55 protein-coding genes (1 of these 55 only partly in view) are annotated in these 55353 nt (G+C 62.0%); 22 read left to right on the forward strand and 33 right to left on the reverse strand.

Annotated features, from left to right (window positions below; genetic code table 11):
• Positions 1–73 precede the first annotated feature (73 nt).
• Both rnt and pyrC read right to left on the reverse strand, forming a co-directional pair.
• Complete coding sequence (gene rnt, locus ACF8FB_RS11145; RefSeq protein ID WP_010952252.1) at positions 74–685, reverse strand: ribonuclease T; 612 nt, start codon at positions 683–685, stop codon at positions 74–76.
• 59 nt (positions 686–744) lie between these two features.
• Positions 745–1791 (reverse strand): dihydroorotase, encoded by a 1047-nt coding sequence (gene pyrC, locus ACF8FB_RS11150; protein ID WP_392509800.1) that lies wholly within the window; start codon positions 1789–1791, stop codon positions 745–747.
• A gap of 130 nt (positions 1792–1921) precedes the next feature.
• Here pyrC and ACF8FB_RS11155 point away from each other — a divergent pair, with 130 nt between their 5' ends.
• A complete protein-coding gene (locus tag ACF8FB_RS11155) occupies positions 1922–2863 on the forward strand; it encodes an OmpA family protein (RefSeq protein ID WP_392511345.1) in 942 nt (313 codons plus the stop codon).
• 370 nt (positions 2864–3233) lie between these two features.
• A complete protein-coding gene (locus ACF8FB_RS11160; RefSeq protein WP_003254941.1) occupies positions 3234–4451 on the forward strand; it encodes an argininosuccinate synthase in 1218 nt (405 codons plus the stop codon).
• Between the two features lie 67 nt (positions 4452–4518).
• Here ACF8FB_RS11160 and ACF8FB_RS11165 read toward each other — a convergent pair whose 3' ends face one another.
• Positions 4519–5001: a hypothetical protein gene (locus tag ACF8FB_RS11165; protein WP_010952255.1), complete on the reverse strand. Its 483-nt coding sequence runs from the start codon at positions 4999–5001 to the stop codon at positions 4519–4521.
• A gap of 367 nt (positions 5002–5368) precedes the next feature.
• Between ACF8FB_RS11165 and ACF8FB_RS11170 the strand changes: the two genes are divergently transcribed.
• Positions 5369–5992 carry a response regulator transcription factor gene (locus ACF8FB_RS11170; protein WP_003254939.1) on the forward strand — a complete coding sequence of 208 codons (624 nt, stop codon included), beginning with the start codon at positions 5369–5371 and terminating at the stop codon, positions 5990–5992.
• Positions 5993–6062: 70 nt separating this feature from the next.
• Here the strand turns inward: ACF8FB_RS11170 and ACF8FB_RS11175 are convergent, their stop codons facing one another.
• From ACF8FB_RS11175 to metG, 7 genes are all read right to left on the reverse strand, one after another.
• Positions 6063–6239, reverse strand: a complete 177-nt coding sequence (locus ACF8FB_RS11175) for a PA3496 family putative envelope integrity protein (protein WP_010952256.1) — start codon at positions 6237–6239, stop codon at positions 6063–6065.
• 104 nt (positions 6240–6343) lie between these two features.
• The gene (gene nth, locus ACF8FB_RS11180; RefSeq protein WP_392511346.1) at positions 6344–6982 is read right to left on the reverse strand and encodes an endonuclease III; all 639 of its coding nucleotides are present in this window, start codon (positions 6980–6982) and stop codon (positions 6344–6346) included.
• 4 nt (positions 6983–6986) lie between these two features.
• Positions 6987–7511, reverse strand: a complete 525-nt coding sequence (locus tag ACF8FB_RS11185; RefSeq protein ID WP_049588516.1) for a hypothetical protein — start codon at positions 7509–7511, stop codon at positions 6987–6989.
• A complete protein-coding gene (locus ACF8FB_RS11190) occupies positions 7504–8106 on the reverse strand; it encodes an RnfABCDGE type electron transport complex subunit G (protein WP_392509803.1) in 603 nt (200 codons plus the stop codon). Before ACF8FB_RS11190 ends, ACF8FB_RS11185 begins: the two co-directional genes overlap by 8 nt.
• Entirely contained in the window at positions 8103–9074 is a 972-nt protein-coding gene (locus ACF8FB_RS11195) for an RnfABCDGE type electron transport complex subunit D (RefSeq protein ID WP_392509804.1), read from the reverse strand. The genes ACF8FB_RS11190 and ACF8FB_RS11195 overlap by 4 nt, the downstream gene beginning before the upstream one ends.
• Positions 9071–9619 (reverse strand): Rnf-Nqr domain containing protein, encoded by a 549-nt coding sequence (locus ACF8FB_RS11200; RefSeq protein WP_010952261.1) that lies wholly within the window; start codon positions 9617–9619, stop codon positions 9071–9073. Before ACF8FB_RS11200 ends, ACF8FB_RS11195 begins: the two co-directional genes overlap by 4 nt.
• Positions 9620–9726: 107 nt before the next feature.
• Positions 9727–11766, reverse strand: coding sequence for a methionine--tRNA ligase (gene metG, locus ACF8FB_RS11205; RefSeq protein WP_392509805.1), 2040 nt, complete (start codon positions 11764–11766; stop codon positions 9727–9729).
• A 158-nt stretch (positions 11767–11924) separates the two neighbouring features.
• Here metG and apbC point away from each other — a divergent pair, with 158 nt between their 5' ends.
• Positions 11925–13019 (forward strand): iron-sulfur cluster carrier protein ApbC, encoded by a 1095-nt coding sequence (gene apbC / locus ACF8FB_RS11210; protein ID WP_230064918.1) that lies wholly within the window; start codon positions 11925–11927, stop codon positions 13017–13019.
• Between the two features lie 167 nt (positions 13020–13186).
• Here apbC and ACF8FB_RS11215 read toward each other — a convergent pair whose 3' ends face one another.
• A complete protein-coding gene (locus tag ACF8FB_RS11215) occupies positions 13187–13396 on the reverse strand; it encodes a cold-shock protein (RefSeq protein ID WP_003254922.1) in 210 nt (69 codons plus the stop codon).
• 327 nt (positions 13397–13723) lie between these two features.
• Here ACF8FB_RS11215 and dcd point away from each other — a divergent pair, with 327 nt between their 5' ends.
• The gene (gene dcd, locus ACF8FB_RS11220; RefSeq protein ID WP_003254920.1) at positions 13724–14290 is read left to right on the forward strand and encodes a dCTP deaminase; all 567 of its coding nucleotides are present in this window, start codon (positions 13724–13726) and stop codon (positions 14288–14290) included.
• A 94-nt stretch (positions 14291–14384) separates the two neighbouring features.
• A complete protein-coding gene (locus ACF8FB_RS11225) occupies positions 14385–14612 on the forward strand; it encodes a hypothetical protein (RefSeq protein ID WP_003254918.1) in 228 nt (75 codons plus the stop codon).
• 6 nt (positions 14613–14618) lie between these two features.
• Here ACF8FB_RS11225 and pdeM read toward each other — a convergent pair whose 3' ends face one another.
• From pdeM to ACF8FB_RS11260, 7 genes are all read right to left on the reverse strand, one after another.
• Positions 14619–15269 (reverse strand): ligase-associated DNA damage response endonuclease PdeM, encoded by a 651-nt coding sequence (pdeM, locus tag ACF8FB_RS11230; protein WP_392511347.1) that lies wholly within the window; start codon positions 15267–15269, stop codon positions 14619–14621.
• Positions 15266–17716: a ligase-associated DNA damage response DEXH box helicase gene (locus ACF8FB_RS11235; protein ID WP_392509807.1), complete on the reverse strand. Its 2451-nt coding sequence runs from the start codon at positions 17714–17716 to the stop codon at positions 15266–15268. The genes pdeM and ACF8FB_RS11235 overlap by 4 nt, the downstream gene beginning before the upstream one ends.
• A 68-nt stretch (positions 17717–17784) precedes the next feature.
• Complete coding sequence (locus ACF8FB_RS11240; RefSeq protein WP_010952267.1) at positions 17785–18900, reverse strand: succinylglutamate desuccinylase/aspartoacylase family protein; 1116 nt, start codon at positions 18898–18900, stop codon at positions 17785–17787.
• A 113-nt stretch (positions 18901–19013) separates the two neighbouring features.
• Positions 19014–20672 (reverse strand): ATP-dependent DNA ligase, encoded by a 1659-nt coding sequence (locus tag ACF8FB_RS11245; RefSeq protein ID WP_010952268.1) that lies wholly within the window; start codon positions 20670–20672, stop codon positions 19014–19016.
• Positions 20669–21685, reverse strand: a complete 1017-nt coding sequence (locus ACF8FB_RS11250) for a ligase-associated DNA damage response exonuclease (protein ID WP_392509808.1) — start codon at positions 21683–21685, stop codon at positions 20669–20671. Before ACF8FB_RS11250 ends, ACF8FB_RS11245 begins: the two co-directional genes overlap by 4 nt.
• Before the next feature lie 126 nt (positions 21686–21811).
• Positions 21812–24253 (reverse strand): penicillin acylase family protein, encoded by a 2442-nt coding sequence (locus ACF8FB_RS11255; RefSeq protein WP_010952271.1) that lies wholly within the window; start codon positions 24251–24253, stop codon positions 21812–21814.
• Between the two features lie 103 nt (positions 24254–24356).
• Complete coding sequence (locus ACF8FB_RS11260; protein ID WP_010952272.1) at positions 24357–25697, reverse strand: PLP-dependent aminotransferase family protein; 1341 nt, start codon at positions 25695–25697, stop codon at positions 24357–24359.
• Between the two features lie 172 nt (positions 25698–25869).
• Between ACF8FB_RS11260 and ACF8FB_RS11265 the strand changes: the two genes are divergently transcribed.
• Genes ACF8FB_RS11265 through ACF8FB_RS11280 form a run of 4 tightly spaced genes read left to right on the forward strand, consistent with a single transcriptional unit; the run spans position 25870 to position 29475 of the window.
• Positions 25870–26583: a serine O-acetyltransferase gene (locus tag ACF8FB_RS11265; protein ID WP_172835037.1), complete on the forward strand. Its 714-nt coding sequence runs from the start codon at positions 25870–25872 to the stop codon at positions 26581–26583.
• A complete protein-coding gene (locus ACF8FB_RS11270) occupies positions 26580–27368 on the forward strand; it encodes an alanyl-tRNA editing protein (RefSeq protein WP_010952274.1) in 789 nt (262 codons plus the stop codon). The genes ACF8FB_RS11265 and ACF8FB_RS11270 overlap by 4 nt, the downstream gene beginning before the upstream one ends.
• Positions 27365–28576 carry an MFS transporter gene (locus ACF8FB_RS11275; RefSeq protein WP_014589932.1) on the forward strand — a complete coding sequence of 404 codons (1212 nt, stop codon included), beginning with the start codon at positions 27365–27367 and terminating at the stop codon, positions 28574–28576. Before ACF8FB_RS11270 ends, ACF8FB_RS11275 begins: the two co-directional genes overlap by 4 nt.
• The gene (locus tag ACF8FB_RS11280; RefSeq protein ID WP_392511348.1) at positions 28573–29475 is read left to right on the forward strand and encodes a pyridoxal-phosphate dependent enzyme; all 903 of its coding nucleotides are present in this window, start codon (positions 28573–28575) and stop codon (positions 29473–29475) included. Before ACF8FB_RS11275 ends, ACF8FB_RS11280 begins: the two co-directional genes overlap by 4 nt.
• Positions 29476–29642: 167 nt before the next feature.
• On the opposite strand, the gene ACF8FB_RS11285 is transcribed toward ACF8FB_RS11280, so the two are convergent.
• From ACF8FB_RS11285 to ACF8FB_RS11300, 4 genes are read right to left on the reverse strand one after another with little or no spacing between them, the layout of a single operon-like run.
• A complete protein-coding gene (locus tag ACF8FB_RS11285) occupies positions 29643–29840 on the reverse strand; it encodes an SEC-C metal-binding domain-containing protein (RefSeq protein ID WP_003254900.1) in 198 nt (65 codons plus the stop codon).
• A gap of 7 nt (positions 29841–29847) precedes the next feature.
• Positions 29848–30321: an LEA type 2 family protein gene (locus ACF8FB_RS11290; protein WP_020191309.1), complete on the reverse strand. Its 474-nt coding sequence runs from the start codon at positions 30319–30321 to the stop codon at positions 29848–29850.
• A 2-nt stretch (positions 30322–30323) separates the two neighbouring features.
• The gene (locus ACF8FB_RS11295) at positions 30324–30800 is read right to left on the reverse strand and encodes a YchJ family protein (RefSeq protein WP_029615445.1); all 477 of its coding nucleotides are present in this window, start codon (positions 30798–30800) and stop codon (positions 30324–30326) included.
• 2 nt (positions 30801–30802) lie between these two features.
• Positions 30803–31297 carry a DUF6231 family protein gene (locus ACF8FB_RS11300; protein ID WP_020191311.1) on the reverse strand — a complete coding sequence of 165 codons (495 nt, stop codon included), beginning with the start codon at positions 31295–31297 and terminating at the stop codon, positions 30803–30805.
• 159 nt (positions 31298–31456) lie between these two features.
• Between ACF8FB_RS11300 and ACF8FB_RS11305 the strand changes: the two genes are divergently transcribed.
• The 3 genes from ACF8FB_RS11305 (at position 31457) to ACF8FB_RS11315 (ending at position 33332) form a co-directional block, all read left to right on the forward strand.
• Entirely contained in the window at positions 31457–32149 is a 693-nt protein-coding gene (locus tag ACF8FB_RS11305; RefSeq protein WP_010952284.1) for an OmpA family protein, read from the forward strand.
• A gap of 89 nt (positions 32150–32238) precedes the next feature.
• On the forward strand, positions 32239–32958 hold the full coding sequence (locus tag ACF8FB_RS11310; RefSeq protein WP_350298224.1) for an OmpA family protein: 720 nt from the start codon (positions 32239–32241) through the stop codon (positions 32956–32958).
• A 98-nt stretch (positions 32959–33056) separates the two neighbouring features.
• Positions 33057–33332, forward strand: coding sequence for a DUF1145 domain-containing protein (locus ACF8FB_RS11315; RefSeq protein ID WP_003254892.1), 276 nt, complete (start codon positions 33057–33059; stop codon positions 33330–33332).
• Between the two features lie 116 nt (positions 33333–33448).
• Here the strand turns inward: ACF8FB_RS11315 and ACF8FB_RS11320 are convergent, their stop codons facing one another.
• The gene (locus tag ACF8FB_RS11320) at positions 33449–33913 is read right to left on the reverse strand and encodes a CopD family protein (RefSeq protein ID WP_392511349.1); all 465 of its coding nucleotides are present in this window, start codon (positions 33911–33913) and stop codon (positions 33449–33451) included.
• Between the two features lie 98 nt (positions 33914–34011).
• On the opposite strand from ACF8FB_RS11320, the gene dinG reads away from it, so the two are divergent.
• From dinG to pdxH, 5 genes are all read left to right on the forward strand, one after another.
• A complete protein-coding gene (dinG, locus tag ACF8FB_RS11325; RefSeq protein ID WP_003254889.1) occupies positions 34012–36156 on the forward strand; it encodes an ATP-dependent DNA helicase DinG in 2145 nt (714 codons plus the stop codon).
• A 79-nt stretch (positions 36157–36235) separates the two neighbouring features.
• Positions 36236–38470 (forward strand): beta-galactosidase, encoded by a 2235-nt coding sequence (locus tag ACF8FB_RS11330; protein ID WP_392509812.1) that lies wholly within the window; start codon positions 36236–36238, stop codon positions 38468–38470.
• 133 nt (positions 38471–38603) lie between these two features.
• Positions 38604–39749, forward strand: a complete 1146-nt coding sequence (locus tag ACF8FB_RS11335) for an EstA family serine hydrolase (protein ID WP_010952288.1) — start codon at positions 38604–38606, stop codon at positions 39747–39749.
• Between the two features lie 99 nt (positions 39750–39848).
• A complete protein-coding gene (locus tag ACF8FB_RS11340) occupies positions 39849–40826 on the forward strand; it encodes an OmpA family protein (protein WP_049588531.1) in 978 nt (325 codons plus the stop codon).
• A 19-nt stretch (positions 40827–40845) separates the two neighbouring features.
• A complete protein-coding gene (pdxH, locus tag ACF8FB_RS11345; RefSeq protein ID WP_010952290.1) occupies positions 40846–41493 on the forward strand; it encodes a pyridoxamine 5'-phosphate oxidase in 648 nt (215 codons plus the stop codon).
• A gap of 39 nt (positions 41494–41532) precedes the next feature.
• Here the strand turns inward: pdxH and ACF8FB_RS11350 are convergent, their stop codons facing one another.
• Positions 41533–41766 (reverse strand): hypothetical protein, encoded by a 234-nt coding sequence (locus tag ACF8FB_RS11350; protein ID WP_014860076.1) that lies wholly within the window; start codon positions 41764–41766, stop codon positions 41533–41535.
• 147 nt (positions 41767–41913) lie between these two features.
• Here ACF8FB_RS11350 and ACF8FB_RS11355 point away from each other — a divergent pair, with 147 nt between their 5' ends.
• Positions 41914–42378 carry a glycine zipper 2TM domain-containing protein gene (locus ACF8FB_RS11355; protein ID WP_003254883.1) on the forward strand — a complete coding sequence of 155 codons (465 nt, stop codon included), beginning with the start codon at positions 41914–41916 and terminating at the stop codon, positions 42376–42378.
• 69 nt (positions 42379–42447) lie between these two features.
• Here the strand turns inward: ACF8FB_RS11355 and nhaA are convergent, their stop codons facing one another.
• The 3 genes from nhaA to ACF8FB_RS11370 form a co-directional block, all read right to left on the reverse strand.
• Positions 42448–43641 (reverse strand): Na+/H+ antiporter NhaA, encoded by a 1194-nt coding sequence (nhaA, locus tag ACF8FB_RS11360; RefSeq protein ID WP_392509813.1) that lies wholly within the window; start codon positions 43639–43641, stop codon positions 42448–42450.
• Between the two features lie 277 nt (positions 43642–43918).
• Positions 43919–45526, reverse strand: coding sequence for an NAD(P)/FAD-dependent oxidoreductase (locus ACF8FB_RS11365; protein ID WP_010952294.1), 1608 nt, complete (start codon positions 45524–45526; stop codon positions 43919–43921).
• Between the two features lie 103 nt (positions 45527–45629).
• Positions 45630–46304 (reverse strand): COG3650 family protein, encoded by a 675-nt coding sequence (locus ACF8FB_RS11370; RefSeq protein WP_049588168.1) that lies wholly within the window; start codon positions 46302–46304, stop codon positions 45630–45632.
• 295 nt (positions 46305–46599) lie between these two features.
• Here ACF8FB_RS11370 and ACF8FB_RS11375 point away from each other — a divergent pair, with 295 nt between their 5' ends.
• Complete coding sequence (locus tag ACF8FB_RS11375; RefSeq protein WP_392511350.1) at positions 46600–47901, forward strand: hypothetical protein; 1302 nt, start codon at positions 46600–46602, stop codon at positions 47899–47901.
• 121 nt (positions 47902–48022) lie between these two features.
• Here ACF8FB_RS11375 and ACF8FB_RS11380 read toward each other — a convergent pair whose 3' ends face one another.
• From ACF8FB_RS11380 to ACF8FB_RS11400, 5 genes are all read right to left on the reverse strand, one after another.
• Positions 48023–48724, reverse strand: a complete 702-nt coding sequence (locus ACF8FB_RS11380) for an ABC transporter ATP-binding protein (RefSeq protein ID WP_003254879.1) — start codon at positions 48722–48724, stop codon at positions 48023–48025.
• The gene (livG, locus tag ACF8FB_RS11385) at positions 48725–49492 is read right to left on the reverse strand and encodes a high-affinity branched-chain amino acid ABC transporter ATP-binding protein LivG (protein WP_350298217.1); all 768 of its coding nucleotides are present in this window, start codon (positions 49490–49492) and stop codon (positions 48725–48727) included.
• Entirely contained in the window at positions 49489–50745 is a 1257-nt protein-coding gene (locus ACF8FB_RS11390; protein ID WP_010952298.1) for a high-affinity branched-chain amino acid ABC transporter permease LivM, read from the reverse strand. Before ACF8FB_RS11390 ends, livG begins: the two co-directional genes overlap by 4 nt.
• Positions 50742–51665 (reverse strand): high-affinity branched-chain amino acid ABC transporter permease LivH, encoded by a 924-nt coding sequence (gene livH, locus ACF8FB_RS11395; RefSeq protein ID WP_008097482.1) that lies wholly within the window; start codon positions 51663–51665, stop codon positions 50742–50744. Before livH ends, ACF8FB_RS11390 begins: the two co-directional genes overlap by 4 nt.
• A 185-nt stretch (positions 51666–51850) precedes the next feature.
• Positions 51851–52966 (reverse strand): branched-chain amino acid ABC transporter substrate-binding protein, encoded by a 1116-nt coding sequence (locus tag ACF8FB_RS11400; protein WP_010952299.1) that lies wholly within the window; start codon positions 52964–52966, stop codon positions 51851–51853.
• 359 nt (positions 52967–53325) lie between these two features.
• Between ACF8FB_RS11400 and ACF8FB_RS11405 the strand changes: the two genes are divergently transcribed.
• Together ACF8FB_RS11405 and ACF8FB_RS11410 are read left to right on the forward strand one after the other, a co-directional pair.
• Positions 53326–53637: a DUF2288 domain-containing protein gene (locus ACF8FB_RS11405; protein ID WP_274146874.1), complete on the forward strand. Its 312-nt coding sequence runs from the start codon at positions 53326–53328 to the stop codon at positions 53635–53637.
• A gap of 192 nt (positions 53638–53829) precedes the next feature.
• Positions 53830–54717, forward strand: a complete 888-nt coding sequence (locus ACF8FB_RS11410) for an NAD(P)-dependent oxidoreductase (RefSeq protein ID WP_392509815.1) — start codon at positions 53830–53832, stop codon at positions 54715–54717.
• Here the strand turns inward: ACF8FB_RS11410 and ACF8FB_RS11415 are convergent.
• Positions 54617–55353, reverse strand: the end of a protein-coding gene (locus ACF8FB_RS11415) for a putative bifunctional diguanylate cyclase/phosphodiesterase (RefSeq protein WP_392511351.1). The gene runs 1528 nt beyond the window's last position; only the last 737 of its 2265 coding nucleotides appear in the window; its start codon lies off the right edge, out of view; its stop codon occupies positions 54617–54619. The two genes, ACF8FB_RS11410 and ACF8FB_RS11415, sit on opposite strands and share 101 nt — an antisense overlap.

The following is a 55353-nucleotide window of genomic DNA, read 5'->3' on the forward strand; positions in this document are numbered from 1 at the left end:
CTTCGTGGCCGGTTTTTTTATGCCTTCCTGTGCCGGCCTCTTCGCGGGCGCGCCCGCGAATGCCTTTAGCAGATCAATCGTTGAAATCGCGCCAGCCGCCCATTTCTTTCCAGCGGTTGACGATGCCGCAGAACAGCTCAGCGGTTTTCTCGGTGTCATAACGTGCCGAGTGCGCCTCACGCCCGTCGAAATCGATGTCAGCGCTCTGGCAGGCTCGTGCCAGCACGGTCTGGCCATACGCCAGGCCCGCCAGGGTGGCGGTGTCGAAGCTGGAGAAGGGGTGGAACGGGTTGCGCTTCAGGTCATTGCGCGCCACTGCTGCATTGAGGAAACCCAGGTCGAAGCTGCTGTTGTGGCCGACCAGAATCGCCCGCTTGCAGCCGTTGGCCTTGAGTGCCTTGCGCACGCCGCGGAAGATGTCGGTCATCGCGCTTTCCTCGCTGACCGCCATGCGCAGCGGGTGGTCCAGCTTGATGCCGGTAAACTCAAGTGCGGCCGGCTCGATGTTGGCGCCCTCGAACGGCTCCACGCGGTGGAAGTAGGTATGTTCGGGGAACAGGAAGCCTTTCTCGTCCATGCCAATGGTGACGGCGGCAATTTCCAGCAATGCATCGGTAGCGCTGTTGAAACCACCGGTTTCAACATCCACCACGACCGGCAGATAGCCGCGGAAGCGCTCGGCCATCGGGTGGCGAGGACCGCTGCTGCCTTGGGTGTCCAGGTCGTCTTCGTAAAGGTCTTCGCTCACGCGTTTTTCTCCAGCAGGCGCCAGCGCAGTTTTTCGCCAGCGCGCAGCGGGACTACGGTTTGCTCGCCAAATGGCAGGCTTTCCGGAGCGGTCCATTCTTCGCGGACCAGGGTAATGGTGTCGGTGTTCGCCGGCAGGCCATAGAAGGCCGGGCCGTGCAGGCTGGCGAAGCCTTCCAGCTTGTCCAGCGCGTTACGCTGCTCGAACGCTTCGGCGTACATCTCGATCGCCGCATAAGCGGTGTAGCAACCCGCGCAACCGCAGGCTGCTTCCTTGGCGTGACGGGCATGAGGTGCCGAGTCGGTGCCGAGGAAGAACTTCGGATTGCCGCTGGTGGCTGCGTCCAGCAAGGCCACCTGGTGGGTGTTGCGCTTGAGGATCGGCAGGCAGTAGAAGTGCGGGCGAATGCCGCCGACCAGCATGTGGTTGCGGTTGTACAGCAGGTGCTGGGCGGTGATGGTCGCACCGACGTTGGCCGGGGCCTCGGTGACGAACTGCGCGGCATCACTGGTGGTGATGTGTTCGAACACCACTTTCAGCGTCGGGAAGCGCTCGACCACACGGCGCATGTGCTCGTCGATGAAGCGCTTCTCGCGGTCGAACACGTCGATCTCGCTGCGGGTCACTTCGCCATGCACCAGCAGCGGCATGCCCACTTCCGCCAGTGCCTCTATAGCCGGGAAGATGTTGTCGATGCTGGTCACGCCGGAATCGGAGTTGGTGGTGGCGCCGGCCGGGTACAACTTGGCGGCGTACACGAAACCGCTGGCCTTGGCCGCGCGGATGTCCTCGGGGCTGGTGCGGTCGGTGAGGTACAGCACCATCAGCGGCTCGAAGCGGCTGCCGGCCGGGCGGGCAGCCAGAATGCGCTCACGGTAGGCGCCGGCCTCGGTGGCATTGCGCACGGGCGGCACGAGGTTGGGCATGATGATGGCACGGGCGAAGGTACGCGCCACGTCGCCAACGGTGTGGGGCAGGACGGCACCATCGCGCAGATGGATGTGCCAGTCGTCGGGGCGCAGGAGGGTCAGGCGATCGGACATTGGGGATTCCAGGCGGGTCGAACTCAAGCCCCAATCCTACCGGAAAACCCCGGGGCGAGCACGGCTATCAAGTTTTCCGGGCAGCGTCCGATAGCCTGCTGGTAAGCCGTCAGAATTTGTGGAGCCGCCCGTGCGCCAGCGTTATCTAGCCCTGTTGACCCTGTTCGCCAGCCTGCCGGCCGGCGCACTGACTTTCCAGACGCGCATGGAGAACATTGCCTGGAAGGTCGAGGGTGACCAGTTCGAGTGTCGTCTGAGCCAGCCGATCGAAGGTTTCGGCAGCGGTACGTTCGTGCGTCGGGCAGGCGAGCAGCCGGTGTTTCAGCTGCGGTCGGACAGCAACGCACTGGGTGCCGGCACCGCCAGCCTGCTGGCTGCGGCAGCGCCGTGGCAACCTGGGCGTGGCGATATCAACCTGGGCAATGTGCGTATGGCCCGCAGTGGCGTGCTGTTCAGCTCCTCCCAAGGGCAGGCCAGCCGGCTGATCAACGGCTTGCTCGACGGGCGTAGCACCGTCGTGCGCAACTACACCGGTGAGGCGGGCAGGCCGATGGAGGTGCGAGTGCTGCCGGTCAGCTTCGCCAAAGCCTACAATGACTATCAGGTCTGTGCTGGCAAACTGTTGCCGATGAACTACGACCAGGTGCGCCAGACCCAGGTGGGTTTCCCCGGGGGCGGTATCGAGCTGGATGCAGCAGCCAAGGCGCGGCTGGACGTGATCCTCGATTACATGAAAGCCGACCCGACGGTGAATCATGTCGAGCTCAATGGGCATTCCGACAACAGTGGCAACCGCCTGGCCAACCGCGACCTGTCGCGCCGTCGGGCATTGGCCGTTGCCGATTACTTCAAGGCTAACGGTGTGCCGGAGGAGCAGATCACTGTGCGCTTCCATGGCGAACGTTATCCGCTCGCGAAGAACAACAGTGCGTCGAATCGGGCGCGTAATCGGCGGGTGAATATCGAGCTGGATCGGGTGGCGGTGGTTGAGAAACCGGTGGAAAAGCCGGTTGAGCAAGCGGCGCCGGCTGTTGCACCTGCCTCGGGCGTCCCGGGGGCGAAGGCGCCCTGAGATCTGGTCGGTGCATGTCATGGGCTCGCATCAAGGCCGCCAGGGGTTCGTCACAACATTTTCAGCGCCTGTGAGATCGAGCGCAGAATGTTTCGAGGCGGACACCTGAGGCGCTCGATCTCACAGGCGCAGAATGTCTTGAGGTGGACACCTGGCGGCGCTCGATCTCACAGGCGCTGAACTCCTCAAGGCATGCACGCTGCGGCGCGACGCCCCTCCAAGGTCCTCATGCCACATCCCTTAACCTACCGCCCGTCGCCCCTACGAAAGTTCCTGTCGCTTTGTCGTCAGAAGCTGTCGCCCCACTGTAAATTTATCCGCAACGCCGGTAGAATCGATCCCTTTCCGTACAACCCCGTGGAGTGATGGCATGGCGGACGTAAAAAAGGTCGTACTGGCGTATTCCGGCGGCCTTGATACTTCGGTGATTCTCAAGTGGCTGCAGGATACCTACAACTGCGAAGTGGTGACCTTCACCGCTGACCTGGGGCAGGGCGAAGAGGTCGAACCGGCCCGTGCCAAGGCCCAGGCAATGGGCGTTAAAGAGATCTACATCGACGACCTGCGCGAAGAATTCGTGCGTGATTTCGTGTTCCCGATGTTCCGCGCCAACACCGTCTACGAAGGCGAGTACCTGCTGGGTACTTCCATCGCCCGTCCGCTGATCGCCAAGCGCCTGATCGAAATCGCCAACGAAACCGGCGCTGACGCCATTTCCCATGGCGCCACCGGCAAGGGTAACGACCAGGTGCGCTTCGAGCTGGGTGCCTATGCCCTGAAGCCAGGCGTCAAGGTCATCGCTCCATGGCGCGAGTGGGACCTGCTGTCCCGCGAAAAGCTGATGGACTACGCCGAGAAGCACGGCATCCCGATCGAGCGCCACGGCAAGAAGAAGTCGCCGTACTCGATGGACGCCAACCTGCTGCACATCTCCTACGAGGGCGGTGTCCTGGAAGATACCTGGACCGAGCACGAAGAAGACATGTGGCGCTGGAGTGTCTCGCCTGAGAATGCCCCGGACCAGGCTACCTACATCGAGCTGACCTACCGCAATGGTGACATCGTTGCCATCGACGGCGTCGAGAAATCCCCGGCCACCGTCCTGGCAGACCTGAACCGTATCGGTGGTGCCAACGGCATCGGCCGTCTGGACATCGTCGAAAACCGTTACGTCGGCATGAAGTCGCGCGGTTGCTACGAAACGCCTGGCGGTACCATCATGCTCAAGGCACACCGTGCCATCGAGTCGATCACCCTGGACCGCGAAGTCGCTCACCTGAAAGATGAGCTGATGCCAAAGTATGCCAGCCTGATCTACACCGGCTACTGGTGGAGCCCGGAGCGTCTGATGCTGCAACAGATGATCGATGCTTCGCAGGTCAACGTGAATGGTGTGGTGCGCCTGAAACTGTACAAGGGCAACGTGACCGTGGTTGGCCGCAAGTCGGACGATTCGCTGTTCGATGCCAACATCGCCACCTTTGAAGAAGATGGTGGTGCCTACAACCAGGCAGATGCTGCTGGCTTCATCAAGCTCAATGCACTGCGTATGCGCATTGCCGCCAACAAGGGCCGTTCGCTGCTCTGATTGCTGGCGTGTGCGAAAACCCCGGCTCGGTCCGGGGTTTTTTTATGCCCGCGCAAAGGCGGGTCGTTCAACTTCGGTGGCTCACATCATCGCCCTCGAGTGCGCTGATCGAAAGCTGCGCACATTGACGTCTGTCCAGATTACAAAAGCGCCAGACGCGCGCTGGCTCGGGCGGTTGGGCAAGTGCGTGCAAGAGTTGTTGTTCCATCATGCGACAGGCGTCGGGGCCGGAGAACATGAAAGTGACAGGTTCGCCCTGTACCGCCTCGGGGGCATCATTGGCAATTGCGGGTGTGGCCACACTGCTCAGTGCTGGCGTGTTGTCGTGTGCTGCGTTGTTGGGAAGCGGGCTATAGAACGACTTGTAATTGAAGTTGAGTGTCAGAAAAAACAGTGCCGTCAGAAAGAATGGAAAGCCTACCAGGAACCAGGTGTAGAGCCTTTGGCTGGACTCGCCGAGAAATGGCAGTGTGGCAAGGGCGGAGGCTTCGATGATCCCCGCGAAGATGGCAATGATCGTCAGCGGGGCGACAGGTTGTGCTTGGGTCATATAGGCCGTCTCCAGCGGTTTTGTCCATCTTTACCTTACTGCTGTACTCAACTAAAGGCTGGATTGTTTCCCGGGGGAGGAATGATCGTCAGAGAACCTCGTTGTGCTGCTTTTTCGACGTGTTTGAGTCGGAAGTTTTCCTTTGCTGAAGATCAGTATTCAACTGGTACGTTTATGTCGATGGGTGGTACCGTTTTTTCGGTAATAAGTAATTTGTTTGTTACAACCATAGTCATTGTGTGTAGGAAGTTTCTGTAAGTTCTGTAGGCTTTTTCTGTCCATGGCTTTCGCTGGTAAATCGCCGCGCCAGCAAGCGTCCTGTCGGTTATCGTGGCGTGCCAAAGCAACAACAATGTATGGATATCGCATGAATAAAGTGCTTATCGTGGATGATCATCCGGTCATACGCCTGGCCGTACGCATGCTGATGGAGCGGCATGGGTATGACGTTGTGGCGGAGACTGACAATGGGGTGGCTGCGTTGCAGCTGACACGGCAACATCTGCCGGATATTGTGGTGCTGGATATCGGTATCCCGAAACTGGATGGCCTGGAGGTGATCGCCCGCATGGCGACATTCAGCCCGGGTAGCAAGGTACTGGTGCTGACGTCACAGGCCCCCGGCAACTTTTCGATGCGCTGCATGCAGGCAGGGGCGGCGGGTTACGTGTGCAAGCAGCAGGAGCTTACCGAACTGCTCAGCGCTATCAAGGCTGTGTTGTCGGGTTACAGCTACTTCCCCAACCAGGCCTTGCATGCGTCACGTGGCAGGGGGGCGGGCAGCGAGACGGATATGGTGAATCGCCTGTCTGCGCGAGAAATGACGGTGCTGCAACAACTGGCGCGAGGGCGTTCGAACAAGGAGATTGCCGACAGCATGTACCTCAGTAACAAGACGGTCAGTACCTACAAGTCACGGCTGCTGCTCAAGCTCAATGCACGGTCATTGGTTGACCTGATCGAGCTGGCGCAACGGCAAGGTCTGAACTGATCGCCAAGCCTTGAAGCCTCCAGCCAGGAGGCTTTGCCAGGGCTATCGGTCCATGACTACGGGACCCGCACTACAGGTCGTAATCGAAATCGGCCAACTGCTTCTGCAGGCGCCGTTCTTCCAGCATGTTGTCGATGGTGCGACGTTTGCTCAGGTTGGTCTTTGCGATTTCAACCTGTGGCTCCGCGTCATCGTCTGCGGCAACAAAATCATCATCGATCGACAGGTCGTCTTTATCGGTACTCATGAGTCGCTCCAAGCCAAGGGGCCATTGGCCGTCCTTATAACCAGAAAGCAGACGCTGGTAAAAAAGATTTTTTCAATCGATGTGAGTGGTTTTTGGCTATCGGCTCAATCGTCGGAGGTTTTGTGCTTGTACTCGCACAAATCTTCGATCCTGCAGCTGCCGCACCTTGGCTTGCGCGCCTGGCACACGTAGCGCCCGTGCAGGATCAGCCAGTGGTGGGCGTCGAGCAGGTAGTCCTTGGGTACAAACTTGAGCAGTTTCTTTTCCACTTCCAGCACCGTTTTGCCTGGCGCGATGCCTGTGCGGTTACTCACCCGGAAGATATGGGTATCCACGGCCATGGCCGGTTGGCGAAACGCCGTGTTTAGCACCACGTTGGCGGTTTTGCGGCCGACGCCGGGTAGCGCCTCCAGCGCTTCGCGGGTTTGCGGTACCTGGCTGTCGTGGCGCTCGATCAGTAGCCGACACGTTTCTATGACATTCTTGGCCTTGCTGTTGTAAAGCCCGATGGTCTTGATGTATTCGCTGAGGCCTTTAACGCCCAGGGCATAGATGGCCTCGGGGGTGTTGGCGACGGGGAACAGGCGGGCAGTAGCCTTGTTGACGCCGACGTCGGTGGATTGCGCGGACAGTGTCACGGCGACCAGCAGTTCAAACGGGGTCGTGTAGGCCAGTTCGGTCTTTGGGTCGGGGTTGTCTTCGTGCAGCCTGCGAAAAATCTCCAGGCGTTTGGCGGCATTCATGAAATCAGGGCTTTCCTTGACGAGGTGGGTGGGCAGGGTCTGGAAGCAGGCGATTGTACAAGGCCAACAGCAGACCCAGCAGCAGTAGCGCACCGGGTGCGAGGCTGGCCAGGTGCAGCTCGGCATGGTCAGCCAGCCATTGGCGGCTGGCGCCCAGCAGCAGGCAAATGGCAAAGACAGCGCCGAGGTGCCTTGCGAGCAGGCGCCAGCGGCGTTGGTCAGGTAGCAGGTGGTCACTGGCCAGGCATTGCAGGCACAACAATGCGGGATAGTGGCCCAGGGCAATGGCCAGTGGTAGCAGCCAGGCCCGCAGGGCCAACTGCAGGCAACTGGCCAAGGCTGCCAGCAGCAACAGGCTAGCCAGTACATAGGCCCAGCTGGCCATGTGTTTACGCAGTGGCGCCAGCAACAGTTGGTGCAGGCACCCCATAAGTACTGCGCACAGGCCGATGGCCGCGCCTTCAGCCAGCGTTCGGGTGGCACCCAGCAGTGGCGCCAGGCTCATGGCCAGCAGGCAGAACCTATTCATGGGTGGCGCCCTCCAGCAATACACTACGCTGCTCGTCGAAATAGCTCAGCGCATCCTGCAATGCGGCGATCACCGCTCGCGAGGTCACGGTTGCGCCGGCCAATTGGTCAAAGTCACCCTGGTCCCGCTTCAGCGCCCAGTGATCGCCATGATCGCGGTTGTTGAACTGACTCAGCCAGTGCAATCGCGGATCCCCCAGGCGATCGCCCAGCCCGGGGCTTTCCTGTTGTTCGACAACCTGGCTGCCGATCAGCCGGCCGTCCGTGGTGATGGCGACGCTCAGCACGATCGGCCCGGCATACCCCTGGGCCTGTGTGATCAGGATAATGGCGCTTGGCTTACCTGCCATAGTGGCACGGTAAGCCGCCAGGATACGGCTATTGGGCCTCTGTGCGGCGGGCCTTGGCAGCGGGCTTTCCAGGGGCTGGTTGTCATAGCTACCGTCGGGCAGCACGGCCAGCCGCTGGCGGCTTTGCAGCTGCTTTTCAGCGCCGGCGATGGCCGGACCGGTCCACTGCCGCCAGGCCAGGGTGGCTGACACTGCCAATACTCCAGTCAGCAGCAACAGGCCCACATCCCGAACCCCGCGCTTCATCGGGCTGCCTGCTGACGCTGCGCAGCCATGCGCTCGAGTGCCGGTGCGAAAAGGTTCATCAGCAGGACGGCGAACGCGGTGCCATCCGGATAGCTGCCCCAGGTACGAATCAGGTAGATGAGCACCCCTGTTCCCACGCCGAAGCACAGCTTGGCCCAGTCGTCTCTGGGGCCGGACACTGGCTCGGTCGCAATGAAGAAGGCTGCCAGCATGGTCGAGCCGGAAAACAGGTGCAGCAAAGGCGAGCCATTGGAGTCCGACCCCGAACCGTTCCAGCCCAACAAGCTGAATACCAATAGCCCTGCCAGCAAACCTGCCGGTGCATGCCAACTGATCACCTTGCGCTGTAACAAGAACAGGCCACCAAGCAGGAATGCCAGGTTGACCCATTCGCTGCCTGCCCCGCCAATGTTGCCAAAGCCCGGATGGCTGGCGAACAGCTCGTCGATGGTCAGGCTGCGGTTGTGGCGCAAGCCGTCGAGCAATGTCGGTCGGGCCCAGGCATCGATCTGTCCGCCCCCAGCGAACACCTGCTGCACGCTGTCGAGCAGGCCTGGGGCCTGCCCAGGCCAATGGTTCATCTGCAACGGGAAGCTGAGCAGCACGAAGGCATAGCCCACCATGGCTGGATTGAACAGATTTCGCCCGACCCCACCGTAGGCCTGCTTGCCGATACCGATCGCGACACTTGCCGCGATGACCGGCAGCCACCATGGCGCCAAGGTGGGCAGGGCGGCCGCCAGCAGTACGGCGGTCACCAGTGCGCTGCCGTCGTTTAGCGCCTGGCTCAGCGATTGGCTGCGCAGTGCCAGCAGCAATGCCTCGCACAGCAGCGCGGCACTGGCGCACAGCAACAGGTTCAGCATCATGCCCCAGCCATGCAGCCACAACAGCGCCAGCAGCCCAGGCGTGCAGGCGAGCAAGACCAGGCCCATGCTGGTGCGTAGGCGCGGATCGGGACTGCTCATTGGCCAAACATTCCGTTGAAACCGGAAAACGCCATAGCCATCACCCCGGCACCGATCAATTCGATGGGCAGGCCGCGCAGCACGTTGGGGATATCGGCGTGGGCGCTGCGCTGGCGCAGGTCGGCGAACACCATCAGCGCCAGCCAGAAGCCGCCACCCGTCAGCAAGCCTTTGAGCAGCATGGTTGGCCAGGTGGTGCCGTCGCTTGTCTGCTGCAGGGCAAGCCCAAGCGCTGCTGCATTGCTCAACAGCAGCGCTGGCAACCCCACTACAGGCCAGGCCGGGCGCCACTTGGCCAAAAGCCAGGGCAGTCCCCAGGCGAGCAAGGCCAGCCAGGGCAATAGCAGAAACAGGGCAAGATCGTGGATGTGCAACGGGGCAAGTACCGCGTGCACCAGCAGCTGCGCGCCGATTACGCCCAGGGCGATGCACAGGGCGCAGGCCAGGCCGTGCACCTGCAGTTGCAGCCCGGAGAGTGGCTGTCGGAGCAGGCACAGGTGATTGATCAGTGCGGCGCTGATCAGGACCAGGATGTAGTCATTCATGAAGATGACGATAGCCGGGAATCGGGGCGATTGTCCGGGTTTGGCATGAAGGGGCCTGCGTAATTGTGGGAGCGGGCAGACCGCTCCCACAATGGCCCGCAGGGCGGTTACTTGATGCGCTGGCCTGGCTTGGCGCCGCTGTCCGGGCTCAGCAGGTAGATTTCTTCACCGCCAGGGCCGGCAGCCATGACCATGCCTTCGGACACGCCAAAGCGCATCTTCCGGGGTTTGAGGTTGGCTACCATCATGGTCAGGCGGCCTTCCAGCTTGGACGGGTCTGGGTAGGCTGACTTGATGCCGGAGAACACGTTGCGGCGCTCGTCACCAATGTCCAGGGTCAGTTGCAGCAACTTGTCGGCACCCGCCACGGCTTCAGCCTTGACGATCAGCGCCACACGCAGGTCGACGGCAGCGAAGGTATCGAACTCGATCTCTGCCGACAGCGGGTCCTTGGCCAGCTCGCCATTGCCCGCCGGGGCCTTGGCTTCGGCAGCCAGCAGGTCTTCCTTGCTGGCAGCGACCATGGCTTCGACCTTGGCCGGCTCGATACGGCTCATCAGGGCCTTGAACGGATTAAGCGGGTGGTTTTCCAGGCGTGTCAGGTGGTCGTTCCAGGTCAGCGGGGCCACGTTGAGGAAAGCCTCGGCGTCAGCGGCCAGCACCGGCAGTACCGGTTTGAGGAAGATCACCAACTGGCGGAACAGGTTGATGCCTTGGGCGCAAATGGCCTGGACTTCATCCTGCCTGCCTTCCTGTTTGGCCAGTGACCACGGTGCCTTGTCGGCGATCCAGGCGTTGGCGCGGTCGGCCAGTGCCATGATTTCGCGCATGGCGCGGCCAAAATCACGGGCCTCATAGGCTTCGGCGATGGAAGGTGCGGCAGCCAGGAAGGCTTCGGTCAGCTCAGGCGCGGCATCACCGCCTACCATCACACCTTCGTTGCCCTTGTGGATGAAACCGGCGCAGCGGCTGGCAATGTTGACGACCTTGCCGACCAGGTCGGAGTTGACCTTCTGCACGAAGTCTTCCAGGTTCAGGTCCAGGTCGTCGACGCCACGGCCCAGCTTGGCCGCATAGTAATAACGCAGGTATTCCGGCTGCAGGTGGTCCAGGTAGGTGCGGGCCTTGATGAAGGTGCCGCGCGACTTGGACATCTTGGCGCCGTTGACCGTCAGGTAGCCGTGCACGTTGACCGCGGTCGGCTTGCGGAAGCCGGCGCCTTCGAGCATGGCTGGCCAGAACAGGGCGTGGAAGTTGACGATGTCCTTGCCGATGAAGTGGTACAGCTCGGCCTTGGAGCCTTCGTTCCAGAAGGCGTCGAAGTCCAGCTCCGGGCGGCGTGCGCAGAGGTTCTTGAAGCTGGCCATGTAGCCGATTGGTGCATCCAGCCATACGTAGAAGTATTTGCCAGGCTCGCCCGGGATCTCGAAGCCGAAGTACGGCGCGTCGCGGGAGATATCCCACTCCTGCAGGCCGGAGTCCAGCCATTCCGCCAGCTTGTTGGCTACCGCGTCCTGCAGGGTGCCGCTTCGGGTCCACTGCTGCAGCATGGCCTGGAAGTCTGGCAGCTTGAAGAAGAAATGCTGGGAATCACGCAGTACCGGGGTGGCACCGGAGATCGCCGACTTGGGGTTCTTCAGCTCGGTGGGTGCGTAGGTGGCGCCGCATTTTTCGCAGTTGTCGCCGTACTGGTCTTCGGCCGCGCACTTCGGGCAGGTGCCCTTGATGAAGCGGTCGGCGAGGAACATGCCTTTTTCCGGGTCGAAGTACTGGGTCACCGAACGGGTGGCGATGTGCCCGGCTTCACGCAGGCGCGAGTAGATCAGGCTCGACAGCTCGCGGTTCTCGTCGCTGTGGGTGGAGTGGAAATTGTCGAAGTCCACCAGGAAGTCGGCGAAATCGCTGCTGTGCTCGGCCTGGACGTTGGCGATCAGCTGTTCCGGGGTGATGCCTTCCTTTTCGGCGCGCAGCATGATGGCCGAACCGTGGGCGTCATCGGCGCAGACATAGATGCACTGGTTGCCGCGCAGCTTCTGGAAGCGCACCCACATGTCCGTCTGGATGTACTCCAGCATATGGCCGAGATGGATCGATCCATTGGCATAGGGCAGGGCGCTGGTGACGAGAATCTGGCGTGGCTCGGACATGGTGGCTCGGCTACTTATCTGGCTACGGGGTAAAAATGAGGATGATCGGCCACTATAAAGGGCTGGCGAAGATATTTCACCCCGCAAGCGCATCTGCTGACGATTGACGGGTTAGGATAGGCGGCTGTTTTACATTCAGTTTGCCAATGGGAGTCTCCATGAGTGCCGTCACCCGTGCCGCCGTTGAAGGCGTGCTTCGCCAGTACACCGACCCCTACCTGAACCAGGACCCGGTCAGCGCCGGCTGCGTGCGCGCCATCGATATCCAGGGCGGGCAGGTCAGCGTGCAGTTGCAGTTGGGTTATGCCGCAGGGCTGTTCAAGAACGGCTGGGCCCAGGTGCTGCAGACCGCCATTGGCAGCCTCGAGGGGGTCACTGGCGCCCAGGTTTCGATCGATTGCGTGGTGGCCGCGCACAAGGCCCAGGCCCAGGTGCCATCCATGGCCAACGTCAAGAACATCATCGCCGTGGCCTCGGGCAAGGGCGGTGTGGGCAAATCGACCACCGCTGCCAACCTGGCCTTGGCCCTCGCACGCGAAGGCGCACGGGTAGGTATTCTCGATGCCGATATCTACGGCCCCAGTCAGGGGGTGATGTTCGGCATCGCCGAGGGCACCCGTCCACAGATTCGCGAGCAGAAGTGGTTTGTGCCGATCAAGGCCCACGGCGTGGAAGTCATGTCCATGGCCTTCCTCACCGACGACAACACGCCGATGGTATGGCGTGGCCCAATGGTGTCTGGCGCGCTGCTGCAACTGGTCACCCAGACCGCCTGGGATGACCTGGATTACCTGGTGATCGATATGCCACCGGGTACCGGTGACATCCAGCTGACCCTGGCACAAAAGGTACCGGTGGTCGGTTCGGTGATCGTCACCACGCCGCAGGACCTGGCGCTGCTGGATGCCAAGAAGGGCGTGGAAATGTTCCGCAAGGTCAACATTCCGGTGCTGGGCGTGGTCGAGAACATGGCCGTGCATATCTGCTCGAATTGCGGCCATGCCGAACACCTGTTCGGTGAGGGTGGCGGCGAGAAGCTGGCCAGCCAGTATGGCGTCGACCTGCTGGCGTCGCTGCCGTTGTCGATGCTGATACGTGAGCAGGCCGACAGCGGCAAGCCCACGGCGATCGCCGAGCCGGAAAGCCAGATTGCCATGGTTTACCAGGAGCTTGCCCGCCAGGTAGGCGCGCGGATCGTGCTGCAGGAAGCTGCGGCGCCGGCAATGCCCAGCATTACCATCAGCGAAGACTGACCTGCCATACCGAGTTTGCCCGCACACAGCGACTGCGCCGTACTTGAAGCCTGTGCAGTCCCTGTGGGAGCGGGCGAGCCCGCGAAGAGGCCAGCGCCTATTTCGAGCAGGCATAAAAAAACCCGCCAGAAGGCGGGTTTTTTTGAAAGCTAGGAAGCTAGATCGACTTAGGCGATCTGAACTTCTTCAGCCTGCATGCCTTTCTGGCCGCGGGTAGCGACGAAAGTAACAGCCTGGCCTTCTTTCAGGGTTTTGAAGCCGTCAGCTTGGATGGCTTTGAAGTGCACGAACAGGTCGTCGCCCGACTGAGGGGTGATGAAGCCGTAGCCTTTCTCATCGTTGAACCACTTAACAACACCGGATTGACGGTTGGACATTTTTCTGTCTCCTTGGACAATTTGATAACGGTCAGGAAAAACCCTGCCCGGGACTGAGCGCAAAGAGAGCAGAAAATTCAGCGATGGGCCGATCAGGATCGTGCATCAAACTAGAGATTCTCGGTGTCACGTGCAGCACAGTGGCAACACCTTACCCCACTTTCCGCAACCTGCCAATGGTCAGAAGACGCTTTAGGCAAATTCGGATCGGCGGCGGCTGCAGCCCCCACCCGGCGCGGGATGAGGGATGGAACTTTAACCTGGGCGCCGGGACCGGTAATATGCGCGTCACGATTTTCACCTCGCAACTCTTCAGGACACCCCGCCATGAGCATCAAATCGGACAAGTGGATTCGCCGCATGGCGCAGGAACACGGCATGATCGAGCCGTTCGTCGAGCGCCAGGTGCGCGGCGAGCAGGACAACCGCGTGATCTCCTTCGGCGTCTCCAGCTATGGTTACGACGTACGCTGCGCCGACGAATTCAAGGTGTTCACCAACATCAACTCGGCCACCGTCGACCCGAAAAATTTCGATGCTGGCAGCTTCGTCGATATCAAGAGCGACGTGTGCATCATCCCGCCAAACTCTTTCGCCCTGGCGCGCACTGTCGAATATTTCCGCATTCCCCGTGACGTGCTGACCATTTGCCTGGGCAAGAGCACCTACGCCCGTTGCGGCATCATCGTCAACGTCACGCCGCTCGAGCCCGAGTGGGAAGGCCACGTGACGTTGGAGTTCTCCAACACCACCACGCTGCCGGCAAAGATCTACGCCAACGAAGGCGTGGCGCAGATGCTGTTCTTGCAGTCCGACGAAGAGTGCGAAGTGTCGTACAAGGACCGTGGCGGCAAATACCAGGGCCAACGCGGCGTCACCCTGCCGCGTACCTGAGCCGACAAGCGCGGGGAATTACCCGCGCCTTTGGCACTCCAACGAAGTAACGCCGGTGTGCATGATGTGCATCGGCTTTCGTCAGGAGCAGCCAATGAAACTCCATCCCGCAATCAGTGCCAAGCTGGCAGGCCTGCAGCCCAATCACGTTGGGTTGTTGCCCTGGTCACTGCTGGCGCACCCGCTGCCCATGCAGGCGGGGGGCGTGCCCCATCAGCCTGACCCCGATACCCCGCAACCGCCGGAACCCGGTGAGACGCCTCCCATGGAGCCGGGTGAGCCGACCTTGCCGGACGAGCCGCCTCCCGCCCCTGTGGCCTGAGCGTCGCTAAAGCGGCCAGACGCGGTCAGCGCCAGCCAGGTACAGCCGGCTGGCGCTGGCGGGGATGATTTCCCACCCCCCGGTGAACTCACCGAATGCAGGTAGCAGGCTGACTTGCTCATCGATCACGAAGCAAGGCAGGCGCAAGCGCTGACGGGCCTTGCCGCGCAGGACGAAGACGGGGTGTACGTGGCCCGCCAGTACCGGGTGTGTGTGGTGGGGCTGTGGCTCGTGCTGCAGGGCAAAGGGCTCCAGAACCCAAGGCTCGTCCACGACCTGAATATCGAGCGAGGCGGGTGGATCGCCGGCGTTGCGATCATGATTGCCGCGTATGAGCACCACTTTCAGATTTTTGTGCCGCTTTCGCCAATCCTCCACCTTGGCCAGCGTTGCCGGGGCGCGGGCCGTGCGGGCATGCAGAAAGTCGCCCAGGATGATCAGTTGTTCGCAGTCATGCTCGGCCAGCAGGCGATCGAGCCTGGCGAGTGTCGCCTCAGTCGTTCCGCGTGGCACCGGTTGATGCAGGGCGCGGTAGCTGGCGGCCTTTCCGATGTGCACGTCGGCCACCAGCAAGGCGCGGCGGGCGGGCCAGTAGATGGCTTTGTCGGCAAGCAGCCAGAGCGCCTGCCCCCGGTGTTCGATGGGTTGGTAATTCATCCCGCGTTCGCCGCTTGTTCCAGTTCCGCCACCATCCGCGCAATGCGGTCTGCCAGCTTCTCGGTGCTCAATGTCTCGCGCATGCCTTCCACCAACAAGGCAAACGCCAGTGGCCCTGGCCGCTTCAACGCCTGCAGGTCCAGTTGCAACTCACTCATTTTCAGCAGTTGCCGATGCAGCCGTTCGATTTCCAGCTCTTCGCTCAATACTTCATCCCGCGCCTGGCCAAGCAGCAAATTCCCCGCGTCATGCTTGCGAAACACCTCATAGAATAGCCCGCTGGAGGCCTGGATTTGCCGCGTGCTCTTCTGCGCGGCGGGATAGCCGCCAAACACCAGCCCGGCAATCTGGGCAATTTCACGAAAGCGCCGCAGTGCCATCTCCCCGGCATTCAGGCTGGCCAGCACATCTTCCAGCAGGTCCGCGGTGCCGAGTGCTTGCGGCAGGTGACTGGCCCAGTCCACCTGGGCAGGGCTGAGGAGTTCGAATCCGTAATCGTTGACGGCAATCGACACCGACAGCGGCTGTGCGCGGCTGACCCGCCAGGCAATCAGATTGGCCAAGCCCAGGTTGGCCATGCGCCCGGCAAAGGGATACAGGAACAGGTGCCAGCCCTGGCGGGATTTGAAGGTCTCGGCCAGCAGTGTGCTTGTGGTGGGCAAGGCTGACCACTGCGCTTGAAGCGCAAGCAGCGGGCGTACTGCGCGCATTTCCGGCCCCTCAAAGCGTTCATGGGCGGCAGCATCGAGCTGCTCGACCAGCGCATCGGCCAGTTCGCTCGAGAGCGGCATGCGCCCGCCGTTCCAGCGCGCTACCGCAGCCTTGCGCGCCGTGCTGCGACGCACATAGGCCGTCATGTTTTCCACGCGTACCAGCTCTAGTACCCGCCCGGCAAACACCAGCGTATCGCCGGGGCGCAGGCGGGCGATGAACGCTTCTTCAACACTGCCCAGCGTTTTCCCGCCGCCGCCCTTGCTCCAGTATTTCAGTTGCAGGTTGGCATCGCTGACGATGGTGCCGATGCCCATGCGGTGGCGCCGCGCCAGGCGTTCGCTGGTAACCCGGTAAACTCCGTCGGCCTGGCGCTCGACACGCTGGTAGTCCGGGTAGGCGGTCAATGAGCTGCCGCCGTGGCAGACGAAGTCCAGCGCCCATTGCCATTGGCTGTCGCGCAACTGGCGAAAAGCCCAGGTGCTGCGCACTTCGGCGAGCAGTTGCTCCGGGCGAAAACCGCTGCCCAAGGCCATGCTGACCAGATGCTGTACCAGCACGTCCATGCACAGGCGCGGTGAAAAGCGGGCTTCGATGTGGCCGGCTAACAGCGCCTGCCGGGCCGCCGCCGCTTCCACCAGTTCCAGGCTATGGGTGGGCACCAGGGTGACCCTGGAGCGCCGCCCAGGCGCGTGTCCTGAGCGACCCGCCCGCTGCATCAGGCGGGCGATGCCCTTGGCCGAGCCGATTTGCAGCACCCGTTCCACGGGCAGAAAGTCCACGCCCAGGTCCAGGCTGGACGTGCAGATCACCGCCTTGAGGCTGCCTTGCTTGAGGCTGCGCTCGACCCAGTCGCGGGTATCGCGGGCCAGCGAGGCGTGGTGCAGGGCGATCAGCCCGGCCCAGTCCGGGCGGGCATCAAGCAGGGCCTGATACCAGATTTCTGCCTGGGCGCGGGTGTTGGTGAACACCAGGCTACTGGCACTGGCATCGATCTCGTGACAGACCTGGTCGAGCATCTTCAGGCCCATGTGTCCAGCCCAAGGGAAGCGCTCGATCGCTTTTGGCAGCAGGGTGTCGACTTGCAGTGCCTTGTCTTGCCGGCCTTGCACCAGCAGGCCGCCCTGGGGCAGCAAGACATCCCGTGCGTGTTGCAGGTTGCCGAGGGTTGCCGACAAGCCCCAGGTCGGTAGGCCCGGGTGCCAATGCCGCAGGCGCGCCAAGGCCAGCTGCAGTTGTACCCCGCGCTTGTTGCCAAGCAGCTCGTGCCATTCATCCACCACCACCAGTTGCAGCGTGGCGAAATCCTCACGTGCCTTTGCCCGGGTCAGCAGCAGGGTCAGGCTTTCGGGGGTGGTGATCAGCACACTGGGTAGCCGCCGGGCCTGTCGGGCGCGCTCGGCACTGTTGGTGTCGCCGCTGCGCACCCCTACGCTCCAAGGCAGCTGGAGCTCATCAAGCGGCGCTTGCAACGCACGTGCAGTGTCGGCGGCCAGGGCACGCATGGGCGTCACCCACAGCACCTGTATGGGGGCCAAGTGGCGGCCCTGGGGCCTGGGCTTGAACGCACGCAGCGCCGCGAGCCAGACCGCGTAGGTCTTGCCGGCACCGGTACTGGCATGCAGCAAACCGGATTCGCCCCGTTCGACGGCAGCCCATACGCGCCGCTGGAAGGCGAAGGGCTTCCAGCCGCGCTTGGCAAACCAGGCATTGGCGAGGTCGGTAGCAGCAGGCATGAGGGCAGGCGGTCCTTCGAAGGCTGTGCTTCTACAGACCACTTGCCGGCTGCAATGGTTTTACCGGATCAATTGGCCAACAGGTAGCCGCTGCGGCATACCTGTTCGCCGGCCACATGGGCGATGACCATGCCAGCGGTGGCCATGCGCCGGACGCTACGCGCATACAGCAGCCCCGGCTGGCTGTTGCGCAGGGGGGTGACTCGGTCACTGAGTGGGTCGATGACTTCGGCGATCAGTTGGCCGGCCTCCAGGTGCTGGCCCGGTTTGGCGTGGTAAACCAGCAACCCGCCCAGTGGCGTTGCCACAGGTTCCACCGCAGCCAACGGGGTGGCGTGGCGTAACAGCGCGGGCAGGGGGGCGCTGGTGCCTTCGATGACACCTGCGTGGGTCAGGAAGTCGAGGATCGCCTGGCAGTCCTTGCTGGCCAGATCATGGCTGACATCCGCCTGGCCACGCAGCTCCACGGTGACCGAGCAGCAGCCCAGCGGGATCGGGAAGCGTTTGCCGAAACGTTGCTGCAATTGCCACCAGACCAGGCTGAAACATTCATCGAACGACTGCCCGCCCGAGTCGGTTGCCAGCAGGCTGGCCTGGACGCCCAGGTAACGGGCCAAGGGTTCGATCTGGGGCCAGGCATCGGGTGTGGTGTACAGGTGCTCGACTGCTTCGAAGTCGCAGTGCAGGTCCAGCACCATATCGGCATCGCAGGCCAGGCGCTGCAGTATCAGGCGCTGGGCTTGCAGGGGTGTGCGGACCGGGTGTGCGTCCAGGCCGCGGCGCAGGTATTCGCGGATCAGTGCAAGGTTGTGCGTCGGGTCCTGGGTAAGGTGTTCTTCGATCTGGTCGCCGATGCTGTCCGACAGGTCGACGAAGTTGCGATTGAAGTTCTCGCCGCTTTGCAGTTCAAAACGCCCCAATGGTGCATCCAGCAGCACTTGCTCCAAACCCACCGGGTTGGCCACCGGCACCAGTATGATCTCGCGCTGCAGTCGGCCTTGCTGTTCCAGCTCGGCCAGGCGGCGCTTGAGGTGCCAGGCTACCAGCATGCCCGGCAGCTCGTCGGCGTGCAGTGAGGCCTGGATATAGACTTTGCCTCCACTGCGGGGGCCGAAGTGGAAGCTGTGCAGTTGGCGGGTGATCCCCGGTACGGGGGAGAGCAGGTCGTGGGTTGAATGGTGCATGTTGGTCCTGGCTGCGTGGCGAAAACGGTCTGCGACACGGGTCGGCTCAAAAATAGAAGCATAGTTTCAGCGAATGCGCCTCATCCTGCAGCAGTCGGGCATCGCAAACTTTTTCAGGCCAGTAGTGCCTGCAAGGTGGCCAGGTCATCTGCTTCTTCCACCGGCTTGTCCAGCCGCCAGCGCAGCATGCGCGGAAAGCGCACGGCAATACCGCTTTTGTGGCGCCGGGACAGGGCGATGCCTTCGAAGCCCAGCTCGAACACCAACGTTGGAGTGACACTGCGCACCGGGCCGAACGTTTCCACCGTGGTCTTGCGGATGATGGCGTCGACCTTGCGCATTTCTTCGTCGCTGAGCCCTGAATAGGCCTTGGCAAAGGGCACCAACGCCCGACCAGGGGTACCTGCCGGTGCATCCCATACGGCAAAGGTGTAGTCGCTGTACAGACTGGCCCTGCGGCCGTGGCCGCGTTGGGCATAGATCAGCACCGCATCGACGCTGAAAGGGTCGATCTTCCACTTCCACCAGATGCCCATGTCCTTGGTGCGCCCCACACCGTACAGGGCCTCGCGTTGCTTCAGCATCAGCCCTTCCACGCCCAGGCTGCGTGACTGTTCGCGCTGGCGGGCGAGGTCGGCCCAGTCCGGGCCTTGCAGCAGAGGCGACAACAGCACGGGGGCAAGTGGATGTTCATCCACCAGGTGTTCCAGCTGGCTTCGGCGTTCGTGCTGCGGTCGGCTGCGCCAGTCCTCGCCCTGCCACTCCAGCAGGTCGTAGGCCTGCAGCACCACCGGCGCATCGTTCAGCAGTTTTTTGCCCAGCGTTTTGCGACCGATGCGCTGTTGCAGCAAGGCGAAAGGCTGCACGGCCAGTTCCGTTTCGGTTTCACCGGGTTTCCAGACCAGGATCTCGCCATCGAGCACCACGCCATCGGGCAACGTCTGTGCCAGGCCATGCAGTTCGGGGAAGCGCTCGGTAACCAGTTCTTCGCCGCGTGACCAAACCCACAGCTGGCCATCGCGCTTCACCACTTGCGCCCGAATGCCATCCCACTTCCATTCGATTTGCCAATCGCTTGGTGGTCCGAGCAGGGTATCGAACTGATCGCTGGACACTTGCAGCGGATGAGCCAGGAAGAATGGGTAGGGCTGGCCGCCACGCTGGTTATGTTCATCGGCGGACTCTGGGGCGATCAGCCTCTGGTAACTGGCTGCAGTCGGGCGATGGCCTATATCGGTGTAGCCGACCAGGCGCTGGGCCACGCGTTTGGCGTCCAGCCCGGCCAGTTGCGCCAGGGCGCGGGTGACCAACAGCTTTGACACGCCCACGCGAAAGCTGCCAGTGATCAGCTTCAGGCATAGCATCAGGCTGGCACGGTCCAACCGGGCCCAGAGCGGCGGCAGGCGCTGGCGGACTTGCTCAGGCGTCAGCCCGCGCAGGGGTAGCAAGTGCTGTTCCACCCAGGTGGCCAGGCCTTCCTCGTTGCCATCGGCGTGCAGCGGCAGCAGCAGCGAAATGGTCTCGGCCAGGTCGCCCACGGCCTGATAGCTTTCTTCGAAAAGCCAGTCCGGCAGGCCAGCCAGCGTCGTCGCCAGTTCGCGTAGAAGGCGGGTGGGCACCAGCTGGCGTGGGCGCCCGCCGGCCAGGAAATACACCGCCCAGGCAGCATCTTCGGCGGGCGCCATGTCGAAGTAGTCGCGCAGTGCCTCGAGCTTGGCATTGCTGGAGGTGGTCGCGTCCAGGCGCAGGAACAGCGTAGCGAAGGCTTTCATGGCGAGGGGGCGGTGTTGGGCACATCGTCTTCGTCGCCATACTCGGTGACGAAGGCGCGGGCATCCAGGCCTTGTTCGGTGAGGTAGCGCACCAGTACCTCGACCGAGCCGTGAGTGACCATCACCCGTTGGGCACCGGTCTGGCCAATGGCCCAGAGCAGGCCAGGCCAGTCGGCGTGGTCGGACAGCACAAAGCCCCGGTCCACGCCGCGCCGCCGGCGGGCGCCGCGTAGCAGCATCCAGCCGCTGGCGAAGGCATCACTGTAATCGCCAAAACGGCGCATCCAGCTACTGCCACCGGCTGACGGGGGCGCCAGGACCAGTGCCTGGCGCAGCAGTGGATCGTTGCGCGGAATATCGCCTGCGTAGCGGGTTTCCGGCAGACGGATGCCGGCATCCCGGTACACCCGGTTGAGCGGCTCCATGGCGCCATGCACGAGGATCGGGCCGATGCTGGCATCCAGCCCATGCAGAATCCGCTGGGCCTTTCCGAAGGCATAGCAGAACAGCACGCTGGCCTTGCCCTGTTCACTGTTGGCCCGCCACCAGGCATTGATGCTGGCGAAGATCTCGCTTTGGCTTGGCCAGCGGTAGATCGGCAGGCCGAAGGTAGACTCGGTGATGAAGGTGTGGCACGCCACCGGTTCGAAGGGCGTACAGGTGCCATCGGGTTCTACCTTGTAGTCACCGGATGCAACCCAGACTTCACCTCGATACTCCAGGCGCACCTGTGCCGAACCCAGCACGTGCCCGGCCGGGTGCAGGCTCAACGTCACGCCGTGGTGCAGCAGGCGCTCACTGTAGGGCAGGGTCTGCAGATTGATGTCCTGGCCCAGGCGGCTGCGCAGAATGCCGGCACCGGGGCTGGCGGTCAGATAATGGCCATTGCCGGTGCGTGCGTGGTCGCCGTGGCCATGGGTAATGACAGCCCGCTCCACGGGCCGCCAGGGGTCGATGTAGAAATCTCCGGGCGGGCAGTACAGGCCTTCGGGGCGGGCGATGACGAGGTCCATGGCACGGGCACTGGTTCTGGGGTTACCCGTTAAGAGGCATGGTGCTGGACGTTAGTTCGGATGGATTTGGGAGGGAGCTGCTGAAAAACTTCATCAAGCCCCCTCATGCGCCCCTGAAGAATGCCGTTACCGCCCCGGCACCAATGTAAGCCGCTGGTTGCCATACGCCCTGCCGAAGTTCTGCTGTTGCAGTGGCAGGCTCATGAAGCGCCCTTTGAACCAGGCATCCAACCCATCGCGGTAATGCGCGCTGGCCGGGTTGCCGGACTGGCCGCTGCTGGTCAGTATCTGCAACGGTTCGGCCTGGCCGAAGTCGACGATCATCCGTGCCGAGGCTGGCAGATGCGTGTCGAAGTCGCTGCCCCAGGCGAATGGTGTGAGGGCCAGGGTAGTGAAGTCGCCGCCTGCGGCAAGCGGCGAACGGCTGATCGCATCACCCAGGCCATGGTAGGCCGGTGCCGGCCAGCGGTACTGGTGCAGCTTGCCCCACTGCCAGGTGCGTCGGTCGGCCCCCAGCTGTGCGATACCGGCCTCCATTGCGCCCGCCAGGCTGCGGGCGAGGATGGCGGGCTTGTCTTCTTTTTGTGGCGTGTTGCGGTCATCCCAGAAGGGGCTGTCATCGCGGCCCAGCAGATGATCGGCCTGCGCCGAGAATGACAAACGTGCATTGCCGACGAATGCCTGCCAGGCCGGGCCAGACTCCGGGCCCAGGTCATCGAGGAAAGTCTGTCGAGCGACCTCCTGCAGGAACAACTCGTAAAGCGCGGCATCGGCCGACACCGGGCTCAGGCGGCCATCGAAGGCCTTGAGCCGGGCCAGCGTGTCGCGGGCCTTGTCGCGCTGCCCGGCGGGGAGGGCGTCGATTGCCTGCTTCAGTGGCTGGGCCATGCCGGGTGCGTCGAACATCTGCTTGAGCTTGTTGGCCAGCAAGGTCACCTGGTCGTTCTGCAGGGCCATCAGGCTGCGACTGTCGTGGCGACCGTTGCCGGCCAGCTGTGCCAGTCGTTCGGCACGCTCGGGGTAGTACCAGGTGCTGGACAGCTGCATGCCATAGCCGCGCGGCAGGCTGCGCTGGTTGGCATGGCCGATCCAGCCCGCGGGTGGGTCCTGGTCGTACGGGTGCAGCATCGGGTCGGCATAGCCGTCCCAGTCGTAACGCCCGTCCCAGCCCGGCGAGGGCAGCAGGCCCTGGCCTTCGCGGCGATTGGGGTAGCGGCCACTGACTTGCCAGCCGATGTGCTCAGGCTCGGCAAAAACGAAGTTGACGGCAGCAGCCGTCACTTCACGTGTGCTGTCGAAGGCCCGCTCCACGTTCTTGGCCCGCGTCAGGTCGAACAGGGCATCCAGGCTGCGATCACCTTTGAACTGGGGCAGGTTCAGCGCAAGGCCCAGGCTGGCGTTTTCTGGCTGGGCCAGCAGGGTGCCGTGGCGGGTGTCGTACATCACTTCGCGCACGGGGCGTTGGCCACGTACAAAGTAGGTTTCGCTGCGGGCGCGGGCCGGCAGCCATTTACCATCGGCCAGGTAGCTCAGCTGACTGCCTTGGCGGCGCAGCTGCTCGAGGAACAGGTCCTGATTGTCGGCCATGACCGCGCTGCTGCTCCAGGCCAGCTTGCCATTGTAGCCGGCCAGCACAATTGGCAGCCCCGGCAAGGACAGGCCGGCAACCTGGTACTTGCTGGTATTGATTTGTACCGGGCTCAAGGCCCAGGCGGCGCGGCTGTCGCTGGCCAGCAGGCTCTTGCCGCTGCGGCTGCGCTGCGGACCCAGGGCCAGGTTGGCCGACCCCGGGCTACCGAGCAGGTCGAGGTCGGCCAGCTTCTGGCTGGCAGCCGCCAGGGCTGGCAGCCCCGGCAACTGGCTGGCCAGGTTCAGGCCCTTGAGCTTGTCCACTTCCATTTCGGCCAACGGCTCGTCCGGGGCCCCGGGCAGCAACCAGGCCAGCTTGTCGCTACCGGCTTTCTGCGCCAGGGTCAGGGCGCTGAGTTCCTCTTGCAGGTTGACCGACTGACTGAACGCGTACAGGCAGAAGATCAGCGCCGAGTCTTCAGGCTTCCAGTATTCGGGGCGATAGCCACTACTGGCCAGGCCTGCTGGCAGCTTGTCGCGGTAGCGGAACAGGTAGGCGTTGACCCCGCGCGCGTACACTTCGAAGAAGCGCTTGAGCCGTGGCGATGCGTCGGCGTATTGCTGGGCGGCACTCTGCTTGAGGTTGGCGGCGCGCATGAGGCGGTCGATATCCAGCGCCTCGCTGCCGGCCAGTTCGGCCAGGCGGCCCTGGGCGAGCAGGCGCATGGCGACCATCTGTTCGATGCGGTCGCCGGCGTGCACATAGCCCAGGCTGAACAGCGCATCATGGAAGCTGCTGCTTTCGATCAGCGGCGCGCCCATGGCATTGCGCCGTACCGAAACATTCTGTGCCAGGCCTTTGAGCGGCTGCACGCCGCTGGTCGGTGGCACGCTGTCCTGATAGCCGCCCGTCTGGCAGCCGGCCAGCCCGAGCATGCCGAGCAGGGTGGCAGCGGTTGCGAACCGCAGGCGGAAGGGAGGAAAGGCGGGGGCGGCCATGGCAAGGGCTCCTGCAAGGCGAGGCTGGTTTGGAAAGGCGCTAAGGTAGTAAGCGCGCAGGCGCCGTGCAAGGTCCCAGGTCGGTTTATTTGATTGCGCCGGGTCAAACCTCGAAGTGCTCGGCCAAGGCGTCGGAAAAATGCGTGCAATTGATGCGCGTGTAGCGTTGGTAGTCACGGCTCACCGCGAATGCAGAGCCGGGCATCAGCAGGATCTTGTGTTGCTCCAGTTTACGCACGAAAGGTTGCAGGTCGGGCAGGTCCGGGTGGTATACCCAGAGGAACATACCCCCTTGCGGTGCAATGTCGAACTGCCAGCCGCGCTCGAGCAGCAAGCGTTGGGTTTGCACTTGCTGGCGGATCAGGCGCTGCTGCACGTCTTTCATGTGCCGGGCATACGTGCCATCCGACAATATGGTGTTGACGAAGCGTTCGCAAAACGCGGGGACAGCGACGCAGGTCAGCAGTTTAAGGCGTGTGAGCGGCTCGATCAGGTCTTGCGAGCAGGCAATGAACCCCACGCGCAGCGAGGCCGACAGGCATTTGGAGAAGCTGCCGATGTAGATAACCCGGTCAAGGTTGTCCAGCTCGGCAAAGGTCTGGCGCACAGCAGGGCTGAAGTCCCCATAAACGTCGTCCTCGACCACGAAGAACTCGTGCTCCACCGCCAGGCGCAGGACGCTGAAGGCGTTGTGCGGGCTGATGTTGCTGCCGGTCGGGTTGTGGAAGGTGCTGTTGCAGAAAAACGCCTTGACCTTGTGCCTGGCCAGGTGGCTTCTCATTTCTTCCACGTCCGGCCCGTCCTGGGTCCGCCGAATGCCGACGACGTGTCCGCCAGCCAGTTGGATCAGCTTGATCAGGTTGCCGTTGCCCGGCTCGTCGACGAACACGTGGTCGCCCGGTTTGATCAGCAACCGTGCAACCAGGTCCAGGCCTTGCGTGGCCCCCAGTGTGGTCAGCAATTGGTTGGGGCGGACTTCGACACGGGTTAGCCGTTTCATGTGCACGCACAGCTGTTTGCGCATGGGCAGGTATCCCTGGATGTCGCCGTACTCTGCCAGCGAGCTCTGCTCCAGCCGCGCCGTGCGACGAATCGCCTTGGCCAGCAGTTCGGTGTCGCGCCACGCTGGGGGCAGCCAGCCGCTGCCCAGCTTGGTGAAGTGCTGGCCGCCCTGCAGCAGCCGGAACAGCGGGTCGCCGGCCATGCATTCGGGTTCGTGGATCACGCTGGTTTGCCGGGCGCGGTTTGCCACGAAGTAGCCTCGCCCGGGTGATGCCGTCAACACACCTTCGCTGACCAGCTGGGCGTAGGCCGACACGACGTCGTGGTAACTGAAGTCCACTGCAGCGGTCAGCTTGCGGATGGAGGGCATGCGTTGCCCGGGCAACCACTCGCCTGCATCCAGGCGTTGTTTCAAAAGGTGATGAAGGCTGCAGGGGATCATGGCAGGTCCGAAACCGTTAGAAAAAAAATCCTAACAGTTAACGGAAATGCTTGTCGACTGTTCGTTTGCAAATGGCCAGCACATGCCAATATCCCTGTGTCGGAACTTTCGGCTGCCAACAAAGGCGGCACTTTTAGCGTCTGTGCAGACCAGACAACTGGATATCAAGCCCATGCACCCAATGGACATGCAATCAGCCGTCATTGCCAGGCTTCCTGTCCCTGACGAACTGGAGTCATTCAAAGTTGTAAAGAATCTTGTGACCTCGGCTTTATTGGAGTGTTGTTCAATCGTCGAGTTCGAAGCACTGAAAGAAACACCGATCATAGAAACTGTGACTGAACAGGCACATGCCGATTTACAGGCATTTGCCATGAAAGATCCGGCTGCCGGCCGCGACCTGGTATTCATTGCAAAAACCTACACCTCTTATTCTGCGGTTTTGCATTATCGGCTTGCCCATTGGATTTACAACAATAGCGCCGCGACCTACGGCGCCGGCGGTCAATGCCTGGCCGCCATGATCTCCAGGCGCGGAAAAATGCTTTCGGGGGCGGAGATCCATTTCCGCAGCCGCATTGGTGCGCGCTTCATCATCGATCACGGCATGGGCACCGTCATTGGTGAAACGTCGACCATTGGTGACGATTGCTACGTGCTTGGCGGCGTAACCCTGGGCGCCCGCGGTATCAGTGACAACCCCTCGAGCCCCAGGCATCCGACGTTGGGTAACCGGGTGCAGATCGGCGCTTTCGCCAGTGTGCTGGGCGCAATTCATGTCGGTGACGGTGCGTTTATCGGGCCGGGCTGCATTGTTACCAAAGACGTCCCGGCCGCTGCCCGGGTACAGGTTAAAACATCATTGCAGGTGGTATTGGAATCATGAACGCTCTGAACTATGAAGTTTTAAGAAATACCGAGAAACTGTATTACAAAGACCAGTATTTGGCGGGCGCGAATACGCAAGTAGCGCGGGTGCACAGTGACGGCATCGAGTTGCTGAGTACGGTGGCCTATCCAGAAGGGGGCGGCCAGGAAGCGGACTTCGGCACCATTGAATTACCGGTGGGTACCGTGCGATTCGTCTGGGTTAAAAAACTCTACGGTAGCCCTATTCGCCTGGAAGGTTTCAAAGGTGGAAAACTGGGCGGCATCATTATTCACAGCCTGCACCCTGATGATTTGCACTTGTTGGATGAAGTCACCGTAGGCATGCCGGCCCGCGTCACTATCGATATCGAACGGCGCGAACGGCTGACGTTGTCTCACAGTGCCAGCCACTTTCTGTATGCCGCCGCCATCGGGCTGCGTGAAGAATTGAAGCAATGGACTATCGGCTGCCATATCAAGGAGGACACGGCACGTTTCGACTTCCTGGTCGAGGACGCGTTCACGGCTGAAGACGTACTTGAAATAGAACGACGGGCGAATGAACTGATCGGCTGCGATGCGCCCATCGAGCACTACGCGGTTCAAGGCCTGGAAGACGCGCGTTTGTGGACCTACAACGGCATCGAAATCCCGTGCGGTGGCACGCACCTCGATTCACCTCGGCGCATCGGGCGCCTTGGCGTCAAGCGCAAACGCCTGGGTAAAGGCAAGGAACGGCTGATCTGCGTGTTCCCCGAGGCCGAAATCGACCTGTCCACTTATCACGAGCACGCATTATGAACAGCACGTTACCGCGGCGCACGTACCTGTACTTCACGGCACAGTCGATCAACCTCACGACTGCCGTGATGTCGGTGACGATGGCGGCCATTGTCGGGGCTGCGCTGGCGCCTGATGCCGCATGGTCCACGGTGCCGTACGGATTCCAGTTTCTGTGCCTGATGCTGGCAACTTATCCGGTCTCCAGGCTGATGAGCCGTATCGGCCGTAAAAAGGCGTTCATGCTGGGCGCGATTCCCCTGGCGCTGTCTGGCGTCAGCGGCTTTCTGGCGGTGGAGCACCAGCATTTTCCAACGCTGGTCCTCAGCCACTCTGCATTGGGTGTGTACATCGCGTTCGCCAACTTCAACCGGTTCGCGGCAACCGACAATCTTTCCCAGGCCTTGAAGCCCAAGGCGCTTTCGCTGGTCGTGGCGGGCGGGGTCATCGCGGCTGTCGTCGGGCCGACGCTTACCGAGTGGTTGCGTGACGTGGGTGGCTACCCACTGTTTTCGCTGTGTTATGCCGCGTTTGTCGGCCTGGCGTTGCTTTCATTGTTGATTGCGCTTTGCCTGCCCAACGATGCCGGTATGGCCAGCGCGGTCAACAGCGCAGCAAAGCCGGCCAGTGTCCGTGCCGAGCCGGCAGGCCCGAGCGTGGTTGTGGCAATGGCTGTCGCTGCCCTGGGCTACGGGATCATGAACCTGCTGATGATCCAGGCCTCGATGCACATGAAACACATGCACGAGGACTTCACTGACGTCCGCCTGGCGATCCAGTGGCATGTGATTGCCATGTTTGCCCCGTCGTTCTTCACCGGCGCCATCATCCAGCGGCTGGGTATCAAGACCACCATTTGCGCGGGCCTGGCCCTGTTGATCGGTTGCTCGGCGATGAATATCTGGTCGCACAGCTACGCCATGATGACCCTGGCACTGATTGCCCTCGGGCTGGGCTGGAACCTCACTTACGTAGGCGGAGGTGCCTTGCTGGCCCAGTCACTGCAGAACAGCCCGGCAGCGATGCAGATGCAGGGCAAGAACGACTTGGCCATTGCCATTTTTGCCACCCTCGGCGCATTCAGCCCTTCGCTGTTGCTCAGCTCGGTCGGCTGGGACGGTACCAACGCCATCTGCATGGTCCTCTGCCTGGGGCTGCTGGTTGCCACTGCCGGCCTGCTGCAGAACAAGGTCGGCCTGCAAACTTCAATGGAAGGTAGCCGCAAATGAGCGAGCTCATCAGTGTCAGCGATCGTATCTACACCAAGCTGGAAATGAACAACCCGGGCGGTAGCCACAAATATCGGGCGGCGCGGCGGATCGTCGAACATGCCGTGCGCAAGGGTGAGATCATGCCCGGGGTGACGACCGTCATCGAAAAAACCGGTGGCAGCTTCGGCTTTGGCTTGCTGGCGGCCTGCCACAAGTACCAGGTCGCCGTAGAGCTGGCGGTGGGGCTGAGCTTCAGCCAGACCAAGCGGGATCTGCTGGAGTGTTTCGGTGCCCGACTGATCGGCAAGGAAATGCTGATGGCCGGTGCCACACCCAAGGACGTGGTGATGCATCACCTGGATAACCAGGCCGCGCTGGGCAAGTCATACTTCTACACCGACCAGTTCAACAACCCGGTGGGCATCGAAGCCCATCGTTATCAGACCGCCAGTGAACTGGCCGTGCAACTGACCAACGCCGGGGCAGGGCGGCAGATCCTGTTCGTGGGCTGTGCGGGTACTGGCGCCAGTTTCACGGGTATCACCCTGGGGCTGAAGGACCATGGCTTCGACGTGTCGACGGTACTGGTCGATCCCAATGGCTGCGATTCGAGGGCTGGCGTGTTCGCCGACCATCGTTTTGAAGGCATGGCCGTGGGCGTTTGCCCGCCGTTCATGGACTGGTCGCTGGTGGACGAGCGGGCCCAGGTGCAACATGCAGAAATGCTGGCCGCACAGCGCTGGTTCTACATGCAGAGTGGCATTTTCGTCGGTAATACAGCCGCTGCCTGCCTGGCGGTTGCCCAGCGCATGGCCCAGCACCCGCGGTATGTCGAGACCACCCTGGTGACCATCGCCTATGATGCCGGCCTCTGGTACCAGGACCTGTTGGGGGCAAACCGGCGAAAGGCCGCGTAGCCACCTGTGTCAGGCTCATGATCCAGAGGCTGGCACGGAAACTGTGGGAGCGGGCGAGCCCGCGAAGCAGGCGACGCGGTGGATGGCACGGGCTTCGCCCGTGTTCGCGGGCGCGCCCGCTCCCACAGTGTTCGAGCCATCTCTCAGATTTTTATCGCGTCAGTCGATCAGGCGCCGTGGCACTTCTTGTACTTCTTCTCGCTACCGCACGGGCACGGGTCATTACGGCCAACGTCCTTCAGGGCGTTGCGTACCGGCTCCTGGTGGCCGTGGTTGCAGTGCGGGCCGTGTACATGGCCGTGGTCGTGGTGGTGATCATGGTCATGGTTGCAGTCAGGGCCATGAACGTGGGGTTGTTGGGACATTGCAGGGTTACTCCGGTATGTAATCGTCGGGGATTATCTCACCACTGCGCGAGATGTGCAGGTCCCGATGGATGAGCAACCCGGTCGCCAGTTCGCCCTGCAGGGAGTAACGCAGCGGCTGCTTGCTTCTGAGCAGCTTGGCCAGTGGCTTCAGGTGCTGCCACAGGTTGGTTCGTGCGGTGATCTTGAAAGTGCGCCGTGCATGCCCGCCCACGCTGCGCCATACGCTGGCTTCATCCTGCACCAGTAGCAGGTCATTGAGGCGTATTGCATACGACACGTTGCGAATGAACAGGCGGCTGTCATTGGGGTTGTCGACCCGCAGGTGCAACACGAACTCCTGTTCCAGCAACCTGGCCTTGACCGTTTCGACCTCGACCAGATGCACTTCGGGCTCGCGCCAGTCCTCGCCCCAACTGGCACAGCCCGTCAGCCATGCCAGCAGCGCACCGAGCAGTAGCAGACGGGTGCGCTTGATCATGTTCAGCTCCCTACGTAGCTGGCGCAGCATTTCTTGAATTTGTGCCCGCTGGCGCAGGGGCAGGGGTCGTTGCGCCCGGCCTTCAGCCCGACCGTTGGGTCGATGAAGTACCAGCGACCGGCATGCTGGACGAAGGCCGAGCGTTCGCGGTGCTGATGATCGCCGTCTTGGTCGTGCCAGCGCGCGGTGAAGGTGACGAAGCTGTGCTCGGGTTGGCCGCCCAGCACTTCTGCGCTTTCCACCTCCAGGCCCAGCCAGGTGCTCTGTGCACTCCAGTCGGCCATGGCAGCACGGTCCAGGCCGGCTTGCTGGGCTGGTAGGGTGGTGGCTACCAGGTAGTCGACCAGGCCCAGCACGTAGGCACTGTAGCGTGAGCGCATCAGGGCCTGGGCATCCGGTGCCGGGGTACCGGCATGGTAATGCCCGCAGCAGGCGTCAAGCAGGTTGCCACTGCCACAAGGGCAGACCGAGACACTCATCATCACCACCAGTACTTGCCGAAGTTTTCAGGGTTGGCCCAGAACCTGGCATTGAGCCAGTCCGGGACCTGCTTATAGTCATGTAGATCATAGGTGAACAGGCTCAAAACCTGTTGGTCACGGCAGAATTTCTCGCTGGCCGACATGGCCAGGGCGAAAAAGTCGGTGTCCTGCCAGCCGCAGGCAGCCAGGTCGGCCAGCACTGCAACCCGGCTGGCATTGAGGTTGCGAATACCGCCGAGCAGCTCCAGGCCGGTGCGCTTGGGCAAGTGTTCCAGGCAGTCCACCAGTACCGCCAGGTCAAAGCGCTTGGCGGCCAGTTCGGCCGGCAGCGGGCCAGGGGCGGCGGTGTCGATGGTGACCTGGGGGTGTGCCTGGGCGAAGGCGTCCAGCGCCGGAAAGCGCGTACCTACCAGCAGCAGCCGTTGTGGAGTGAAGCGCTCGAGCAGGGCTGCCAGGGCCTGTTGCGGGGTGCGTTTGGAGAAACCTTCGGTCATTGCCATTCCTCGTTCAAGTCATCCAAGACTAGCGGGCTGCGGCGTGCGGGCAAAGAGGCATGTGACCGTGTCGTAGCTTATTGCTGGCAGGGTTGGAATGCGCGGTCTTTACTCCCAGAGATCGGCCTTATGCCGATTCCCCCTAGGAGAAGCAATGAAATGAGCATAGTACGCACAGCGTTACCCCTGGTACTGCTCACCAGTGTGTTGACTGGTTGTGCAGGTTTGCAAAAAACCGACTGGCCGAAATGTGCCGCCGTCGGGGGTGTAGGCGGCGCCGCCCTGGGCGCCATCGAAAGCTCCAGCTGGGCTGGCTGGGGTGCGTTGCTGGGCGGTGGCCTGGCGGCGGGCTATTGCTGGGCCCATGGCGATGGCGACGAGGATGGCGACGGCGTGCCAGACAGCCGTGACAAGTGCCCTGGCACCCCGCGTGGTGTGCAGGTCGATGCCAACGGATGCCCGCCTGAGCCGGTTGCGGTGGTCGAAGAAGTGGTGGTGCAGAAGGAAGAAGTCATTGTCATCCGCGATGTGCACTTCGAGTTCGATTCTGCGCGCCTGACGGCCAGTGACAAAGAGCGCCTCAATACCATTGCCACGCGCCTGAAGCAGGAAGCGCCCTCTGCCCGCCTTAGCGTCAGCGGCCATACCGACAGCGTCGGTTCCGACAGCTACAACCAGAAACTGTCCGAGCGCCGTGCCCATTCGGTGACCGATTACCTGGTCGAGAGCGGTGTACCGCGCAGCAGCTTCGTTTCGGTGGTCGGCGCGGGTGAAACCCAGCCGGTGGCAGACAACGCCACGGCCGAAGGGCGTGCCATGAACCGTCGTACCGAGATCAAGATCCAGCGGTAAGACGGCGGGCGCCCGTGCCTCGAGCAGTGGCACGGGCGCGTCTTCATGCCGGCCAGCCGTTTGTGGCCAATGACACAGGAGCATTCAGCATGAGTGTGATGTCGAAGGCGGCTTTGCCGCTGTTGGTGGCTGCCAGCCTGCTCACGGGCTGCGCTACGCACAGCGATGGCAGCGCGCCCCTCAATCAAAGGACCTGGCCCATCTGCAGCCTGCTGGGCGGCTTGGTCGGTGGTGGCCTTGGTGCCATCGAGAGTTCTTCCTGGGCCGCCGGTGGTGGCGCCTTGGGCGCCATTGCCGGCGGGCTGATTTGTTACGCCCAGGACGGTGACGAAGATGGTGACGGCATTTTCGACCGGCGCGATCACTGCCCCGAGACCCCGGCCAACACGGCGGTTGACCACATGGGCTGCCCACTGAAACAGTACCCGGCCGCGCCACCTGCCAGTGCACCCGAACCCTCGCCAGAGGTGATCACCCTCGATGACAACGGCGCGGTGATGTTCGCCTTCGACTCCGCCGAACTGACGCCGGCGGCCCAGCAACGCCTGCAAGGCCTCGTGGAGAAGCTCAATTCACCGACGGTGGCCAAGGTTCGTGTGATCGGGCACACCGACAGTGTGGGCTCCGACAGCTACAACCAGGCACTTTCCGAACGCCGCGCCAGCAGCGTTGCCGAGTACCTGATCGGCCAGGGTCTGGAGATGGGCAAGGTCACCAGCCAGGGCCGTGGGGAAAGCGAACCGGTTACCGACAACGAAACCGAGGAGGGCCGCGCGCGCAACCGACGGGTGGAGCTGCACCTCAACTGAGTGTTGCTGGCGCCTGCCTGGGCATTGCCGTTAATGTTGTTCGCACGGTTTGCTCGATCAGGCCACCTCGACATGGCAACCATCTATAGGGGCGTGGTATGAAGTTCATCCTGGGCCTGGGCAAGGTCCTGACGGTCGCTTTCTGGGGGGTGGTGCTGTTCAATCAGCTGATGCCACAACCCTTGCCCTTCAATCTGCTGATCAATGCCGCAGGCATCGTCTTGTTTGGCCTGCACCTGCTTGAAGTGCTGTTCTTCAATCGCAGCCTGCGCGGGCGCAGTCACCGTTGGTTTGACCGTTTGCAAATCCTGTTGACGGGAATCTTCCATGTCATGTCCATTCCTCGTCCGCGGGAGGCGCCGCGGGTGAACTGATCTTGCAGCGTCTCTCGCTGCGATCCCTTGCAGGAGCGGGCTTGCCCGCGAACACTGGCAACGCCGGTGCCATCCATCGTGGCACCTGCTTCACTGCTGTTTGCACGCAACGCCTGTCAGATCACCAGTCGCGAACTGGCCACCGCAACGACGGCCAGCCCCAGCAGCAGATTGACCCCCACCATCCGCCGAATGCGCCCCAGTACCGCCGCACCCGTCGGCCAGTCCTCGGCCTGCACCGCTGCCTTCAATTCCGGCAGCAGCAACGCCTGAATGCGCATGAACAAGGCAAACATGGCGATCCCGCCACCGATCATCACGTGCACGTATCTGGGCGCCGTCTCGAAACCGCTGAAGCGCATGTGCAACATGCCGATACCACTTATCGCCAAAATCGCCACCGCCAGCCAGACCCAGCCGAAGAAGCGTCGGAAAACTTCCACCCACAAGCGCAGGCGGGCAGGCCCTTCAAGGGCTGCAACCGTTGCCGGGCGCAGCACCAGCCAGGCGAAGAGCATGCCGCCGACCCATACGAGTGCGGCCAGAACATGCAGGGTGTAGGGCAGGGCAAAGGCGAGCATTCGGATCTCCATGCGGCAGAAAGGGCAATAGCGGGGTATGATAGCCGCCCCATGTGAAACACTGAAAATATATCCAGCCCTTCGGGCGCCTGCAGACCATGATCAGCAACGAACTCAAAGCCACTATCCAGGGCGCCTATTCGCGTTTTCTCGAAGCCAAGAGCCTCAAGCCGCGCTATGGCCAGCGCCTGATGATCGCCGAAGTGGCCAAGGTGCTTGGCGACATTGCCTGCGACGATGAAGGCCGCCGCGCTGGCGAGCCTGCCGTGGTGGCCGTGGAAGCGGGCACCGGTACCGGCAAGACGGTAGCCTACAGCCTGGCTGCCATCCCGGCGGCCAAGGCCGCCGGCAAACGCCTGGTGATCGCCACGGCCACCGTGGCCCTGCAGGAACAGATCGTCTTCAAGGACCTGCCCGACCTGATGCGCAGCAGCGGCCTCAACTTCAGCTTCGCCCTGGCCAAGGGCCGTGGCCGCTATCTGTGCCTGTCCAAGCTCGACATCCTGTTGCAGGAAGGCCACGCCCAGTCAGCCACGGCCCAGTTGTTCGAGGAAGAAGGCTTCCGCATCGAAGTCGACGAGCGCAGCCAGAAGCTGTTCAACAGCATGATCGAGAAGCTTGCCGGCAACCGCTGGGACGGTGACCGTGACAGCTGGCCAGAGGCCCTGGAAGACCAGGACTGGGCACGGCTGACCACCGACCACAGCCAGTGCACCGGCCGCCACTGCCCCAACTTCCAGCAGTGCGTGTTCTACAAGGCCCGCGAAGGCATGGGCAAGGTCGATGTGATCGTCACCAACCACGACATGGTTCTGGCCGACCTGGCCCTGGGTGGCGGTGCGGTGTTACCTGACCCGCGCGATACCATGTACGTGTTCGACGAAGGCCATCATCTGCCAGACAAGGCGATCGGCCATTTCGCCCATTATTCGCGGCTGCGTTCCACCGCCGACTGGCTGGAGCAGACCGCCAAGAACCTGACCAAATTGCTGGCCCAGCATCCGCTGCCTGGCGACCTGGGCAAGTACATCGAGCAGGTGCCGGAGCTGGCACGAGAAGTACGCACCCAGCAGCAGTTCATGTTCACCCTTTGTGAACAGGTGGCTGACTTCCGTCCCAGCGAGGACACCGAAGGCCGTGAGCGCCCGCGTTACCGTTTCGAGGGTGGGGTGGTGCCGGAGCAGATTCGTGAAGTGGGCATCGAACTGAAAAAGGGCTTTGCCCGCCTCAACGATTTGTTCACCCGCCTGGCTGACCTGCTCAAGGAAGGCATGGACGGCGAGGTCAATATCGGCATCGCCAGCCATCAGGCCGAAGAGTGGTATCCGCTGTTCGGCAGCCTGGTCACCCGTGCCCAGGGCAACTGGGAGCTGTGGACGGCCTTCACCGCCGAAGACCCGGAAGACAGCCCGCCCATGGCGCGCTGGCTGACCTTGGCCGAAAGTGGCGCGCTGTTCGACATCGAAGTCAACGCCAGCCCCATCCTCGCCGCCGATATGCTGCGGCGCAGCCTGTGGAGCGTGGCCCACGGCGCGCTGGTGACCTCGGCGACATTGACCGCGCTGGGCAAGTTCGACCGTTTTCGCATGCGTTCGGGGTTGCCGCGCGACGCAGTCACCTGCGTGGTGCCCAGCCCGTTCGTGCATGGCGATGCCGGCCTGTTGCGGGTCCCCGACCTGCAGGCCGACCCACGCGATGCAGCAGCGCACACCGCGGCGATCATCCGCGAACTGCCGAACATCGTCGAAGATGCCCGTGGCGCGCTGGTGTTGTTCTCGTCACGCAAGCAGATGCAGGATGTGTTTGATGGTCTGGACCGTGACTGGCGCAAGCTGGTGCTCATCCAGGGCAACCTTTCAAAGCAGGAAACCCTGAACAAGCACAAGGCGCGGGTCGACGATGGCCAGCACAGCGTGCTGTTCGGCCTGGCCAGCTTTGCCGAAGGTGTCGACCTGCCGGGTGCGTATTGCGAGCACGTCGTCATCGCCAAGATTCCCTTTGCAGTGCCCGACGACCCGGTCGAAGCTGCGCTGGCCGAGTGGATCGAGGCACGTGGCGGTAACCCGTTCATGGAAATTGCCGTGCCTGACGCCTCGTTGAAGCTGATCCAGGCCTGCGGTCGCCTTCTGCGTACCGAACAGGATCGCGGCGTTATCACCTTGCTTGACCGGCGCCTGGTCACGCAGCGCTACGGCAAGGCTATTCTCAATGCGCTGCCGCCGTTTCGGCGGGAAATTTCCTGATCGCCGGAGCACTTGCGCCGGCGCATTGTCCATTACTCGTCTTGGGCCCATCAGGGTCCTGAAGGAGAGCCTCAGCCTTATGATCCGCCGCACCCTGCCCGCCGTATTCGCCTTGTTGTGCAGTTCGCCCTTGCTGGCCGGGCAGCAAACGCTGTTCAGCTTCGTGCGCCCGGCTTCGGTGGTCAATGTGGCGACGGTGGATGCCGGCATGCCGCAGTACAACGCGGAACAGACGGCCGAGGGCGAGGTGTTGCGGCGTGTGGTGTTCAACCCGGCCCAGCAGCCGACCCTGCGCCTGAGCCCGCAGAGCGGGGTGTGGGACTGGTCCGCCGGGCAGTTCCTGACCTTGCGCCTGCAAAGTGCCATGGATTGGGCATTGACCGTGGATGTCACAGTGCAAGGCAGCGATGGCCGCGTCTTGACCAGCCGTATCGACCTGCCCGCTGGCCCCGCGCAAACCGTGATGGTGCCCCTGACGGCCAGTTCGCCGCTGGACCAGGGCATGCGCGCCGGCCCGCCGATGCCCTGGAACCATGGTGGTCAGCGCCTCCTTTTGACCAGCAGCGCCGGTGCAGTCGACCTCAAGCAGGTGACCTCGGTCAGCCTGAGCATCCCCAGCCCCAAGGTGGCGCAGAGCCTGCTGATCGAGCGTGTCGGTATCCAGGATGACGACCAGGCGTACAGGGCGGCCTACCACGAGCTGATTGATGCTTATGGCCAGTCGACTCGCGGTAACTGGCCCGAGAAGGTATCCAGTGACGAGCAGCTCAAGGCGGCCGATACCCGTGAACAGCAACAGCTCAAGGGCTGGTTGGCAGAGCGCGGCAAGCAGAAACTGGACGCCTACGGTGGTCTGGTGGGTGGGCCGGCCTTTGCAGCCAAGGGTTTCTTTCGCACTGAAAAGCGTGATGGCCGCTGGTACCTGGTAACGCCGGATGGGCACCCGTTCTATTCCCTGGGGGTGAACGCCGTGGCGGCAGACGGCGGGCGTACCTATGTCGCCGGGCGCGAAGGCATGTTCAAGGCCTTGCCCGCTGAGGGCGATGCACTGGCCGCTTTCTATGGCGAAAGCAACAACGACGATGGCAATGCCTCGTCGCAAGGGCGCAATTTCAAGCAGGGGCGCTGGTTCGACTTCTACGCCGCCAACCTGCAGCGTACCTATGGCAAACCCTGCCGGCCCGCAGTGGAGGGCCAGCCAGCCGATTGCGCGCCGCCGGTGCTGGATGCCGACCGCTGGCAGGCGCATGCGCTTGATCGCCTTCAGGCCTGGGGGTTCAACACCGTTGGCAACTGGAGCGAGCCGGCGCTTGGCCAAGCCAGACGCATGCCGTATACCTTGCCGCTGTCGATCGTAGGCGACTACGCCAGCATCAGCACTGGCATGGACTGGTGGGGCCGCATGCCCGACCCGTTCGACCCGCGTTTTGCCATGGCCACCGAGCGTGCCGTGGCCATCGCCGCTCGTGATCACCGTGACGACCCTTGGCTCATCGGCTACTTCGCCGATAACGAACTGGCCTGGGCCGCCCCTGGAAGCGACCCCAAGAGCCGTTATGGCCTGGCCTACGGCACCTTGCGCCTGACCACCGACGTGCCAGCCAAACGCGCATTCCTCAAGCAGTTGCGCGACAAGTATCGCAACCAGGAAGGGTTGTCCAAGGCCTGGGGCATCGAACTGACCGCCTGGGAACTCATGGAAGATCCTGGCTTCGAGGCGCCGTTGCCTGACCCGGAGCACCCGGAAATCGAACGTGACTACCAGCACTTCCAGCGGGTATTTGCCGAGACCTACTTCAAGACCATTTCCGATTCGTTGAAATGGCATGCGCCCAATCACATGCTCCTGGGTGGCCGCTATGCGGTCAGTACACCGGAGGCGGTCAAGGCCTGTGCCGAGTTCTGCGATGTACTGAGCTTCAACTTCTATACCCTCAAGCCGCAGGACGGCTACGACTTTGCCCGCCTGGCAGAGCTGGACAAGCCGGTGCTGGTGTCCGAGTTCCAGTTCGGCTCGCGTGATCGCGGGCCGTTCTGGCCGGGGCCATTGGAGCTGGCGCGGGAAGAGGATCGCGGCCCGGCCTACGCAAACTTCCTCAAGGCCGCCATGGCGCAGCCGATGATCGTTGGCGCGCACTGGTTCCAGTACCTCGACCAACCGGCCAGCGGTCGCCTGCTCGATGGTGAGAACGGCCACCTCGGGCTGGTGGCGATTACCGATATGCCCTATCCAGGGTTTGTCGATGCCGTGCGCAAAAGCAATCTGCAAACCATGAACCAACTGCGTGCCGAGCTGGAAAAACCGGCCCCCTGAGATCAGGCGGATGCAGTCAACCCAGGTGAGAGCGGCCTTGTGTCGCGACCACTTGGCCCAAGCCTGTTTGCAAAACACCCAACTACTGAAACAATGCACACCTTTTTGGATATGGTCGTACGGAGAGCAGCGGGTGCAGATCCAGGGTCACTATGAGCTGAAGTTCGAAGCTGTGCGCGAAGCTTTTGCCGCACTGTTCGATGATCCCCAGGAGCGTGGCGCCGCGCTGTGCATCCAGGTGGGTGGCGAAACCGTCGTTGACCTGTGGGCCGGCAGTGCCGACAAGGACGGCCAGCAGGCCTGGCACAGCGATACCATCGCCAACCTGTTCTCCTGCACCAAGACCTTCGCGGCCGTTACCGCCCTGCAGTTGGTCGGCGAGGGCAAGCTGGCCCTCGATGCCCCGGTGGCCAACTACTGGCCCGAGTTCGCCCAGGCGGGTAAGCAGTCGATCACCTTGCGTCAGCTGCTCAGCCACCGTGCCGGCTTGCCGGCCATTCGTGAGCTGCTGCCGGCTGAAGCCTTGTATGACTGGCAGATCATGGTCGATGCCCTGGCAGCCGAGACTCCGTGGTGGACGCCAGGCACAGAACACGGCTACGCCGCCATCACCTTTGGCTGGCTGATCGGCGAGCTGATTCGCCGTGCCGACGGCCGTGGCCCTGGCGACTCGATCGTGGCCCGCACCGCCCGCCCATTGGGCCTGGATTTCCATGTTGGCCTGGCCGACGAGGAGTTCCACCGCGTGGCGCATATCGCCCGTGGCAAGGGCAATGCTGGAGACAGTGCAGCGCAACGCTTGCTGCAGGTGACCATGCGCGAGCCTGAGGCGCTGTCGACCCGTGCCTTTACCAACCCGCCCGCGATACTGACCAGCACCAACAAACCGGAATGGCGACGCATGCAGCAGCCAGCGGCCAATGGCCATGGCAACGCACGCAGCCTGGCGGGGTTCTATGCCGGGCTGCTGGACGGCAGCCTGCTTGAATCCGAACTGCTCGATGAGCTGACCCGCGAGCATAGCCTTGGCCAGGACCGTACCTTGCTCACCCAGACCCGTTTCGGCCTGGGCTGCATGCTCGACCAGCCCGATGTGGCCAATGCCACCTTTGGTCTCGGCGCCCGCGCCTTTGGCCACCCTGGTGCCGGTGGTTCGGTCGGTTTTGCCGACCCGGAGTACGATGTGGCCTTCGGTTTTGTGGTCAATACCCTCGGCCCTTATGTGCTGATGGACCCACGCGCCCAGAAACTGGTACGCGTCCTTGCCAGTTGCCTTTGATCGGGTAATGCGGGTATTGCCACACCCCTTTGACTATTCTCAATGCCAACGCCTGAAGTTCGTAGGCAAAATATCTTTCTATTTCATGGTGTATCGCTGATGTCTTCACATAAAACCTTAGCACTCGCCCTGTGCCTGACCGCCGTTACCGGCTGCGCCAGTCACTCCCCGGACGGCTCCAAGGAAGGTGGCTCCAGCTGGTGGCCTTTCGGTTCGGACAAGGTTGCCGAGCAGGAAGTGAAGTCAGCCGTCACTGAAAACGTGGCCAAAGCCGATGCCAAATCGGAAAGCTCCAGCCGCTGGTGGTGGCCGTTTGGCGGTGACGACAAGCAAGCCAAGGGGCCGGTGGTACCGAAGATCGATCAGAAGGCCACGCAGGCCTGGCTGGACGAATACGAGCCCAAGCTGCGCGAAGCGATCAAGGACAGCAAGCTGGAGCTGGAGCGTCGTGACAACGTGCTGGCGGTAACCCTGCCGGTGGACAGCTCGTACAATCCTGATCGCCCGAACATGTTGCTGCCCATGTCCCTGGGCCCGATTACCCGCGTTGCCAAGACTGTCGAAGGCGACCCCAAGACTGCCGTGCTGGTACTGGGCCATGCCGACAGCAGCGGCGCCGCCGTTGCCAACCAGAAGCTCAGCCTGGAGCGCGCCGCTTCGGTATCGGCCATCTTCCGCCTCAGCGGCCTGCAGCGTGACCGCCTGACCCTCAAGGGCATGGGTTCGGTGATGCCGCGCGCTGCCAACGACAGCGCCGAGGGCCGCGCCCTGAACCGCCGCGTGGAAATGTTGCTGACCCCGCAAAACACCATGGTCGCGCTGCTGGCCAAATACCAGCAGGCCGCCCCGGCACCCGCCCCGGCCTCGATGGTGGCGGTGCAGGATGCCAAGGCACCCGCTGCCAAGGCCGCTGGTGGCAAACCTGCCGTCAAGGCTGCGGCGAAGAAACCTGTAGCCAAGGCCAAAACGCCTGCGAAGACTGCAGCCAAGAAAAAAGCTGCGCCGGCCAAGCCTGCTGCCAAGAAAGCTGCCGTTGACAAGAAAGTAGCTGCCAACAGCCCTGCGAAGACCAACTGATCGTCAAGGAACCGCAGTAATGACCCAATCCCTGGCCGATATGCGCCGCGACTACACCCGTGATGGCCTGGCCGAAGACCAGGCACCAGGGGAGCCGTTCGCCCTGTTCCACCAGTGGTTCGCCGATGCGGTGAAAACCGAGCAGGTGCCGGTAGAAGCCAACGCCATGACCTTGGCCACCGTGGACGGCGAAGGTCGCCCGCATTGCCGTGTATTGCTGTTGAAGGGGCTCGACGAGCAGGGTTTCACCTTCTTCACTAACTATGACAGCGCCAAGGGCCAGCAACTGCAAGCCAACCCCTTTGCGGCAATGACCTTCTTCTGGCCGGCGCTGGAGCGTCAGGTGCGCATCGAGGGCCGGGTGCAGAAGGTCACGGCGCAGGAGTCGGATGCCTACTACCAGGTACGCCCGTTGGGCAGTCGCCTGGGGGCCTGGGCTTCGCCACAGAGCCGCGTGATTGCCGGGCGTGAAGAGCTGGAGGGCCTGGTAAAGGCCACCGAAGCGCGTTTCTCCGACACCCAGCCGCACTGCCCTGAGCATTGGGGGGGATACCGTTTGTTGCCCGAGCGCATCGAGTTCTGGCAGGGGCGGGCAAGTCGTCTGCATGATCGTTTGAACTATCGGCTGGTGGACGGGCAGTGGCTGCGAGAGCGGCTGGCGCCCTGAGCAACTGGGGCCGCCAAGCGGCCCCAGCCATTGATCAAGCTACCCCGGATAACCTGCCGCCTCGCGCTCCAACCACCCCGCCAGTTGCTTACGCCCCACCTTCTCCTGCCGCGCCTGCGCCAACCTTTCCAGCATGAACGCGCGTTTTTCAGGATCGGCCCCTGCCAGCGACAACGCCAGGTCGCGGTCCATCCAGCGGCGCATGCGCACATACAACCACCAGTGGAAATACAGTCCCGCAACGGTGGTGACCACGACGATGAAGTAATCCATGGCTATTCTTGGTCTCACTTGAAAGGCCTTCGACACAGCCCGGCAGGCTGTACCCCGGCTGAATGAAAACAATTTTATTACGTTTGTACCGTGACAGCCGTCAATGTGCAGCGTCTAATGAGCACCTGACTTATGGAGACTTTACCCATGCGTAAATCCGCTTTGCTGGTGGCGACCTTTACCACCATGTCGCTGCTGCTGGGGGGCTGTGCCTCGAGCCTGACCGGTGACAGCTACTCCCGTGACGAAGCCCGCCGCGTGCAAACCGTGCGTATGGGCACCATCGAATCCCTGCGTCCGGTCAAGATCGAGGGCACCAAGACCCCGATTGGCGGCGGTGCTGGTGCCATCGTGGGCGGTGTAGCCGGCAGCGCCGTGGGCGGTGGCCGTGGCAGCATCGTGGCTGCCGTGATCGGTGCCGTGGCCGGTGGCTTGGCGGGTTCCGCAGCAGAAGAAGGCTTGACCCGTACCCAAGGTGTCGAAATTACCGTTCGTGAAGATGATGGCAGCATGCGCGCCTATGTACAGGCCGTGCAGGAGAACGAAGTCTTCCGCGTTGGCGAGCGCGTGCGCATCATGACAGTTGACGGTACCAGCCGCGTTTCGCACTGACCGTAACGCAGTAAAACAAAACCCCGACATGGCTGCTGCCAGTCGGGGTTTTTTCATGCTTCAGCCAAGTCAGGCAACGCTGGTTTTGCGGCTGGCCATTGCGGTGACGGCGTAGCCGATCACCGCAGCAAAGAACGAACCAGTAAGAATGCCCATGCGGTCCATGCCGGCGTACTCACTGCTACCCGGGGCGAAGGCGAGCGAGCCTACGAACAGGCTCATGGTAAAGCCAATGCCGCAGAGTATCGCCACCCCCAGAATTTGCCCCCAACCAGCGCCCGCAGGCAGCGCGGCCAGGCGCAGCTTGACCGCCACCCAGGTCAGGCCGAAAACCCCCACGGTCTTGCCCAGCAACAGGCCGATCGTGATGCCCATCGGCACGGGGTGGGTGAAGCTGTCTACGGTCATGCCTGCCAGCGAAACGCCGGCATTGGCAAAGGCGAAAATTGGCAGGATGGCATAGGCCACCCAGGGGTGCAGGGCATGTTCCAGCGCCAGCAGCGGCGACGATTCAGCATTGCGTGTACGCAGCGGGATGCAAAAGGCCAGCGCGACACCGGCCAAGGTGGCATGCACGCCACTCTTGAGCACACAAACCCACAGGATCAGGCCAACGATCATGTAGGGGCCAAGCTTGATCACGCCAAGCCGGTTCATCGCCACCAGCACCAGCAGACAGGCCGCAGCCAGCAGCAGCGACACACTCGACAGGGTGCCGGAGTAGAACAGGGCGATGACAATGATCGCACCCAGGTCGTCGATGATCGCCAGGGTCATCAGGAACAACTTCAGTGACACTGGTACGCGCTTGCCGAGCAGGGCCAGGACGCCGAGGGCGAAGGCGATGTCGGTGGCGGTAGGGATCGCCCAGCCTGCCACGGCTGCAGGGTTGTCACGGTTGATGAACCAGTAGATCAGCGCTGGCACCACCATGCCGCCCACGGCTGCGGTGGCAGGCAGAATCACTTGTGAGGGCTTGGACAGGTGACCGTCGACCACCTCGCGTTTGACCTCCAGGCCGATGAGCAGGAAGAACAGGGCCATCAGGCCGTCGTTGATCCACAGTAGCAATGGCTTGGCGATGTTCAGCGCGCCGACCTGGACGGCGACGGGTACCTCGAGCAAGCCGCCGTACAGGTAGGACAGTGGCGAGTTGTTGATGATCAGGGCCAGAACGGCGGCGGCGATCAACAGCAGGCCACTGGCGGCTTCGAGCTGGAAGAAACGGGTAAACAGGCTACGCACGGGCTGTAGGCCCTCCATGAGCAGTTTACGCAGGGTACGGGCGTACACCCTAGCCTGTAGAGATATGCTTTCAAACAAAAGACATATTCGTTTTTGTTATATGTTGTTGCTGACAGGCCTGGGGCAAGCCTAGATGGATTTGGGGAAGGATGGGGGAGGGGAAGTCTGGAGTAGGTGCTGGAATAGTCTGATGCCGGACCGGGCCCTTTCGCGGGTAAACCCGCTCCTACAGGGGACCATTGTTCCGTGTAGGAGCGGGTTTACCCGCGAAGAGGCCCTGTCAGTCGCTAAAGAGTCAGAGGCCGAGCATATCCCGCGCCACTGCCTCGGCGATGCGAATGCCATCCACACCGGCTGACAGGATCCCGCCCGCGTACCCGGCCCCTTCACCCGCCGGGAACAGCCCTTTGATGTTCAGGCTCTGGTAGTCCTCACCCCGGGTAATCCGCAGTGGCGACGAGGTACGCGTCTCGATCCCGGTCAACACCGCATCATGCAGGTTATAGCCCTTGATCTGCCGGTCGAACGCCGGCAGTGCCTCACGGATCGCCTCGATGGCGAAGTCCGGCAGGCTCGGCGCCAGGTCACCCAAGGTCACGCCCGGCTTGTAGGACGGCTCGACACTGCCCAGTGCGGTCGAGGGCCGGCCGGCGACAAAATCACCCACCAGCTGTGCCGGGGCCTGGTAGTTGCTGCCGCCCATTACATAGGCGTGCGCCTCCAGGCGCTCCTGCAGTTCGATACCGGCCAACGGGCCACCCGGGTAGTCGCGCTCGGGGTCGATGCCGACGACGATGCCGGAGTTGGCGTTGCGCTCGTTACGCGAATACTGGCTCATGCCGTTGGTGACGACTCGCCCTGGCTCGCTGGTGGCCGCGACCACGGTGCCACCCGGACACATGCAGAAGCTGTATACCGAGCGGCCATTCTTGGCGTGGTAAACCAGCTTGTAGTCGGCGGCACCCAGTTTTGGGTGGCCGGCATACTTGCCCAGGCGTGCCTTGTCGATCAGCGTTTGCGGGTGCTCGATACGGAAGCCCACCGAGAACGGTTTGGCTTCCATGTAGACACCTTTGGCGTGCAGCATGCGGAAGGTGTCGCGGGCGCTGTGGCCCAGGGCCAATACCACATGGCGCGAGTGCAACTGCTCGCCGCTTTCAAGCACTACACCGGTCAGTTGGCCATCTTCGATCAACAGGTCGGTGACCTTCTCCTGGAAGCGCACTTCGGCCCCCAGGGCGATCATGTCCTGGCGCATCTGTTCGACCATGCCGGTGAGGCGGAAGGTGCCGATGTGCGGCTTGTTGATGTACAGGATTTCGTCTGGCGCACCGGCCTTGACGAATTCTTCCAGCACTTTGCGGCCGTGGTGTTGCGGGTCCTTGATCTGGCTGTACAGCTTGCCGTCCGAGAAGGTACCGGCGCCGCCTTCACCGAACTGCACGTTGGACTCGGGGTTGAGCACGCTCTTGCGCCACAGGCCCCAGGTGTCCTTGGTGCGCTGGCGCACTTCCTTGCCACGTTCGAGGATGATCGGCTTGAAGCCCATTTGTGCCAGCAACAGGCCGGCAAAGATGCCGCACGGGCCGAAACCGACCACGATCGGGCGCTCCTGCAGGCCTGCCGGGGCCTGGCCGACGAACTTGTAGGTGACGTCTGGGGCCGGGCCGATGTTGCGATCATCGGCGAACTTGCTGAGCAGCTCGGCCTCGTTGCTGGCTTCCAGATCGATGGTGTAGATGAACAGCAGCTCGCTGTTCTTCTTGCGCGCATCGTAGCTGCGCTTGAACAGGTTGAAGCTGAGCAGTTGCTCGTCGCGGATGCCCAGGCGCTGGACGATGGCTTCGCGCAGCGCTTCGTCGGGATGGTCCAGGGGCAGCTTCAGTTCGGTGATTCGTAGCATGGCAGGGTCCAGTATCCCGGCCATGGGCGGCCGGCGGCTTTACACAAACCGCCAAGTATAAGCTGTTAGATGCCCCGACTGGCAGGATAAAAGCGCCCGGTGATCAGTTGTCGCGCGCCCCACCGTAGTAACCGCAGCCTTGCAGGGTCTTGCCGTCGATGCGCAATTCGGCGCGCAGATGGTAGATGGCGCCGGTGGCGCTGTCTACACAGCGTTGCGGCGCGGCCCATAGCTCCACGTGCTGGCCGTTGGCTTCGCTGGTCAGGGTCAGGCCACCGCCGGGCACTTCTTCTTCCAGGAATGGCAGGGGCAGGGGGGGCTGGTCGATGCGGTTGAGCACCATGCCTTTGCCGCTGGCCTTGATGTCCCAACCCGGTTCGTGGCCGTTGGCGCGCAGGGTCAGCTGTTTGAAGTTGGGGTCCTCGCAGGCGCGGGTGGAAGGTTCCAGGCGGTACAGATGGCGTACTTCCAGTTGGCCGTCGTTGGTGGCCTGCTTGCTGCCGGTAAGGCGCCCTCGGACATCGGCAAACAGCTTGTCGTTGGCATCCTTGGCCAGGTTGGCGGCCTCTTGCAGGATGCCGGTGGCGGCGACGTCGTTGATCACGAAGGTGCGGTTTTCGCTGCACGGCTTGAACAGCAACTGGCCACCGGCGGCACGCAGTTCGCCCTGCATGCGCGTGGTGCCGATGTTCGGGTCGTTGGGGGCGTCAGCCATGAGCTGGCAACCGCCGAACAGGGGTAGCAGGGTGGTCAGCAGCAGGGTAGGGGTTAGGCGCATGGGCGAACTCCGGGGAATCTTTGCCAAAGAGCTGGCCACGTTACTGAGACCGGACGAACTCCACAAGTGACATTATCTCCATTGAGGCCTATGAAAACGACGCGCGAGTCGGGCCAGGAATGCCCAGATACTTGATGAAGTGATAGCCCTGGGCCATTAGTTATATTTGTCAGTAGTCAAGCTGTTTTTAATTGGCAAGAATTTTATACCCGCTGCTTTCTGCTTCAGGGATGATAATTTGCCTCTGCATATGCATGGTTGCGGACTTTATTAATTATTTTAGAGGATATAAAACATGGGTCAGAATAAGCAGGTATCGGGATTTGATATTGAATATCGAGTACCTTTTCCGATTCCCGAGGCCACCAATAAAAGTACGCTGGTTCTCCCCGTTGGAGGTAAGCGATATTTGCTGGATGGCCTTGGTAAAACGATTATGGTAGGGCGTGTAAAGCATGATGGTACAGCAGATTTGACGTTTGGTTTGCGAGGTTTCAGCTCCCATAATATTTCTGACTTTACGGATGCTTTTCCGCGCGCTGCAGGGTTGATTCCTCAACCTGACGGAGGCGTAATCGCTGGTTTGTATAATGCATCGGAGCTGGGCTTGGTCCGCTTCAAGCTCAATGGTGAGGTCGATATGTCGTTTGGGCAGGCCGGCACGGTCTTCCACAAAGTTGAAAAGATGAGTGCAAGTTCAGCGGGGCGTGGAAGAAACAATGACGGTCGTCAGGATTCTGTTTTTTCGTCGGCAGTGCTGGGCGCATTGACACCCGCCAAGGACGGCAACTTTTACGGGGTTCTGGGTAACCGCTTTGCAGGTGATTTCTCGTTGCTGCGCTGTTTAGCAAACGGAGCGCTGGATGCTGAGTTCAATGGCACTGGCATTGTTAGCGTTAAGCATCCGACTTTGGACACAGACGCCCCCGCCGTTATCGCTTCTGCAGACGGGGGCGCTGTGGTAGTTGGCACACTGGGCGACCTGTCGGTTGGGATGCGCGGATTTTTCTGTCGGTACAAGGCCGATGGCTCGCTGGACAAGACGTTCGGTGAGGAAGGTTATTCGATTTTCGATTCTGTATCTGCAGGTATCCCTCATCCAGAGCTGAGTCAAATGGAGCTTGCTCACGTGGCGATCATGGCGGACGGCGGATACGTCGCGTGTGGTTACCTGACAGCACGTGATCCCTGGCGCTTCTATGGGATGGTGGTACGCATAGATTCAACCGGCCGGCCGGAGCAGTCTTTCAACGGCGGTAAACCGTTGCTCTTTGAGCTGCCTGATGGCGTTGAGGTTGACTTCCTTTGGGGCGGGATTGCTGAAATGGCCGATGGCAAGGTGGCCGTGGCGGGAGGTGCAGTGACGCGCAATGCAGGTTATCAGCGGCAGGTGCTGCTGGTTCGATATGATTCCAAAGGGGTACTTGATCCTACATTTGGCGAGCAGGGCTGGAGGATACTCGCACCTTTTGGAGATGCGGTCACATATCTACAGGGCCTGCAGGTCGATTTAGAGCAAAAAATCTTGGTTTCTGGCGATAGTGGTCCCAATAACAATTTAAGTTCTATGAAGGGGTTTGCGGCGCAGCTTGACTAGCGTGGTACCGAGACCGACGACCTCAATGCTTGGTAGCATCGGCTACAGAACATTGAGGTGTCGGGCAACGTGACAGGCGCAATGGAGAGCCTGTTGGTTGTCTCCTTTCTACGTTAAATACCTATCCCCCCAGATACGCGTCGCGTACCTTCGGGTCCGTCAGCAGTGCTTCACCGGTACCCTGCATCACCACCCGGCCGTTTTCCAGCACGTACGCCCGGTCAGCGATCTTCAGCGCCTGGTTGGCGTTCTGCTCCACCAGGAACACCGTCACGCCATCGCGGCGCAGCTGTTCGATGATGTCGAAGATCTGCTGGATGATGATCGGCGCCAGGCCCAGCGAAGGCTCGTCGAGCAGCAGCAGCTTGGGCTTGCTCATCAGCGCCCGGCCGATGGCCAGCATCTGCTGCTCGCCACCGGACATGGTGCCGCCGCGCTGGATGTAACGCTCTTTCAGGCGCGGGAACAGTTGCAGGACCTTGTCCAGTTGCTCCTGATAGTCGCCCTTGTCGGTGAAGAAACCGCCCATGGCCAGGTTTTCCTCGACCGTCAGACGAGCGAACACGCGGCGGCCTTCCGGCACCACCGCGATGCTCTTGCGCATGATGTGCGAGGACGGCTGGCCGACCAGTTCTTCCCCCAGATACTTGATGCTGCCGCTGTGCGCCTGCGGCGAACCGCACAGGGTCATCAGCAAGGTCGACTTGCCGGCACCGTTGGCGCCGATCAGGGTGACGATCTCGCCCTGGTTGATCTCCACGTTGACGCTGTGCAACGCCTGGATCTTGCCGTAGAAAGTGGAAACGTTTTCGAACTTCAGCATTTACGCTTCCCCCAGGTAGGCTTTGATCACGTCAGGGTTGTCGCGGATCTCTTCCGGCGTGCCGTCGGCCAGGGGGGTACCCTGGTTGATCACCACGATATGGTCGGAAATGCTCATCACCAGCTTCATGTCGTGCTCGATCAGCAGCACGGTGACGTTGTGCGACTCACGCAGGTAGGCGATCAGAGCCTTGAGGTCTTCGGTTTCCTTCGGGTTCAGGCCGGCTGCCGGTTCATCGAGCATGATGATGCGTGGCTGGGTCATCATGCAGCGGGCAATTTCGAGGCGGCGTTGCTGCCCGTAGGCGAGGGTGCCGGCCGTACGGTTGGCGAACTCGGTCAGGTTGACCTTCTCCAGCCAGTACTGCGCGCGTTCCATGGCCTCCTTCTCGCTGCGGCGGAAGCTCGGGGTCTTGAACAGGCCGGCGAAGAAGTTGGTGTTGAGGTGGCGGTGCTGGGCGATCAGCAGGTTTTCCAGTGCGGTCATTTCCTTGAACAGCCGCACGTTCTGGAAGGTCCGCACCACGCCCTTGCGGGCGATCTGGTGGCCGGCCAGGCCCTGAATCGGCTGGCCATCGAGCAGGATGGTGCCGCCGCTGGGCTTGTAGAAGCCGGTCAGGCAGTTGAACACGGTGGTCTTGCCGGCGCCGTTCGGGCCGATCAATGCCACCACCTGTTTTTCTTTGACGGTCAGGGCCACGCCGTTGACCGCCAACAAGCCGCCGAAGCGCATGCTCAGGCCGCTGACTTGCAGAATTTCGCGGCTCATCGACGCAGCTCCATGTGTGGACGTTGCATAGGCAGCAGGCCTTGCGGACGCCAGATCATCATCAACACCATCAGCGCACCGAACATCAGCATGCGGTATTCGCTGAACTCACGCATCAGCTCAGGCAGCAGGATCATCACGATGGCCGCGAGAATCACGCCCAGTTGTGAACCCATGCCACCCAGCACGACGATGGCGAGGATGATCGCCGACTCGATGAAGGTGAACGACTCCGGCGTCACCAGGCCTTGGCGCGCGGCGAAGAAGCTGCCGGCGAAGCCGGCGAAGCAGGCACCCAGGGTGAATGCCGAGAGCTTGATCACGGTCGGGTTCAGGCCCAGAGCACGGCAGGCGATCTCGTCTTCACGCAGGGCTTCCCAGGCACGGCCGATCGGCATGCGCAGCAGGCGGTTGATCACGAACAACGCCAGCAGGGCCAGCAGCAGGGCCACCAGGTACAGGAAGATGACCTTGTTGATCGAGTTGTATTGCAGCCCGAAGAACTCGTGGAAGGTCTGCATGCCCTCGGCCGCACGGCGTTCGAAGGTCAGGCCGAAGAACTCCGGCTTGGGGATGTTGCTGATGCCGTTGGGGCCGCCGGTCCAGTCGGTGAGGTTACGCAGGAACAGGCGGATGATCTCACCGAAACCGAGGGTCACGATCGCCAGGTAGTCACCACGCAGGCGCAGCACCGGGAAGCCGAGCAGGAAGCCGAACGTGGCAGCCATCAGGCCGGCAATCGGCAGGCACACCCAGAAGCTCCAGCCCAGGTAATGCGAGAGCATGGCGTAGCTGTAGGCACCGACGGCATAGAAGCCCACGTAGCCGAGGTCGAGCAGGCCCGCCAGACCGACCACGATATTCAGGCCCAGGCCCAGCAACACGTAGATCAGGATCAGCGTGGCAATGTCGACCGCACCACGAGAGCCGAAGAACGGCCATACCAGTGCCACCACGATCAACCCGATGATGACATAGCGCTGGGTCTTGGGCAGGGTGAGGTAGTTGCTGACTGCCGGGGGGATCAGCTTGCGATCCGATCGGCGGCCCATCACCGAACTCCACTGCTTGTCGAACAGCACGCGCAGGAACATCAGCACGGAACACACGGCGATGATGCTGATGGTGAACGAGCCCTGACTGTGCACGACCAGGCTGATGCCGTCGATGCTCAGTTTCAGGCCCAGTACCGGGAAGGCCACGGCCCAGACCAGCAAGGCGCTGAAGAACGCCTGTTTGAGATTTCTGTTCATACTTTTTCAACCTCCGGGCGGCCCAGAATGCCGGTCGGCCGGAATAGCAGGACAAGAACCAACAAGCCGAATGCCACCACGTCCTTGTACTGGTCGCCGAAGATATCGGCACCGAACGCTTCGGCCACGCCCAGCACCAGCCCGCCGAGCATGGCGCCCGGGATGCTGCCGATGCCACCCAGTACCGCCGCGGTGAAAGCCTTCAGGCCCACCAGGAAACCGGCGTTGGGGTTGATCACCCCGTACTGCATGCTCAGCAGCACGGCCGCCACGGCAGCCAGGGCGGCACCGATGACGAAGGTGAGGGCGATGATGTTGTTGGTGTTGATGCCCAGCAGGTTGGCCATCTTGATGTCCTCGGCGCAGGCGCGGCAGGCGCGGCCCAGGCGGGAACGAGAGATGAACAGGGTGAGCAAGGTCATGGCCACCAGGGTGACGACGAACACCAGGATTTGCATGTAGCTGATCAGTACTTCTTCAGCACCGCCTGGCCCGAAGGAGAAACTCCCGGGGATCAGGTTGGGGATGGACTTGTCCTTGGAGTCCTGCGAAAGCAAGACCGTGTTCTGCAGGAAGATCGACATGCCGATGGCAGAAATCAGCGGGATCAGACGGTTGCTGTTGCGCAGGGGGCGGTAGGCAACCCGTTCGATACTGTAGCCATAGGCACTGGTGACGAAGATCGTCGCGACGAAGGCGACGGTCATCAGGATCGGCAGCGAATGGATACCCATCATGGCCAGGCCCGCCAGGGCGATGAAGGCCACGTAGGAACCGATCATGTACACCTCGCCGTGGGCGAAGTTGATCATGCCAATGATGCCGTACACCATCGTGTAGCCGATGGCGATCAAGGCATAGGTGCTGCCGATGGTCAATCCATTAACCAGTTGTTGGAAGAAATGGTAGATCTCAGGCATTACAGCGCTCCTAAAAACCTGATTTGCATTTCACTGGCAGGGGTACGGCCAGGAAACCGCGGGTGACGGTTTTAAGATTTTCAGGTGAGCCGGCCCCCGGATCGCGGGGATCGGGCCCATGAACCTCATAAAACGAAGCCCACTGCTCGCACAGTGGGCTCGTAGGTCAGCTATTAGTCACGCAGTTACTGAGGGGAGACTTCGGTCTTCGGCTTGCCGAAGTGCCATTCGTAGACCACGAACTTGAAGTCTTTCAGGTCGCCTTTGTCGTCGAACGACAGGTCGCCGGTCGGGGTCTTGAAGGTGCCTTTGTGGATGGCCTCGGCCACCTTGTCGGTATCATCAGAACCGGCTTTCTTGATGCCTTGAGCGATCAGCTCGACAGCCGAGTAGGCAGGGAATACGAACGGGCCGCTTGGGTCCTTGCCGTCAGCCTTGATGGCGTCGACGATCTTCTTGTTCGCCGGGTCCGCGTCGAACGACTTCGGCAGGGTGACCAGCAGGCCTTCGGAGGCGTTCTGGGCGATCTGCGAAATGGAGTCGTTACCCACGCCTTCCGGACCCATGAACTTGGCTTTCAGGCCTTTTTCCTGAGCCTGGCGCAGGATCAGGCCCAGCTCTGGGTGGTAGCCGCCGTAGTAGACGAAGTCGACGTTGTTCTGCTTGAGCTTCTGGATGATCGAGGAGAAGTCCTTGTCACCCGCGTTCAGGCCTTCGAACACGGCAACCTTGGTGCCTTTGCTTTCCAGGGTCTGCTTGACGGCGGTGGCGATGCCTTCACCGTACTGCTGCTTGTCGTGCAGGACGGCAACGACCTTCGGCTTGACGTGGTCGGCGATGTAGTTGCCGGCAGCCGGGCCCTGGGCGCTGTCCAGGCCGATGGTGCGGAAAATCAGCTTGTAGCCACGGGCGGTGATTTCCGGTGAGGTGGCGGCCGGGGTGATCATGATCACGCCTTCGTCCTCGTAGATGTCGGACGCTGGCTGGGTGGAGCTGGAGCACAGGTGGCCGACCACGAACTTGACGCCGTCGTTGACCACTTTGTTGGCGACTGCCACGGCCTGTTTAGGGTCGCAGGCGTCGTCGTATTCCTTGGCTTCGAGCATCTTGCCATCCACGCCGCCCGCGGCGTTGATATCCTTGATGGCTTGCTTGGCGCCGATGAACTGCATGTCGCCGTACTGGGTCACGGGACCCGTCTTGGGACCGGCGATGCCGATCTTGATGGTATCGGCGGCAAACGAATGGCTGGCTACCCCGGCCAGTACCATTGCGGCGAACAGCTTGGAAATCTTGATCATAGTGCTCCACTCATTCTGTTGTAATTCTTATAGTCCTGGCGGCCAGGGCTACAGACCGGGCGGGATTTGCGGCGTGGCCATGCCAACGCGCTAGCCCACCTTCCCCCGGAACATGTCCCGGAACTGTACCGGTACAGTGTAGAGCGCTGTTCGAGCGCTTGAAAAGCGGTCGAAAAGTGCGTCTTTCCTGCGTTGTCGCTTGATCGACAGAAAGATACAGAAAGGCGCCATCAAACTGCCTGCATCTGCGACCCCGTCCCACAACTTCGGGGCCAATCGACCAAATTACATATTTGAAACCGGGTTTTTCTGCAAAAATGCCGACCTTTTTATTGACCGATTTTTTGCGGATACCACCCATGACTGATCAAACAAGCACCCTCTATGCCAAATTGCTTGGCGAGACGGCAATCATCGAGTGGAAAGCGTTGGAGCGTTTTTGGGCCAAGGGTGACCTGATTTGGGTCGACCCCAGCCTTGACCTGATCGCCGTTGCCGAGGCGATGGCCGAGAATCGCAGCGAGATCTTCGCCAAGTGGCGTAGTGATGGCACTGTTGGGCCGGTGTCTGCCGAGCAGGCATTGGACCTGCAAAGCCGCGACCCAGAGATCTGGGCGGTGGTGGTTTCACCGTTCATCGTGATTCAGGTGAAGGGCCAGGATGAGGCGTGATCTTTTTTAGTGCGCAAAATTACGCATCAGCGCCGTTTTGGTGCTTGAAAGCAATCAAGACGGGTAGAGGGAAGTAACAATTCGGCGTGGCGGTAACAGTTTACGGGATGCGTAATGTGGCCACCGTTCTGCCAGTCGCCACCGGGACCGTCGCCAGCCTGGGAAATGTTCGAATCAGTCAGGAGTTTATCGATGAGCACTGCACTACCTTCGCTTGGATTCGCCGGCATTGGCCTGATGGGCCTGCCCATGTGCCGCCGCCTGCTGGCAGCGGGTTATCCGCTGACGGTATGGAACCGCAGCCCGGACAAGTGCGCCGCACTGGTCGCTGCTGGCGCGCGCCTGGCCAGCAGCCCGGCCGAATTGTGCCGTGACAGCGACATGGTGCTACTGTGCCTGGCAGACACGGCGGTGGTGCGTGAAGTGGTGTTCGGCGAGCAGGGCGTTGCCCTGGGCGGGCGCAGCGGCCAGTTGCTGATCGATTTCTCCAGCCTGGAACCCACCGCCACCCGTGAAATGGCTGCCGAACTGGCAGCACTGTGTGGCATGGCCTGGCTGGATGCACCTGTCTCTGGCGGTACGCCCGGTGCCGAAGCGGGCACGCTGGCGATCATGGTGGGCGGTGAAGAGGCCGATCTGCAGCGTGCACGCCCGGTGCTGCAGGTGCTTGGTCAGCGCGTGACGCATATGGGCGCGGTAGGCGCGGGCCAGGTGACCAAGGCTTGCAACCAGATGATCGTAGCCTGCAATGCCCTGGTAATTGCAGAAGTGGTGGCACTGGCCGAACAGTCGGGCGTGGACGCGACGCTGATCGCTGAAGCGCTGGCGGGTGGCTTTGCCGACTCCAAGCCATTGCAGATTCTTGCACCGCAAATGGCCGAGAGCCGCTTCGAGCCAATCAAGTGGCACGTACGCACGCTGCTCAAGGACCTCGATGGCGCGGTCAAGTTTTCCCGCGAGCAAGGCTCGGCGACGCCGCTCAGTGGCCTTGCCGCGCAACTGATGCGCTTGCACGGTAGCCAGGGTTACCTGCAAAAAGATCCGGCGACCCTGGTAGAGCTGTACCGCAACAAGGTGTGATCCGGCCATTCTGGCGCTGCAACCGCTCCAGCAGTGGGCGCAACTCGGCCAGCGGTACGGGGCGCCCCAACAGGTAGCCCTGCAGGTAGTCGCAACCATGGCTTTCGAGGAACGCCTGCTGTTCGGCGGTTTCCACGCCCTCGCTGACTACCCGCAGGTGCAGGGTATGCGCCATGGCGATGATCGCCTGGACAATTTCCCGGTCTTTCTGGCTGCCCGGTACATCCTGCAGGAAGGTGCGGTCGATCTTCAGCACATCCAGCGGCAGGCGCTTGAGGTAAGCCAGTGACGAGTAGCCGGTACCAAAATCATCGATCGAAAGTGCCACCCCCAGAGCCCTGACGCGTTTGAGCAGGCTGACCGTGCGCTGGATATCCCCTACCAGGGCGTTCTCGGTCACCTCCAGCTCCAGGTGGCGCGGCGCAAGGCCGGCGTGGAACAGCGCCTTTTCTACTTCGTTAGGCAGTTCGTCGTGGCTGAGGGTGACTGCCGAGCAATTGACCGTGACCTGGACCTCGCCGTAGCCGTGGCGCTGCAAGTGGGCCAGGTCGGCACAGGCATGGCGCAGCACCCACAGGTCAAGGTCGATGATCAGGCCGTTGGCTTCGGCAATGCCGACAAAACGGTCGGGCCCGA

The sequence above is a fragment of the Pseudomonas sp. yb_2 genome, assembly GCF_043103905.1.
Taxonomy (GTDB): Bacteria; Pseudomonadota; Gammaproteobacteria; order Pseudomonadales; family Pseudomonadaceae; genus Aquipseudomonas; species Aquipseudomonas alloputida.

Excerpts from the sequence above, each read along its gene's own strand:
- pyrC (WP_392509800.1), bottom strand. The coding sequence starts at position 1,791 with ATGTCCGATCGCCTGACCCTCCTGCGCCCCGACGACTGGCACATCCAT.
- ACF8FB_RS11330 (WP_392509812.1), top strand. The coding sequence starts at position 36,236 with ATGATCCGCCGCACCCTGCCCGCCGTATTCGCCTTGTTGTGCAGTTCG.
- ACF8FB_RS11245 (WP_010952268.1), bottom strand. The coding sequence starts at position 20,672 with ATGAAAGCCTTCGCTACGCTGTTCCTGCGCCTGGACGCGACCACCTCC.
- livG (WP_350298217.1), bottom strand. The coding sequence starts at position 49,492 with ATGAGCCGCGAAATTCTGCAAGTCAGCGGCCTGAGCATGCGCTTCGGC.
- ACF8FB_RS11300 (WP_020191311.1), bottom strand. The coding sequence starts at position 31,297 with ATGACCGAAGGTTTCTCCAAACGCACCCCGCAACAGGCCCTGGCAGCC.
- ACF8FB_RS11170 (WP_003254939.1), top strand. The coding sequence starts at position 5,369 with ATGAATAAAGTGCTTATCGTGGATGATCATCCGGTCATACGCCTGGCC.
- ACF8FB_RS11295 (WP_029615445.1), bottom strand. The coding sequence starts at position 30,800 with ATGAGTGTCTCGGTCTGCCCTTGTGGCAGTGGCAACCTGCTTGACGCC.
- ACF8FB_RS11185 (WP_049588516.1), bottom strand. The coding sequence starts at position 7,511 with ATGAATAGGTTCTGCCTGCTGGCCATGAGCCTGGCGCCACTGCTGGGT.
- ACF8FB_RS11350 (WP_014860076.1), bottom strand. The coding sequence starts at position 41,766 with ATGGATTACTTCATCGTCGTGGTCACCACCGTTGCGGGACTGTATTTC.
- ACF8FB_RS11240 (WP_010952267.1), bottom strand. The coding sequence starts at position 18,900 with ATGCACCATTCAACCCACGACCTGCTCTCCCCCGTACCGGGGATCACC.
- ACF8FB_RS11190 (WP_392509803.1), bottom strand. The coding sequence starts at position 8,106 with ATGAAGCGCGGGGTTCGGGATGTGGGCCTGTTGCTGCTGACTGGAGTA.
- apbC (WP_230064918.1), top strand. The coding sequence starts at position 11,925 with ATGAGTGCCGTCACCCGTGCCGCCGTTGAAGGCGTGCTTCGCCAGTAC.
- ACF8FB_RS11275 (WP_014589932.1), top strand. The coding sequence starts at position 27,365 with ATGAACAGCACGTTACCGCGGCGCACGTACCTGTACTTCACGGCACAG.
- ACF8FB_RS11375 (WP_392511350.1), top strand. The coding sequence starts at position 46,600 with ATGGGTCAGAATAAGCAGGTATCGGGATTTGATATTGAATATCGAGTA.
- nth (WP_392511346.1), bottom strand. The coding sequence starts at position 6,982 with ATGAATGCCGCCAAACGCCTGGAGATTTTTCGCAGGCTGCACGAAGAC.
- ACF8FB_RS11215 (WP_003254922.1), bottom strand. The coding sequence starts at position 13,396 with ATGTCCAACCGTCAATCCGGTGTTGTTAAGTGGTTCAACGATGAGAAA.
- ACF8FB_RS11315 (WP_003254892.1), top strand. The coding sequence starts at position 33,057 with ATGAAGTTCATCCTGGGCCTGGGCAAGGTCCTGACGGTCGCTTTCTGG.
- ACF8FB_RS11405 (WP_274146874.1), top strand. The coding sequence starts at position 53,326 with ATGACTGATCAAACAAGCACCCTCTATGCCAAATTGCTTGGCGAGACG.
- ACF8FB_RS11285 (WP_003254900.1), bottom strand. The coding sequence starts at position 29,840 with ATGTCCCAACAACCCCACGTTCATGGCCCTGACTGCAACCATGACCAT.
- ACF8FB_RS11195 (WP_392509804.1), bottom strand. The coding sequence starts at position 9,074 with ATGAGCAGTCCCGATCCGCGCCTACGCACCAGCATGGGCCTGGTCTTG.
- ACF8FB_RS11410 (WP_392509815.1), top strand. The coding sequence starts at position 53,830 with ATGAGCACTGCACTACCTTCGCTTGGATTCGCCGGCATTGGCCTGATG.
- ACF8FB_RS11270 (WP_010952274.1), top strand. The coding sequence starts at position 26,580 with ATGAACGCTCTGAACTATGAAGTTTTAAGAAATACCGAGAAACTGTAT.
- ACF8FB_RS11255 (WP_010952271.1), bottom strand. The coding sequence starts at position 24,253 with ATGGCCGCCCCCGCCTTTCCTCCCTTCCGCCTGCGGTTCGCAACCGCT.
- ACF8FB_RS11235 (WP_392509807.1), bottom strand. The coding sequence starts at position 17,716 with ATGCCTGCTGCTACCGACCTCGCCAATGCCTGGTTTGCCAAGCGCGGC.
- ACF8FB_RS11365 (WP_010952294.1), bottom strand. The coding sequence starts at position 45,526 with ATGCTACGAATCACCGAACTGAAGCTGCCCCTGGACCATCCCGACGAA.
- ACF8FB_RS11200 (WP_010952261.1), bottom strand. The coding sequence starts at position 9,619 with ATGAATGACTACATCCTGGTCCTGATCAGCGCCGCACTGATCAATCAC.
- ACF8FB_RS11380 (WP_003254879.1), bottom strand. The coding sequence starts at position 48,724 with ATGCTGAAGTTCGAAAACGTTTCCACTTTCTACGGCAAGATCCAGGCG.
- ACF8FB_RS11310 (WP_350298224.1), top strand. The coding sequence starts at position 32,239 with ATGAGTGTGATGTCGAAGGCGGCTTTGCCGCTGTTGGTGGCTGCCAGC.
- dcd (WP_003254920.1), top strand. The coding sequence starts at position 13,724 with ATGAGCATCAAATCGGACAAGTGGATTCGCCGCATGGCGCAGGAACAC.
- ACF8FB_RS11280 (WP_392511348.1), top strand. The coding sequence starts at position 28,573 with ATGAGCGAGCTCATCAGTGTCAGCGATCGTATCTACACCAAGCTGGAA.
- dinG (WP_003254889.1), top strand. The coding sequence starts at position 34,012 with ATGATCAGCAACGAACTCAAAGCCACTATCCAGGGCGCCTATTCGCGT.
- ACF8FB_RS11165 (WP_010952255.1), bottom strand. The coding sequence starts at position 5,001 with ATGACCCAAGCACAACCTGTCGCCCCGCTGACGATCATTGCCATCTTC.
- ACF8FB_RS11355 (WP_003254883.1), top strand. The coding sequence starts at position 41,914 with ATGCGTAAATCCGCTTTGCTGGTGGCGACCTTTACCACCATGTCGCTG.
- rnt (WP_010952252.1), bottom strand. The coding sequence starts at position 685 with ATGGCCGAGCGCTTCCGCGGCTATCTGCCGGTCGTGGTGGATGTTGAA.
- ACF8FB_RS11265 (WP_172835037.1), top strand. The coding sequence starts at position 25,870 with ATGCACCCAATGGACATGCAATCAGCCGTCATTGCCAGGCTTCCTGTC.
- ACF8FB_RS11225 (WP_003254918.1), top strand. The coding sequence starts at position 14,385 with ATGAAACTCCATCCCGCAATCAGTGCCAAGCTGGCAGGCCTGCAGCCC.
- ACF8FB_RS11400 (WP_010952299.1), bottom strand. The coding sequence starts at position 52,966 with ATGATCAAGATTTCCAAGCTGTTCGCCGCAATGGTACTGGCCGGGGTA.
- pdxH (WP_010952290.1), top strand. The coding sequence starts at position 40,846 with ATGACCCAATCCCTGGCCGATATGCGCCGCGACTACACCCGTGATGGC.
- ACF8FB_RS11175 (WP_010952256.1), bottom strand. The coding sequence starts at position 6,239 with ATGAGTACCGATAAAGACGACCTGTCGATCGATGATGATTTTGTTGCC.
- livH (WP_008097482.1), bottom strand. The coding sequence starts at position 51,665 with ATGCCTGAGATCTACCATTTCTTCCAACAACTGGTTAATGGATTGACC.
- ACF8FB_RS11340 (WP_049588531.1), top strand. The coding sequence starts at position 39,849 with ATGTCTTCACATAAAACCTTAGCACTCGCCCTGTGCCTGACCGCCGTT.
- pdeM (WP_392511347.1), bottom strand. The coding sequence starts at position 15,269 with ATGAATTACCAACCCATCGAACACCGGGGGCAGGCGCTCTGGCTGCTT.
- nhaA (WP_392509813.1), bottom strand. The coding sequence starts at position 43,641 with ATGGAGGGCCTACAGCCCGTGCGTAGCCTGTTTACCCGTTTCTTCCAG.
- ACF8FB_RS11290 (WP_020191309.1), bottom strand. The coding sequence starts at position 30,321 with ATGATCAAGCGCACCCGTCTGCTACTGCTCGGTGCGCTGCTGGCATGG.
- ACF8FB_RS11305 (WP_010952284.1), top strand. The coding sequence starts at position 31,457 with ATGAGCATAGTACGCACAGCGTTACCCCTGGTACTGCTCACCAGTGTG.
- ACF8FB_RS11250 (WP_392509808.1), bottom strand. The coding sequence starts at position 21,685 with ATGGACCTCGTCATCGCCCGCCCCGAAGGCCTGTACTGCCCGCCCGGA.
- ACF8FB_RS11260 (WP_010952272.1), bottom strand. The coding sequence starts at position 25,697 with ATGATCCCCTGCAGCCTTCATCACCTTTTGAAACAACGCCTGGATGCA.
- metG (WP_392509805.1), bottom strand. The coding sequence starts at position 11,766 with ATGTCCGAGCCACGCCAGATTCTCGTCACCAGCGCCCTGCCCTATGCC.
- ACF8FB_RS11160 (WP_003254941.1), top strand. The coding sequence starts at position 3,234 with ATGGCGGACGTAAAAAAGGTCGTACTGGCGTATTCCGGCGGCCTTGAT.
- ACF8FB_RS11370 (WP_049588168.1), bottom strand. The coding sequence starts at position 46,304 with ATGCGCCTAACCCCTACCCTGCTGCTGACCACCCTGCTACCCCTGTTC.
- ACF8FB_RS11390 (WP_010952298.1), bottom strand. The coding sequence starts at position 50,745 with ATGAACAGAAATCTCAAACAGGCGTTCTTCAGCGCCTTGCTGGTCTGG.
- ACF8FB_RS11320 (WP_392511349.1), bottom strand. The coding sequence starts at position 33,913 with ATGCTCGCCTTTGCCCTGCCCTACACCCTGCATGTTCTGGCCGCACTC.